This window comes from Cellulomonas sp. FA1 (assembly GCF_000986825.1).
In the GTDB taxonomy this organism is placed as follows: Bacteria; Actinomycetota; Actinomycetes; order Actinomycetales; family Cellulomonadaceae; genus Cellulomonas; species Cellulomonas iranensis.
The window spans coordinates 1,034,379-1,092,049 of sequence record NZ_LBMY01000001.1; the positions used below are offsets into that span (position 1 = coordinate 1,034,379).

Consider the following 57,671-nt stretch of genomic DNA (forward strand, 5'->3'; position numbering starts at 1 on the left):
GCGGCCCGTGGCGTGCGGTGCGGCGTGCGCAGCCCGCGAGCGCCGCGATCTGCGTCCGGGGCGGGCGGCGTCGTGGTGCCGGTGCGCCACGACGACGCAGGGGGCCGCCCGTGCGGGCGACCCCCTGCGGCTGCGCGGTCAGTGCCGCACCTCGTGCCTGGTCAGCGCGTCACGACGCCGAGCAGGTCAGCGTCGGCCACGTCCAGTCGCCGTTGTGCTGGACCGTGAAGCCGAACGAGACCGTCTGGCCCGCGGCGAGCGCACCGCTGCCGCTCGGGCGCATCGTCATGACGTTGCCGCTCGAGTCCCACGTGGGGCTGCCGTTCCAGGTCGCGATGATGCGCTGCGGCTGCCGGACCGTGACGGTCGACGACCAGCCGCTGATCGCGGTGTTGGCGCGGATCGTGACGGTGCCGTTGAAGCGGTCGTTCCACTTCTGGCCCTCGGAATAGGTCGCCGTGCAGCTGCCCGTTCCGGGGTTCTGGGTCGGCGTGGGCGTCGGCGTCGTGCCGGGCTGCGTGGGGGTCGGCGTGGGGTTGCCCGGGTTGGGCACCGGCGTGCCGCCCTGGTTCAGCTGGTTGAGCACGCTCGTGTAGGCGGCCTTCTTGTTGCCCGAGCCGTCGAACAGCAGCGGCGTGCCGCTCGCGCGCCACGAGTCGGTGTCACGCACGCCCCACACCGTGATGCCCGTGCAGCGTGCGACCGAGAGGCACGCCTGCACGACGCCCTGGTACTGCTGCGCCTGCGAGCTGCCCGAGCCCTCGATGTCGAGCTCGGTGATCTGCACGTCCACGCCCAGGTCGGCGAAGTTCTGCAGCGTCGTGTGGTAGTTCGACGGCACCGGGTTGCCGGAGTTGAAGTGCGCCTGGAAGCCGACGCAGTCGATCGGGACGCCGCGCGCCTTGAAGTCCTTGACCATGTTGTAGACGGCCTGCGTCTTGGCGTGCTGCCAGTTGTCGGTGTTGTAGTCGTTGTAGCAGAGCTTGGCGCCCGGGTCGGCCGCGCGTGCGGCGCGGAACGCGGCCTCGATCCAGTCGTTGCCGGTGCGCTGCAGGTTCGAGTCGCGGCGCGCGCCCGACGAGCCATCCGCGAACGCCTCGTTCACGACGTCCCACGCGTAGATCTTGCCGCGGTAGTACGACGCGACCTGGGTCACGTGGTCGAGCATCGCGGTCCGCAGCTGCGAGCCGGACATGTTCTGCATCCAGCCGGGCTGCTGCGAGTGCCACGCGAGCGCGTGCCCGCGCACCTGCTTGCCGTTCTGGCGTGCCCAGTTGACGATGCGGTCGCCCGAGGACCAGTTGAACTGGCCGCGGCTGGGCTGCATCGCGTCCATCTTCATCTCGTTCTCGGCGGTGATCATGTTGAACTCGCGGTTCGCGATGGTCGTGTAGGTGCCGTCGTTCAGGCGGCTCGCGGCGATCGCGGTGCCGAAGTAGCGGCCGCTCTCGGCGGCGGCGGCCTGGAGCGTGCTGCCGGCGGCGGCGGCGGGGACCGCGAGCGTCACGGCGAGCGTGGCGGCGGCCAGCCCGCCGAAGGCTGCGGCGAGCCGGCCGCGACGGTACCTCTGACGTGGGGTCGTCATTGATCCTCCTCGATCTGGTGCGCCGGCTGTGACCGGCGCGCCTCACCCTCGCGGGGGCGCCTCGGGGGGTCAACCGCTCTCCGGCGGATCGGTACTTTCGATGTGTCGCTGGAAACGTTTCAGCACTCGTGGGGGTGACGTTGATCGATGAAGCAGCCGCCTCCGGGGCGTCGCGAGGGGGTCCGCACCCCCGCGGCGACCGCCGCTCGATGGGAGCGCTCCTGCTCGCTGGTCCGACACTTTCGACGTCACAGCCGTCTCGCGGCACCGCGGTCAGGACGGCTCGGGAGCCAGCACGCCCGCCAGGAACCCGCCCATGAGGTGCCACGCCGCGACCGCCTCGCGGACCGGCCCCGCGTGCGTGAAGCCGTGGTCGACGCCGGGGAACGTCGCGTGCGTCGTGGCCACGCCGGCCGCCCGCAGCCGCTCCGCGAACGCGTCGCCCTCCGCCGCGAGCAGGTCCAGCGCCGCCGTCACGACCAGCGTGGGCGGCAGCACCGTGAGGTCCTCGGCCAGCAGCGGCGACGCGAGGTCCTCGGCACCCCGCGCCGCGTCCGGCAGGTACCACGCGTTGAAGCGCGCACCGACCTCGGCGAGCTCGGCCGCCCCGGCGCGGTGCTCCGCCGTGAGCTTCTCGGCCGGCGGTCGCGCCAGGTCCAGCGGCGCGTAGTCCACGACCAGCCCGACCGGGCGCGGCCCTCCGCGGCGGGCACCCAGCAGGCACGCGGCCGCTGCGAGGTTGCCGCCGGCGCTGTGCCCGCCGACCGCGACACGACGACCGTCGACGCCCAGCACCGTGCCGTGCGTCGCGAGCCACGCAAGGACATCCGTGACGTGGTGCACCGCCGCCGGGTACGGGTGCTCCGGCGCGAGCGGGTAGTCCAGGTTGACGACCACGCACCCCGCCGCGTCGGCGAGGAACCGGCAGTACGGGTCGTCGCCGCCGCCGTCGCCGAGCACGAACCCGCCGCCGTGCAGGTTGACGAAGACCCCCGGCGTCGTCGTCACCCCGCTCGGCCGGTACACGCGCAGCGCGCGCACCGGCGCGTCGTCCGCGAGCGCGACGTGCTCGGCCGTGCCGGTGGGCACACCCGCCAGCAGGCTCGTGGGGTGCGTGTCCTGGGTGGCGGCGTCGGCGCGCATGGCGCGCAGCTCCTCGGGGAGGGCGGTCACTGGTGCTCCTCGGTGTGCGGGACGCGGTCGGTCCGGGTCGATCGGCGCGGGGTCAGAGCGCGGCGAGCTCGCGCTCGAGGTCGTGGAGCCCGAGGGAGCCGAGCCCGAGCGCGGCGGTGTGCCACGCGCGCAGGTCGAACGTCTCCCCCGCGCCCTCGCGGCGCGCGCGGGCGGCTGCGCGGCCCGCGAGCCAGGCGCGCTCGCCGAGCTTGTAGCTGATGGCCTGGCCGGGCCAGCCGAGGTAGCGCTCGACCTCGCTGTGCACGAACGCGGCCGGTGAGCCGCTGCGGGCGGCGAAGAACTCCTCGGCGAGGTCGGCGGTCCACGTCTCACCGGGGTAGGACGCGCGGTCGTCGGGGATGCGCAGACCCAGGTGCATGCCGATGTCGATGACGACGCGCACGGCGCGCATGCGCTGACCGTCGAGGTACCCCAGGCGCGCACCGGGCGTGCGCAGGTAGCCGAGGTCGTCCATGAGCCGCTCGGCGTACAGCGCCCAGCCCTCGGTGGTCGCGGGGATCGAGCCGATCGACGTCTGGTAGACGGACAGGTCGCCGGCGCGGCGGGCCCACTCGCCGAGCTGCAGGTGGTGGCCGGGCACGCCCTCGTGGTACCAGGTGCTGATGAGGTCCCACGTGGGGAACCGGTCGCGGCCGAGCGTCGGCAGCCAGGTGCGGCCCGGGCGGGAGAAGTCGAGCGACGGGCGCGTGTAGTAGGGCGCGGCGGCGGACCCCGGGGGCGCGATCATCGCCTCGACGCGCTTGACGGGTCCGGCGACGTCGACGACGGTGCCGTCGAGCTCGGCGATCGCGTCGTCCATCATGCGCTGCAGCCAGGCCCGGACCTCCTCGACGCCCTCGACGGCCTCGCCGTGCTCGTCGAGGTGCGCGAGGGCCCGCTGCGGGTCGGCGCCGGGAAGCACGCGGTCGGCCTCGGCGGCCATGTCGGTCTCGATGCGGGCGAGCTCCTCCCAGCCCCACGCGTACGCGGCGTCGAGGTCGAGGTCGGCGCCGGTGTGCAGGCGCGCGTGGAGCGCGTAGCGGTCGCGGCCGACGGCGTCAGGGACGTCCTGCACGGCGGGCAGGTACTCCTGCGCGATCCACGTCCGGAGCGCGTCGACGCCCGCGGCCGCGTCGACCGCCGCGGCGTCGAGCCGCGCCTGCAGCGCGGGCGAGACCCCGGCCTGCGCGGCGCCGGCCACGAAGTCGGCGTGCCAGCCGCGCCCGTCGGCGGCGCCGAGCCAGTCGCCGAGCTGGTCGACGACCGTCGACGCCTGTCGCGGGGCGCTGCGCACGCCGCGGCGCAGGCCCTCGGCGAGCGTCGCGCGCAGGCCCTCGGCTGCGGCCGGCACCTGCGCGACGCGGTCGGCGACGACGTCCCAGTCGTCGGCCGTGGCGGTCGGCATCATGAGGAAGAGCGACTGGAGGGTCTGCACGGGCGACGCGATGGGACGCAGCACCGCGAGGTGCTCACCCGCGTCGTGCACGGCGAGCTGCGCGGTCAGCCGCTCTCGCAGCAGCGTCGCGCAGCGTCGGTCGTCGTCGTCGAGGACGCGGGCGTCGTCGAGGTCCCGCAGCACGCCGCGCGACGCGTCGGCCTTGGCGTCGGCTCCCGCGGGCGACAGGTCGGGCATGCGACCGTCGCCGGGGCGGGTGCCGAGCGCGGTGCCGACGGTCGGGTCCAGGTCGGCGAGCGTCTCGACCCACCGGTCGGCGAGCTGGCGGGCGGTGGGCGCGGCGGTGCTGTGCTGGTCGGCGGGCATGGCAGCACGCTATCCGGGCGACGCGCGTGAGGGTGTGCGCGCAGCGCCGTCGCCACCGCCGCGAGAGTGCGGGACGGCGCGCCTCCCGCAAGGTCGGGCCCGGTGCTGGTAGCTGGTTGAGGTGGAAGCCAACGACACCCCCAGCCCGACCGCCCTCCTCGCCGCCGCCGCACGCGCGGCCCACGCCCTCGTGGACGAGCCGCCCCTCCTGCTCGAGGATCCCGCGGCGCACGCCCTGTGCACGACCGGCGACACCTCACCGCTCGACTTCCAGCTCGCGCAGCCCGGCGTCCCGGTCCTCGCGGCTGCCCGCGTCTCGGCGTGCGCGCGGGCGCGCCACGCGGACGACGTGCTCGTCGCGCGCCGCGCGCGGCAGATCGTCGTGCTCGGCGCGGGTCTCGACACGACCCCCCACCGCCGACCCGCCCCCGGGCGGCGGTTCTGGCTGGTCGACCTCCCCGACGTCCTGACGTGGCGGGCGCAGCTGCTGGCACGGGCGAGCCTGCCCGAGGCGGGCGTCCCCGTGCCCGCGGACCTCGGCGGCGCGGGGTGGTTCGACGCGCTCGTCGACGCGGGCCTGGACCCGCACGTGCCCGTGGTCGCGGTCTGGCTCGGGGTCGGCATGTACCTCGAGCCGGACGCGTGCCGCGCGCTGCTCGCCGCGCTGGCGGCGCTGCCCGCCGGGTCGACGCTCGTGCTGGACCACGTGCTCCCCGCGGACGAGCGGGACGCCGCGGGCGCCGCGTACGCGGCCGCCGTGGCCGCGTTCGCCGGGAGGCACGGCGAGCCGTGGCGGACCGCTGCGTCCGCGGCGACGGTGCGCGACTGGCTGACCGACGCGGGGTGGGCGGTCGCGGACGAGCGCGACGAGGCCGATGCCGTGCCGCCGGGCTTCTGGGACGCCCAGCCCCACCTGCGGCCGATGCGGCTCGTCCGGCTGGTGACCGCGACGCTCACGGCGCCCGCCTGACGGTCACGGGGTGCCGCACCTCGGTGCGGCACCCCGCGGGTGGTCGGCTCGCGGGTGAGGAGCACGCCCGCGGGCTGCGCACCGGCATCCGGGCGCGGTCAGCGGCAGCGGGAGCGTCAGGCCCGCAGCAGGCCGCCCAGCACGCGTACGCCCTCGGCGATCTGCGCGGGGCTCGCGGCCCCGAACGACAGCCGCAGGTGCGGCGCGGGCGGCTCGTCGACGTAGAAGTGCCGGCCGTCACCGACCAGGACCCCCACGGCGTCGGCCGCGGCGGTCAGGGCGCGCGTGTCGACGCCGTGGTCGAGGCGCACCCAGAGGTGCAGGCCGCCGCGCGGGACGGCGGTGAGGCGGGCCTCGGGCAGGGTGGTGCGCAGCGCGTCGACGAGCGCGTCGCGGCGGGTCGCGAGCTCGGTGCGCAGCCGGCGGACGTGCCGCGGCCACGCGGCCGAGGTCAGCAGGCCGTGCGCGACCTCCTGCACGACCGGCGCGACGCCGAGGTCGTCGGCCGTGCGGGCGGCCCGCATGCGCTGGCCGGCGGGGCCGCGCGCGACGACCGCGCCGAGGCGCAGCCCGGGCGACGCGGGTTTGCTCAGGGTCGTGACGGTGACGACGTGGCCGTGCGGGTCGTCGGCGAGCAGCGGCGCCGGCGCAGGCCCGTCGATCGCGAGGTGACGCGCCCAGTCGTCCTCGACGACGAAGGCTCCGTGCCGGACGACGAGGCCGAGCAGCTCGCGCCGCCGGTCGGCGCCGAGCACCGCGCCGGTGGGGTTGGCGTACGACGGCTGCAGCACCACGACGCGCGCCCGGGTGCGCTCGAGCGCGTCCGCCAGCAGGTCGACGCGCACGCCTTCGGCGTCGGCGGGGACGGACGCGACGTGCAGCCCGGCGCTCTGCGCGGCGAGCAGCGTCCCGGGGTAGCCGGGGCTCTCGGTGAGCACGGTGCCGCCGGGGTCGGCGAGCGTGCGCAGCGCGACGACGAGACCGGCCTGGCCGCCGGGGACGACGAGCACGTCCTGCGGGTCGACGCGGTAGGGCGCGGCGAGCACGCGCCGCAGGTCGGGCGAGCCGGCGGGCGGGGTCATGGCCCAGGCCCGGGTGCTGCGCACGGCGCGCGCGCCGAGCCGGCGCAGGTCCTCCTGCGGCAGCAGCTCGGGCGCGAGGTAGCCCCACGACAGCGGCACGTGGTCGGCGGAGCCGTACCCGCCGAGGCGCGCGGCCCGGTCGGCGTCGACGCGCGCGGGGCCCAGCGCACCGGTCTGCCACGCGTAGTCGGGCTCGGGCCGCGCCGCGCGGTCGGTGACGAACGTGCCGCGCCCGGGCTCGGCGCGCACCAGACCGGCGGTGACCAGCTGGGCGACGGCCGCGGTCACGGTGACGGCGCTCGCGCGGTACCTCCGCGACAGCTCACGCACGCCCGGCAGCCGGTCGCCGGGACTCGCGGCGTCCACGAGCGCACGCAGCGACCGGGCGACGTCCGCGATCCTGTTATCGTCGGTCATGAGGGACAACGATAACGCTACTGCGCTTCTCCCCCAGGTGTTACCGCCCGCCCCGCGCGCACGCGGACCGTGAGCGCCGCCGGCCCCGCCCGTCCCGCGGCCGCGCCGCGACCTCGCCCGCACCCCTGGCTGGAGACCCGCATGACCACCACGACCGACCTCGCCGTCCGCCCGCTCGACCCCGCCGACGAGCCGCGCTGGCGCGAGCTGTTCCGCGCCTACCGCGACTTCTACCGCCTGCCCGAGTCCGAGGACGTCGTGTCCCGCACATGGGGCTGGCTGCGCGACCCGCACCACGAGTGCCAGGCCGTCGTGGCCGTGGCCGACGGCACCGTCGTCGGCTTCGCGCACCACCGGCGCATCTCCTCGCCCTACACCGGCACGACCGGCGTGTTCCTCGACGACCTCTACACCGCCCCGCAGGTGCGCGGCCGCGGCGTGGGCCGCGCGCTGATCCGTCGACTCACGGACCTCGCCGCGTCCGAGGGCCGGCAGTTCGTGCAGTGGGTGACCGCCGACGACAACCACCGCGCGCAGGCGCTCTACGACTCGGTCGCCACGCGCACGCGGTGGGTCACGTACGAGGCCGCCGCGACACCGGCCTGACGCCACGACGCCGGGCCGGGCTCACGCGCCCGGCCCGGCGACGCCGTCAGCGGTCCGGCCGCACGATCCCGCGCATCAGCTCCAGTCGAACGTGAGCAGCGCGGTCCGTGTCTCCGGCTCGACGAACAGCAGGATCGCGTCGGCTCCGTGGTCGCGCCACGGGTAGCCGGGCGTCGCGGCCACGAAACGGAACGGGCGGCCGTCCACGAGCCGCAGGACGGGCGCGCCCGCGTCGGGCGCCTCGAGCACGACGGCCGCTGGGGGCGGCTCCACGACCCAGTTGCCGGTCGGGGTGTCGCCACCGAGCCTCTCGACGACCGGGAAGCCTCCCTCCGACCCGGCGCGCGGGCGCGTCGGGTCGCCGAAGTCCCCACCGGCGAGCACGCCGTGCACCCGCCACCGCTCGCGCGACGCGGCGAGGTCGGCCTCGGCGTCGGCGTAGAAGGCCGCGAGCGCCGCGGGCACGTCGTCCCCCACGGTCTCGATCTCGAAGACCGAGCGGTCGCCGAGCAGCCGCCACCGCCCGTCGTCCTCGATGCGGAACGCCAGCCAGTTGACCGCCGACCACTCGTCGGGCGGTGCTGGCAGGTGGCCACCGAGGAGCCCGCCCTCCCGCTCGACCGGGCTGAGCAGCAGACCACGGGCGAGCACGGGGAGGTCGCGCGCCCCTGGCCCGAGCGCGGCGGGGTCGAGCACGCCGAGGTCGATCGAGACCAACGGGTGCAGCACACGGCCCAGCCACGGCTGGTCGGAGACGAACACGTCGACCGGGTCGGGGAAGACCTCGACGCGCGGGTCGTCCGGCGGGAGGGCCTCTCCCTCACGATCCCGCCGCCCGAGACGGAAGCTCCCCCGGAGGCGCCGGAACCGCGACTGGTCGCTCACGGCGAGCAGCCTAGGGCGGCCGCGACCGCCCCGGATCCAGGTCACCTCACGAGCCGGCTCCGCCACGCCCAGGCCGCGATCTCGACCCGGTTGCGCGCACCGAGCTTCACGCTGATGTTCCGGGCGTGCGTCTTGACGGTCGACAGCGACACGAAGAGGTCGGCGGCGATCTCCTCGTTGGTGCCGCCGCGTGCGATCGCCGCGACGATCTCCAGCTCACGGTCCGTGAGGTCGTGCTCGACCGCGGACGGCGCCGCGCCCGCCGCGAGCTCGCCGAGCAGCCGCACGGTCACCGACGGCGAGACCAGCGCGTCGCCGTCGGCCGCGGCGCGCACGGCCTCGACGAGCAGCCGCGGCCCGGCGTCCTTGAGCAGGAACCCCGACGCGCCGGCCGCGAGCGCGGAGCGCAGGTACTCGTCGGTGTCGAACGTCGTGACGACCACGACGCGGGGCGCGTCCGGGAGCCCGGTGACCTGCCGTGTGGCGTCCAGCCCGTTCATGCCGGGCATGCGGACGTCCATGAGCACGACGTCGGGACGCAGGCGCTGCGCGGCGGCCACGGCGTCCTGCCCGGTGCCGACGTCGGCCAGCACGGCGATGTCCCCCTCGGCCTCGAGGACCATGCGGAACCCGGCACGGACCATCGCCTGGTCGTCGGCCACGACGACGCCGATCACCGGGTCACCGCCGCGGGGATCTCGACGCGCACGACCCACGTGTCGGCCTCGTCGGCGCCGGCGTGCAGGGTGCCGCCCAGGGCCGCGACCCGTTCGGCCATGCCGATGAGGCCGAACCCGCCGTGCGCCGATCCCCGCCGCACGCCGTCGTTGCCGACCTCGAGCCGCAGCGTGTCGTCGACGACGCGCACGGTGACGTGCGTGCTGGGGTCGACCGCGTGCCGGCGCACGTTGGTGAGGGCCTCGCGGACGATGCGGTAGGCCGACTCGCCGACGCCGGGCGCGAGGGGTGCGTCCGGGACGTCGACCCGCGACGTCGTGCGGCCCCGACCTGCGTCGAACCGGTCGACCAGGGGCGGGATGTCGGCCAGGTCGTACCGCACGGTGACCGGGGCGTCAGGCTCGGCGTCCTCCCGGATCGCGCCGACCATGCGCCGCATGCCCGCCAGGGCCTCGGCACCGGCCGCCTCGATCGCCTCGAACGCCTGCGTCGCGCGTGCGGGATCCGTGCGGGCCACGGCGATGGCCGCCTGCGCCTGCACGACGATCCCGGTGACCTGGTGCGCGACGACGTCGTGCAGCTCGCGCGCGAGCTCGGTGCGCTCGGCCCGGCGTGCCTGGTCGAGCGCCGACGCGCGGCGCGTGCGGACGGCGCGGCCCGTGACACCGGCGACGACGGCGCAGCCCCAGACGAGCACCGCGAGCAGCACGCCCGTCGCCTGCGGGCCGATCCGCAGCACGACACCCCCGACCACGGCGACCAGCGCGGCCGCCGCGGTGCCCGCGGCCGCCCGCGACGTCGGCGCGGCGCGCACCCCGGACGCGGTGACGACGACGAGCGCGGCGGCCTCGGTGAGCGACGGGGAGGGGCTGCCGACGACGGCGCACACGAGCGACCCGACCGTCGAGACGGCGAGCACCCCGCCGGTCGCGAGCCACCACGGCAGCCGGCGCCGCACGAGCGCCACGACGGCCACGACCACCGCGACGAGCGCGGTGACCAGCGCGCCAGCGACGTCCGCACCACCGGGCGTGCCCGGTGCGAGGCGCGCACCCAGCTCGAGGTCGACGACGAGCAGGCCCGCGAGCGCGACGAGCTCGAGCGCCGTCGTCGCGGCGCGGGACCGCAGCCACGTCGCACGGGGCGGTCGTCGGTCGTCGGGGTCCGGCACGCGTCCACCCTACGGATCACCACGCCCGGGCTCCGCGAGCGCTCCGGAAGATCGTCCCTTCGACCGAGGGTGACCGACCCGGACCGTCCGCCCGGTCGATTCCCGTGGGTCAGGGCGTTGACCAGGCTGGACGCATGAGCCAGCCTCCCGTCGCCCCGCCCCCGCCGACCGTCGCCGGACCGCGCCTCGCCGCCCGCGCGGTCGACCTCGTGCGCGAGTACGGCACGGGCTCGAGCCGGGTGCGCGCGCTCGACGGCCTGAGCGTCGACCTGGTCGAGCGTCGGTTCACCGCGGTCATGGGCGCCTCGGGGTCGGGCAAGTCGACGTTCCTGCACTGCCTCGCCGGGCTGGACCGGGCGACGTCCGGGCAGATGCTGCTGGGCGGCACCGACCTGGGCGCGCTCGACGACGCGGCGCTCACCGCGATCCGGCGCGACCGCCTGGGGTTCGTCTTCCAGGACGGCAACCTGCTGCCGCACCTGACGGCGGGCGAGAACATCGACCTCGCGGCCTCGCTGGCCGGCCGCCGCACGGACCGCGCGTGGCGGCGCGAGCTCGTCGAGCGGCTCGGTGTCGCGGACCGGCTGCGCCACCTGCCGTCGCAGCTGTCGGGCGGGCAGCGGCAGCGCGTCGCGGTCGTGCGGGCGCTGCTGGGCCGCCCGGACCTCGTCGTGGCCGACGAGCCGACGGGCGCCCTCGACAGCGAGTCGGGCGCCGCGCTGCTGGCGCTGCTGCGCGCGTGCGTCGACGAGTTCGGTCAGACGGTCGTCATGGTCACGCACGACCCGTCGGCGGCGGCCGTCACCGACGAGGTCGTGCTGCTGCGCGACGGCCGCGCCGCCGGGCGGGTCGACCGGCCGACGCGCCGCACCGTCCTCGAGCGCCTCGGCGAGCTCGCCGCACCCGCGGGGGTCGGCGCGTGATCGTCGCCCGGACCGCGCTGCGCAGCGTCCTGCGGCGCCCAGGGCAGGCGCTGCTCGTCGGCGTCGCGATCACGGCCGCGACCGCGTTCGCCGCGGTCGCCCTGCTGGTCGCGGCCAACGCGCGCGTCGCGCTCGTCGCGTTCGGCATGGTCACCCCGCCCGCGGCCGACGTGGTGGTCGTCCCCCGCGGCGACGTCGCGCCGGGCGCCGCGCTCGAGGTCGCCGAGCGCGTGCGCGCGCTGCCCGGCGTCGTGGACGTCGCGGTCGAGCACCTCGGGGACGTCGAGGTCGAGGCGGGTGGCGTCACCACGACCTGGAAGCTCACGAGCGACCCGGGCGGCGGACCGCTGAGCGCGCTGCGCGACGCCCCCGACGTCGGCCCGCTCGAGCCCGGCGGGATCGTCCTGGGGCGGCGCACCGCCGAGCGCGTCGGCGTCGACGTCGGGGACACGGTCGTGGCGGGCGGGCACGAGCTCGTCGTGGCGGGAGTCGGGCCCGTGCGGGAGTTCGGGCAGGACGTCGGGCTCGTGCACCCGTCCGACGCGGTCACGATCGGCGGGATGCCGCCCGTGCAGATGTTCGTCGTCGGGGACGTGGACCTCGCCGCGGTGCGGGCCGTGGCCGGTGACGCCGCCGTCACGAGCGGCCCCGAGCAGCGCGACCGGGAGGCCCGGTCGGTGGGCGACACGCTCGCGGGCGTGCTCGGCGGGCTGTCGGTGTTCGTCGCGCTGGCCGTGGTGTCGGCCGTGGTGATCGTGTCCTCGACGTTCCGGATCGTGCTGGCGCGGCGCGCCGCGGAGCTCGCGCTGCTGCGGTGCGTCGGCGCGACGCGTCGCCAGGTGCACCGCTCGGTGCTCGCCGAGGCCGCGTGCGTCGGCCTGCTCGGGGGCCTGGTCGGGACCGGTGCCGGGCTGGGGGTCGCCGCGGGGCTCGTCGCGGCGGCGCGTGCCGCGGACCTGGTGTCCGCGCCGTTCGTCGCCGCGCCCGGCGGGCTCGTCGCGTGCGTCGCCCTGTCGGTCGTCGCGACCGTCGCCGCGGCGCTGCCCTCGGCGCGCGCCGCCGGTCGCACGGCACCCGTCGTGGCGCTCGGGGCGGCACGCTCGTCCGACGCCCGCCCCGTGCGCGTCGGCGCGCGCCTGGTGACGGCCGGTGCGCTCACGCTGACGGCCGTGGCCACCGGGGCCGTCGCGGTCCCCGTCGCGCGCACCGACCAGCTGACGGGCCTCGCGCTCGCCGCGCTGAGCGGGACGCTGGTCTTCGCGGTGCTGGTCGCGGTCGGCCCGTTCCTCGTGCGGTGGGCCGCCCGGGCGGTGCGGCCGCTCGGCGCTCGGTCGGCGGCGCTGCGGCTCGCGGTGTCCAACGCGCACCGCTCGTCGCGCCGCACCGCCGCGATGACGACGGTCCTCACGCTGGGCGTGGGCCTGGCCGCGGCGCTGCTCGTGGCGGTCGCGGGCGTCACCGCCGACGCGCGCGAGAGCGTCGTGCGCACCTTCGGGGCCGACGCGCTGATCCCGGTCGACGTCGTCGCCGACCCGGACGCCCTGGTGGCCGCGCTCGCGGCGCACCCGGCGGTCGACGCCCGGGTCGTCGGCACCGACATCCTCCTCGACCCCGCCCCGGGGACGGACCCCGCGGCGCTGCGGGACGCCGTGCTCGACACCGTTCCCGCGGGCACGTCGGTCTACTGGGCGGGCGACGTGCTCGCGGGCATCGAGCAGACGGTCGCCGTGGGGCAGCTCGTCGGCGCGGCGATGATCGGGGTCACGCTCGTCGTCGCGATGGTCGGGGTCGTGGTGACGCTCGCGCTGTCGGTCGCCGAGCGCCGGCAGGCGATCGCCCTGGTCCGCGCGCTCGGCGTGAGCCGGGCGGGCGCGCGCCGGTCGGTGGCGGCCGAGGCCGGGCTCGCCTCCGCGGTCGGCGCGACGCTCGGCGTCGTCCTGGGCGGCGCGTACGGCGTGCTCGCGCTGCGCGTGCTGGACATGCCCGCCGGCCAGCCGCCGTTGGTCCGGCTCGCGCTGCTGGGCGCCGGCGTGGTCGGCGCCGCGGTCCTCGCCGCGGCCGTGCCGATGCGCAGCGCCGGGCGCGTCGAGCCGGCGATCGGGCTGGCGGCGCGATGAGCCGCCACGCCCGCGTCACGCGTCGCGGCACCGCCGACCACCCACGTCCGACCGACGACAGGAGCACCCCGATGACCACCCGCCGCACCGTCCTGGCCACCACGACGCTCGTCCTGACCGCCGCTCTCACGGGCTGCGCGACGTTCCAGGACGTGTTCCCGGTGGGGCAGCGCGAGTTCACCTACGCCACGAGCGCCGACGTCGAGAGGTCCGGCGAGTCCTTCCGCTTCCAGGGGTTCCTCCCCCAGGACGCGACGGACGTGCGGCTGCTCGCCCAGCTCGACGGGCACGCGGGGGTGATGCGTTGGACCAGCCCCACGCCGTTCGACGCGCAGCACTGCACCGCCGCGCCCGTCACCGGCGCGCCCGACCTCGAGGCCGCGTGGCTGCTCGACCCGCTGCCGGCCGACGGGTACGCGTGCGGGACGTGGACGGTCGTGAGCGTCGGCGACACGCACCAGGCCTGGCGGGACGAGCCGGGGTCGGGCACCGAGCCCCGGTGACGGCCCGGCCGTCCGTGCGGGTTGACCTCCCGCTCCAATCGTGCGAGATTCGCCGCACAATCATTGTGCGACTTCTTTCGAACGACAGGACTGCCGATGTCACCTCGGACCTACCACCACCCCGACACGGACGAGATCGCGATCCCCCGCGTGCTGTTCGCGCTGAGCGAGCCGCTGCGGCTCGCCATGGTGCGCGTGCTCGCCGCGCAGGGCGAGACCGACAGCCTCGAGCTGGGCCCCGACCTGCCGCGCTCGACCCTCACGCACCACACGAGCCTGCTGCGCGAGTCCGGCGTCGTGCACGTGCGCGCGCAGGGCCGCAAGTGCCTCATCAGCCTGCGCACCGAGGACCTCGAGTCCCGGTTCCCCGGGCTGCTCGACGCGGTGCTCGACGGGTACGAGCGCACCACCGACCTCACGGACCCGCACCCGTGACGCGCCGCCTGTGGCCCCTGGTCGTGGCCGCCGTCTCGCTCGGCGTCGACGCGTACGTGCTGGCCGGCGTCCTGCCCCGCATCGCCGCGGACCTCGGCACGGGCGTCGCGGCCGTCGGGCTGGGCGTCACGGCCTTCACCGCCGCGTACGCCGTCGCCGGCCCGACCCTCTCGGGACGGCTGACCCGAGCCGGGACGGCACGTGCCCTGCTCGTCGCGCTCGGTCTGTTCAACCTCGGCAACCTCGTGACGGCCGTCGCCACCGGGCTGCCGCTGTTCCTCGCGTCGCGCGTCGTCGCCGGCGTCGGCGCGGGCGTCCTCACCGCGGTCGCGACCGCGACGGCCGCGGCGATGGTCGATCAGCACGAACACGGCCGTGCGATGTCCCTCGTGACGTTCGGCCTGTCGACCGGCACGGTCGCCGGCGTGCCGCTCGGCATGCTCGTCGGCGAGCGGTTCGGCTGGCGGTGGACGATGGCGATCGTCGTCGCCGTGGGCGTCGTCAGCATGGCGGCCCTGGCCACGCGCCGCACCACGCTCCCGCCGCTGCCGACGACGGCAGCCGCGTCACCGCTCGCCGTGGTCCGCGACCCGCGGACGCTCGTCGGCGTCGCTGCGGCGTTCCTGCTGGGCGTCGCGAGCCTCGGCCTCTACACGTACGTGCTGCCGATGGCGCAGGACCGCGGCCTCAGCGGGACCGGGTTCGCGCTGGTCTGGGCGTGGGGCGTCGGCGGCGTGGCCGGCTCGGCGGCGGTCGGCCGGCCGCTCGACCGCCACGGGCCGCGCCCGCTGCTCGTCGGGCTGCCCGCGCTCCTGCTCGTGGCCTTCGCGCTCCTCACCCTCACCACGTCCCCCGCGACGTGGCTCGTCGCCGCGACCCTGTGGGGCGCGGCCGGCTGGGCGAGCGTGCCGACGCTGCAGCAGGCGCTCACGCGGCACGCCCCCGAGCGCGCGATGTCGGTAGTCGCGTTCCAGATGGCCGCGATGTACCTGGGCTCGGCCGTCGGCGCCGCCGCGGGCGGCGCGCTCCTCGCGGCGGGCGCGCGGGCGGGGACGCTCGCGGGCTGGGCGATCGTGCCCGCAGCGCTGGCGCTCGCGCTCACGGTGACCGTCGCGGCGCGCGTGCGGCCGGGCAGGCGGACCACGACGTCCGCGCGGAGCTAGCGGACACGCCGCGGAGACGCACGCGAGCGGTGGCGCGCACCTCCGCGGCGCCCCGTGACGTCCCAGCGGCCCGTAGCGGCTCGACCGGCGCCGCGACGAGCAGGCGGCCAGGCCCGACGCGCCTGACGAGGCCGAGTCGGCCGGCGCCCTCGCCTCGCCCGCACGGGGTGCGAAGTGCAGGCCGGTCGGGGCCCGGCGCTGGTGAGCGGGGCGGCACTCGAGCGTCCCGTACCGCGCCGACTCCGCGAGCACGGGTGCGCACATCGCCGACGTTCCGCAGCACTCGGTGCGACGCGTCGACCCTGGCACCGGCACCGCCGGGCGGGAGCTCGGGCTCTGGCACCGTGCGCCGCGCACCCTCTCCGCCGCGCTCATCCCCCGGCGGTGCAGGTCGGCGGCGTCAGGACACGGTCCGGCGCCCCGCGAGCGGGACGACGACCAGCCCGCTGGCGCACAGCAGGGCCCACCACTCGCCCGTGACGGCGCCGACGACCACCCCGGCCGTCAGGACGAGGGCCGAGAACACGACCGCGACCCACCCGAAGGGCTTGCGCCGCCCCGGCCTCCGCTGCTTCCCCTGCGGCTCCATGGGTCGACGCTACAGCGGACCTCGCCCTACGCCGTGGCCCGCGCGGGCCGTGCGGCGACCCTGTCGGCGTACGCGTCGCGCACGAGTGCGACGTCCGCCAGCGCCGCCGCAGCGCCCGACCGCAGGTACGTGCCCATCGGGTTGAGCGCGACCTCGGCGACGCCCGCGTCGCGGTCCGTTGCGGGATCCACCGGACCATGCCCGGCGCGACGAGGCTAGCGCAGGGTCCGGACGTCGGCGCCCGGCGAGGCCATCCCGTGCTCTCGTCTACCGGCTCGCGTCCGTCCTCGCCTCGCGTCGTCGCCGGGCCGCCACGGTCACCGCGGCCGAGCAGCACCATCGCGGCTGCACGACGCCCTCGTGACGTCCGGCGTGTCGACCCGCACGGCCGCCGGTGTGCCCGTGTGCCGGTCGACGTGATCATCGTCGAGACGACGCGCACACCGCGTGAACGCCGAACGCCCGTAGCCGACTTCCCGGCTACGGGCGTTCTCGACGTCGGACGACGCCGGACGGTCGGGCTGACAGGATTTGAACCTGCGACCCCTTGACCCCCAGTCAAGTGCGCTACCAAGCTGCGCCACAGCCCGTCACCCCCGCAGGGGCCTCGGAAACTCTACCGCACTCGCGGGGCCGTCCTGTCACCCGTGGGCAGGTGGGCGCGCCACGCGCACGCGACCGCGACCAGGCATGCCGTCGCGATGACAGCCCCCGCGACGAACATCGCCGGGTACGCCCACCGGGCCGAGAGCCACGCGAGCGCGGCGGGCACGAAGAACCCGGTGTAGGCCACCGAGTAGTAGACGGCGGTGAGGCCCGCGAGGTCGTCGGGCGTCGCGATGCGCTGCACCTCGGACAGACCGGCGACCAGCGCGAGCCCGTAGCCGGCGCCGAGCACGACCGCGGCGAGCACCGCGACCGCGAGACTGAGCGTCGCGCTCGCCCACGCCGCGGCCGCCATGCCCGGCACGACGATCGCCATCGCGACGACCGACGCCCGGGCGCTGCGCGCGGTGTCGATGCGCCGCGCGAGCTGCTGCACGGCGAACCCGCTCGCGAGCGTGACGACCGTGAGGAACGCCGCGAACGCGATCGGCACTCCCCCGGCGCTGCGGCGCAGCAGCCCCGGCAGCACGGCGTACGCGCTGCCGACGGCCCCGAACACCCACGGCGCGACCGGCACGACCACACGCCAGAACCGCCGGTGCGCGACCGCGGGCACGCGCAGGTCGTCGCGCAGCCGGGCGCCGGGTGCGCGCGGCGGCGCGGGGTGCGTCTCGGGCACCGACAGCACCGCGGCCATCGCCGCGAGCGCGACGCACGCGTGCACGAGGTACGGGGTGCCGGTGCGCCACGGGCCCCACTGCGCGAGCGCACCGGCGGTGCCGGCACCGAGCAGGAAGCCCAGCGTGAGCGCGAGCGACGCGCGCCGCGGACCCGCGCCTGCGTCGCCGGTGGCGGCGCTCAGCTCCGCGACCCACGTGGTCCCGACGGCCATGACGAGCCCGAGCGCGACGCCCGACAGCACGCGCCCGGCCGCGAGCGCGGGCACCGACGCGGGCCCGAACGCGATGACGAGCGAGCCGACCACGCCGAGCGGCGCGGCGGGCAGCAGCAGCGGGCGGCGCCCGTACCGGTCGGACAGCGGCCCGCCGACGAGGAGCGCGGGCACGATCCCGACGACGTACGCACCGAGCAGCGCGTCGACCGTGAGCGCGGACAGGTGACTGACGTCGCGGTACATGACGAGCAGCGGCGTGAACTCGTTGCCGCCCCACGCGACCGCGAGCATGAGCGCGGCGACGCCGCGCCACGCGTGCGCGCCGACGGCTCCGCCCGCAGGGGCGGCGGGCGAGGTCCCGGGCGGCACGCCGGGGCCGGTCCGCGCGGACGGGTCGGGAGCGGAGACGTCGCCGGCCGCGCCGCCCGCGCGCGTGGGCGCACGGGTGGCGGCGGCGACACCCGCGCCCGCCGCGGGCGTGTGCCCTGCCGACGTCGTGCGGCTCACCGCTGCCCTCCGTGCCGCCCGGCGGTGCCGTGCGCGTCGTGCACGTGCGCGGCGAGCCGTGCCCGGAAGCCGGCCGCGTCGCCGTCGGCGATCGCGGCGACGAGCGCCTCGTGCCCGTCGACGAACGTCGCGGCCCGCGCCGACGACCGCCCCACCGAGAGCGCCACCATGCGGCTCTGGCGCTCGCGCAGCGTCCCGGCGACCTGGGTGAGCACGGCGTTGCCGCCCGCCGCGACGATCGCGTGGTGGAACTGGGCGTCGAGGTCGGCGTAGGCGTCGAGGTCGACGTCGTCGGTGTCGGCGTCGAGCGCGTCGCGCTGCCGGGCGACGAGCCCGCGCAGCGTGGCGACGAGCTCCTCGCGCGCGCCCGGCGGCCCCGCGAGCACCTGCTCGACCGCGTGCCCCTCGAGCAGCAGTCGTGCGTCGAGCACGTCCTGCGCCTCGCCCGGCGCCGCGGGGACGACGAGCGCGCCGCGCTTGGGGAACAGCCGCAGCCACCCCTCGGCGGCCAGCCGCAGGAACGCCTCGCGCACGGGGGTGCGGCTCACGCCGAGCTCGGCGGCGACGTCGACCTCGCTGAGCATGCTGCCCCCGGGGTGCCGACCGCCGAGCAGCGCGTCCTTGACGTGCCGGTAGACGGTGTCGGCGGCGGACGCGGGTGGGGCGGACGGTCGACGCGGCATGCATGCATGATGCATGCATGTCGCTACTCATTCATGGGATGACCAGCGGGTGAGACGACGTCGCCCCCGAGGTCGCGCCCCGAGGCGACCCGCACACGTCGCCAACCCGCCCGCGGTGCGCCGGCCGTGCGGCGTTCCGGCCGTCCAGCCGCCGCAACGCCGCACGCACCGCGGTCCGCGGGTACCGGCCGGAACCCCCGCCGACGCCCGCGCACCGCCGCGGCCCGGCGCGTGCCGCCCCGGTCCCCGTCAGCCCTCGCCGTCCGCCCGCCGCCGCAGCGCGTCGAGCTCGGCGGCCACCAGCCCCAGCACCAGCAGGTCGACCAGGAGACCCCAGGACGCGTCCCACTGCGAGAGCCGGAACAGGAAGAACTGCGTCACCAGCAGCGACACGATGACCGCGCGGCGGAACCACAGGTAGCCCTCGATCGCGTCCCCGCCGACGCGCAGCAGCCCCACGACGCACAGCGCGCCGCTGGCCGCCGCGGCGACGAGCGCGCCGACCAGCACCCACGCGGGGCTGCCGTCGCCGCTCCACCACCCCGTCACGGCGCGCGCGATCGTGAACGCCGACGACCCGAGCAGCACGAGCACGGCGAGCCACGGCACGAACCGCGCCTTGATCAGGGTGTGCAGCACGCGCACCGCGAACGACGACACCGCACCGACCGGGTCGGGCAGCGCGACGTCGTCCTCGGCGACGCTGTCGACCAGCGCACGGGCCTGCGCGGCGCCGTGCACGTCGCCCGCGTGCCGCAGGTGCGCCTCGGCCCGTCGCCGCGCCGACGGCGTGAAGCCACCCACGACCCCCGCGACCGCCTCGTCGACGGCGCCCGCGAGCTCCTCGCGCGGGTCCGGGTCGCGCCGCCCGTGCAGCGCCTCGGCGAGCAGCCCCAGCCCGACGACCGTCGCATACACGATCGCGGCCGTCGGCTCGTAGAAGTAGTCGTTGTCCGAGGTGACGAACTTGCCGACCTCGTCGACGAACAGCCCGAACCCGACGCCGCCGACCAGCGACCCCAGCGGCCGCAGCGCGGGCCCCGCGAACGACAGCAGCAGCACGAACGCGAGCGCCATGAGCAGCCCGCCCCACAGCACGTGCGCGATGTGCAGACCGTCGCCGCCGACCTGCGGGTACCCGGTCGCGGCGAGGAACGCGCGCGTGAGCAGCACGGTCGCCGCGGTCGCGACGAGGAACGTGCCGAGGTGCCGGGTGGCGCGCGGGTCGCGCGGCAGCCCGAGCCGCAGCAGCGCGTGCGTCGTGACGCGGCGCGGCGCGGCGCCGTCCTGCAGCGAGGTCACGGCGCCGCCACGCGCACGGTCACCGCCGGCGCTTCTCGCGCACGCGCACCGAGATCGTGATGGGTGTGCCCTCGAACCCGAACGTCTCACGCAGGCGGCGCTCGATGAACCGGCGGTAGCCGGCCTCGAGGAACCCGCTCGCGAAGATGACGAACCGCGGCGGGCGCGTCGAGGCCTGCGTCGCGAACAGGATGCGGGGCTGCTTGCCGCCGCGCAGCGGGTGCGGGTGCGCCGAGACCAGCTCGCCGAGGAACGCGTTGAGGCGCCCCGTCGGGATGCGCGTGTCCCACGACGCGAGCGACCGCTCGAGGGCCGGCACCAGTCGGTCGGTGTGCCAGCCGGTGCGGGCCGACACGTTGACGCGCGGCGCCCACTGCACCTGCACGAGCTGCTGCTCGATCTCGCGCTCGAGGAACGGGCGCCGGTCCTCGTCCATGAGGTCCCACTTGTTGTACGCGATGACCAGCGCGCGCCCGGCGTCGATGACCTGCTGCACGACACGGATGTCCTGCTCGGTCATGGGCGCCGACGCGTCGACCAGCACGACCGCGACCTCGGCCTTCTCGACGGCTGCCTGCGTGCGCAGCGACGCGTAGAAGTCCGCACCGGTGGTCTGGTGCACGCGGCGCCGGATGCCGGCCGTGTCGACGAACACCCACGGCCGGCCGCCGAGCGCCACGAGCTCGTCGACCGGGTCACGCGTCGTCCCGGCCGTGTCGTCGACGACCACGCGCTCGGACCCGACCACCTTGTTGAGCAGCGAGGACTTGCCGACGTTCGGACGACCGACGAGCGCGACGCGGCGCGGCCCGTCGGGCAGCGGCACGGCGTGCGCCGAGACGGTCGGCAGCGCGCGCATCGCGGCGTCGAGCAGGTCACCGGTGCCGCGGCCGTGCAGCGCCGAGATCGGGTGCGGCTCCCCCAGGCCCAGCGACCACAGCGCGGCCGCGTCCGCCTCGACGGCCGGGCCGTCGACCTTGTTGGCGACGAGCACGACGGGCTTGCCCGAGCGCCGCAGCAGCCGCACGACCTGCTCGTCGGTGTCGGTCGAGCCGACGGTCGCGTCGACGACGAACAGCACGGCGTCGGCCAGGTCGATCGCGACCTCGGCCTGCTGCGCGACGCGCTTGTCGATGCCCGCGACGTCGACCTCCCAGCCCCCGGTGTCGACGACCGTGAACCGGCGCCCGGACCACTCGGCGGGGTAACTCACGCGGTCGCGCGTGACGCCCGGCTTGTCCTCGACGACGGCCTCGCGGCGCCCGAGGATGCGGTTGACGAGCGTCGACTTGCCGACGTTCGGACGGCCCACGACCGCGAGCACGGGCAGCGCCGCCTCGACGTCGGTGCCGTCGTCGTCCAGGCCCTCGCCCTCGAGGAGCGCGAGGTCCTCGTCCTCGAGCTCGTACTCCTCGAGGCCCGCGCGCAGCGCGCGCTCACGGGCCTCGTCGTCGACGTCGTCGACAGGCGGTGCGGCGGCGTCGAGCGGCGCGCTCGGCTCGGCGGCGTCCTGCGGGTCGACGCGCGTCAGGGTCGGGTCGGGCTGCTCCATGCCCCCATTCTCCCCCGTCGGGCGCCCTGGCACCGACACGGGCCCGCACGCGGCCCCGACGAGCCGTCGGTCAGGCCGTCGAGCGGGGGTCGTCGGCGGGCAGCGCGACGCCCGTGCGCCGCTGCGCCCCGACGACGAGCTCGCTCATCGCGGCCTGCACGAGCCGTCCCGCGCGGTCGATCGCCTCGCGCCGCGACAGCCCCTCGCCGGCGACGTCGACGGGGTCGCCGATCTCGACGTGCACGTCGCGCCGCAGCGGCGGCAGCCCGCGCACCGACTCCCCCGTCAGGCGCGTCCCGAGGATCGCGACGGGTACGACCGGCGCGCCGCCGTGCACCGCGAGCCACGCGACCCCGGCCCGCACCTGCTCGGCCGTGCCGCGTCCGCGCGTGCCCTCGGGGAAGATCCCGACGGCGCCGCCACGCCGCAGCACGCCGAGCCCGGCCTGCAGCGCGGGCCGGCCCATCGTGCGGTCCACGGGGATCTGACCGCCCGCGCGCAGCACGACCCCGACCGGCCCGTGGAACATCTCCTGCTTGACGAGGATGTGCAGGGGCCGCGGCGCGACGCCGATGAGCAGCGGGCCGTCGAGCAGCGTCACGTGGTTGGCCGCGAGCACCACCGGCCCGCTGCGCGGCACGCGCTCGGCACCGGTGACGTGCGTGTCCCACACGACGCGCGCGAGGAACCGCCCGACCCACCGGGCCCACGCGGGCCCGGCGGCCGACGGCACGTGCGGCGCGTCCGCCACGTCAGCCCCGCGCGGCCAGCGTGCGCTCGACGACGCCGAGCACCGCGTCGACGGTCTGGTCGAGGTCGAGCGCCGAGGAGTCGACCGTGACGACGCCGTCGGCGGCCGTGAGGAACTGCGCGACGGCGGAGTCGTCGGCGTCGCGGCGCACCACCTGGTCGCGCGTCGCCTCGACGGCCGCGGCGTCGTCCGAGCCGTGCACCTCGCGCGCGCGGCGCGCGAGGCGCGCCTCCTCGCTCGCGGTGAGCAGCAGGCGCACGTCGGCGTCCGGCGCGATCACCGTGGTGATGTCGCGGCCCTCGGCGACGATCCCGCGGCCGTCGGCCCACGAGCCGGGCTCGCACTGGAACGCGATCTCCGCGCGCTGCCGGCGCGCGAGCTCGGCGCGCACGTCGAGGTTCGTCGCGACCGCGCTCACGGCCGTCGAGACCGACGTCTCGCGGATCGCGGCCGTGACGTCGATCCCGCCGACCCACACCTGCGGCTCGCGCGGGTCGACGACCATGACGAGCACCATGTCGCGCACCAGGGCCGCGACGGCGCCGGTGTCCGCGAGGTCGACGCCCTCGTGCACGGCCCACCACGTCGCCGCGCGGTACATCGCGCCGGTGTCCAGGTACGCGAGCCCGAGCCGCTGCGCGACCCGGCGGGACACGCTCGACTTGCCCGACCCCGACGGCCCGTCGATCGCCACGACGATGCTCAACTCACCAGCCTCCATCCCCGAGCGGTCAGCTCGGACTCCAGGTGCTCGGCGCGCGCGGGCAGCACCGAGATCGCCGCCATGCCGACGGCGCGGCCCGCCGCGTGCTCGAGCTGCAGGTCCTCCAGGTTGACGCCCGCGGCGCCCACGTCCCCCAGCAGGCGCGCGAGCTCGCCCGGGGTGTCGGGCACCAGCACCGACACCACGGCGTACTGCTTGTGCGCGCCGCCGTGCTTGCCGGGGATGCGCGCGGCGCCCGTGTTGCCCTCGGCGATGGTGCGCGCGATGGTCGCGAGCGCACCGAGCTCGACGTCCTCGGGCCCGGTGGCCCCGGCTGCGCGGTCGAGCGCCTCGACCACCACGTCGAGGTCGGCCCGCAGCGCGACGAGCACGTCGCGCACCGCGGCGGCGTTGGCCGCGAGGATCGACGTCCACAGCGCCGGGTCGGACGCCGCGAGCCGCGTCACGTCGCGCAGCCCCTGGCCCGCGAGCGCGAGCGCGGCGTCGTCGGTGCCGCGCAGGCGCGCCGCGACGAGCGAGGACGCGAGCTGCGGCACGTGGGACACGGCCGCGACCGCGGCGTCGTGCTCGGCGGCCTCCATGACGACGGGCACCGCACCGAGGTCGACCGCGAGGTGCCGCACCGCGAGCAGCGCGTCGTCGCGCGAGGTGCCCGAGTCGGTGATGACCCACGGCCGCCCCACGAACAGACCCGGCACGGCCGCCGACGGGCCCGAGCGCTCGCGCCCCGCCATGGGGTGCGAGCCGACGTAGCGCGACAGGTCGACGCCCGACGCGCGCAGCTCGGCGAGCACGTACCCCTTGACGCTCGCGACGTCCGTGACGACCGCGTCGGGGTGGGCCGCGAGCGCGGCCCGCACGGCGTCGGCCGTCACGTCGGGCGGTGCGGCCACCACGACGAGCACGGGTGCGGCCGACCCCGGGGCGACGGGCGTGCCCGCGCCGACGTCGCGCGCGAGCGCGAGCGCCGTGCGCGACGGGTCCTCGAGCTGCACGTCCACGCCGTGCTGCGTCAGCGCGAGTCCCACGGACGCGCCCAGCAACCCCGTGCCGACGATCCGCACGGGGCCGACCGTGGCGATGCTCACATGCCCACCGAGGCCATGAGGGAGCCCAGCTCGGTCTTCGACAGCACGCGCGTGCGCCCGGGGCGCAGGTCGCCCAGGCGGATCGGCCCGATGCGCGTGCGCACGAGCTTCGTCACGGGGTGCCCGACCTCGTCCATGAGCCGGCGCACGACGCGGTTGCGGCCCTCGTGCAGCACGACCTCGACGAGGCTCGCGTGGCTCGCGACCTGCACCACCTTGAAGTCGTCGACCGTCACCGTGCCGTCCTCGAGCTCGACGCCCTGCTTGAGGCGCGTGCCGAGGGACTCCTTGACGCGGCCCTGCACCTCGACGAGGTACGTCTTGGCGACGCCGTGCGAGGGGTGCGCGAGGCGGTGCGCGAGGTCGCCGTCGTTGGTGAGCAGGATGAGCCCCTCGGAGTCCGCGTCGAGCCGGCCGACGTGGAACAGCCGCTCCTCGCGGTTCGCGACGAACTGCGCGAGCGCGGGCCGGCCCTCGGGGTCGTGCATGGTCGACACGACGCCCTTGGGCTTGTTCAGCGCGATCGTGATGAGCGAGGCGTCGAGCTGCACGCGCATGCCGTCGACGTGGATCACGGCGCTCTTGGGGTCGACGCGCACGCCGAGCTCCACCACGAGCTGGCCGTCGACCGTCACGCGGCCGTTCGCGATGAGCTCCTCGCACGCGCGACGCGAGCCGAGCCCCGCCGTCGCGAGGACCTTCTGCAGGCGCACGCCCTCAGGGTCGTGCACGTCGACCGGCTCGGCCGCCGGTGCGGGCCGGCGCTGGGGACGGCGTGCGCCGCCCGTCCCGCCACCCGTGGTGCCGCGACCGCGTCCCGGACGCCCGGCTCCTGCCGCGCGCCCACCTCCGCGGTGCCCGCGCGCGTTCGTGCCGCTCATCGTCCGTCCTCCCGTCCGTCGGTCGTGTCGACGCCCTCCAGCGTCTCGATGTCCGGCAGGTAGGGCGCCAGCGGGGGCAGCTCGTCGAGGGTCGACAGGCCGATCCGCTCCAGGAAGTATCCCGTGGTCCCGTACAGCACCGCACCAGTGACCGCGTCCTGGCCCACCTCGGCCACCAGGCCGCGGGTCGTCAGCGTGCGCATGACGCCGTCGACGTTGACGCCGCGGACCGCGGAGACCTGCCCGCGGCTCACGGGCTGCCGGTAGGCGACGACCGCGAGCGTCTCGAGCGCGGCCTGCGTCAGGCGCGCCGTCTGGCCGTCGACGACGAACCGGCCGACGACGTCGCCGTACGCCGGGTCCGAGTAGATCCGCCAGCCCTCGCCCGCCTGCCGCAGCTCGAAGCCGCGCGGCCGGCCGCCGTGCTCGCCGCGGTACTCGGCCGCGAGCTCGGCGAGCAGCTCGTCGACGCGCGCGGTCGGCAGCGCGAGCGCGGTCGCGAGCCGCACGGCCGGGATCGGCTCGTCGGCGACCATGAGCACGGCCTCGAGCGCCGCGAGCGCACCGCCGGGCAGCGTGTCGACGTCCGGCAGGGCGTCGTCGGTCCCGGCGTCGGTGGCCGCTCCCGGTGCGGCGTCCTGCGTCTGGCGCGTCTGCTCGCTCACGTGCTTGCCTCCTCGTCGCCACCGGCACCCACCGCGACGGGTGCCTGCGCGGGCGCGTCCGCCGGCACCTCGCCGGCCTCGCGGTCGAAGTCGTCGGACACGGTCACCTCGCCGTCCTCGCTGCCCGTCCACCGCACCGTGAGCTCACCGAGCGGCACCACCTGGTCGAACGCGACCGCGCCCTCGCGGAACAGCTCGAGCAGCGCGAGGAACCGCACGACCACGACGACGGGCTCGGCCGCGTCGGCGGTCAGCGCCCGGAACGTGCTCGCACCGTGCTGCCGCAGCCGGTCGACCAGCACGGCGGCCTGCTCGCGCACGCTCACCACGGGTGCGTGCAGGTGGCTGAGGTCGACGCGCGGGGGCGGCGGCTTGGGCGCGAGCGCGCGCGCCGCGAGCTCGGCGAGCCGCTCGGGACCGATCTGGAAGACCAGCTCGGGCAGCAGCGCCGCCTGGTGCGGCTCGAGCTCGACCGCGCGCGCGAAGCGCCGCGACCCCGCCTCGAGGGCGACGCCGAGGTCGGCCGCGACCTGCTTGTACGCGCGGTACTGCAGGAGCCGCGCGAACAGCAGGTCCCGCGCCTCGAGCAGCTCGAGGTCCTCGGCGTCCTCGACCTCGGCGGACGGCAGCAGGCGCGCGGCCTTGAGGTCGAGGAGCGTCGCGGCGACCACGAGGAACTCGCTCGCCTGCGACAGGTCCCAGTCGCGGCCGCCCGCGGCCGCCGCCCGCTCGGCCGCGCGGATGTGCGCGATGAACTCGTCGGTCACCTTCGACAGCGCGACCTCGGTGATGTCGAGCTTGTGCTTGGCGATCAGGCCCAGCAGCAGGTCGAACGGCCCGCTGAAGACGTCGAGGTGCACCTCGAAGCCGGTGGACCCGGCCGGGGCGTGCTCCTCCGGTGCGCTGTCCGCCGGCGCGCCGTCAGGCGGCGTCGCCACGCGCCACGAGCTCGCGCGCGAGCTGGCGGTAGGCCTCGGCACCGGCGTGCGTCGGCGCGTACTGGGTGATCGGCTCGGCCGCGACGGTCGCGTCGGGGAACTTCACGGTGCGGCCGATGACGGTGTGCAGGAGCGTGTCGCCGAACGCCTCGTGCACGCGCGCGACGACCTCGCGGGCGTGCAGCGTGCGCGAGTCGAACATGGTCGCGAGGATCCCGTCGACCTCGAGGCGCGGGTTGAGCCGGTCGCGGACCTTCTCGATCGTCTCGACGAGCAGCGCGACGCCGCGCAGCGCGAAGAACTCGCACTCGAGCGGGATGAGCACGCCGTGCGCGGCCGTGAGCGCGTTGACCGTGAGCAGGCCCAGCGACGGCTGGCAGTCGACGAGCACGACGTCGTAGTCGTCGAGCACGGGGCGCAGCACGCGCGACAGCACGGACTCGCGCGCGACCTCGCCCACGAGCTGCACCTCGGCGGCCGAGAGGTCGATGTTCGCGGGCAGCAGGTCCAGCCCGGGGATCGCGGTCTCGCGGATCACCTCGTGGATGTCCGCGTCGCGCTCCATGAGCAGGTTGTAGACCGTGCGGTCGAGCTCGTGCGGGCTGATGCCGAGGCCGACCGACGCCGCACCCTGCGGGTCGAAGTCGACGATGAGCACGCGCCGCCCGTACTCGGCCAGCGCGGCGGCGAGGTTGATGGTCGTCGTCGTCTTGCCGACGCCGCCCTTCTGGTTGCACATCGCGATGACCCGCGCGGGACCGTGCGACGGCAGCGCCGCGGGCACCGGGAACCTGGGCAGCACGCGGCCCACCGCGTCGAGCGGCTGCTCGGTCGTCTCCTGCGTCATCGGCTCACCATCTGCTTCCCGCCTCGCCCTCCCGGGCCCACCACGCGGCACAACCTACCCGAGCGACGCGCCGTCACGACCACGACAGACCGGGCACGCCGCGATCCGCCTCAACGCGCACGCGGGTGGCTCGCGGCGTACACCTCGCGCAGCGTGTCGGGCGTCACCATCGTGTAGATCTGCGTCGTCGTCACCGACGCGTGGCCGAGCAGCTCCTGGACCACGCGCACGTCCGCACCGCCGGCCAGCAGGTGCGTCGCGAACGAGTGCCGCAGCGTGTGCGGCGACACGTGCGCGGTGTCGAGCCCGGCCCGCTCGGCCGCCGTGCGCAGCACCGCCCAGGCCGACTGCCGGCTCAGGCGCGCTCCCCGCGTGTTGAGGAACACGGCCGCGTTGCCGCGCCCCGAGGCCGCGAGCGCGGGACGCCCGCGCACGAGGTACGCCTCGACCGCCTCCGCCGCGAACGACCCCACGGGCACGACGCGCTCCTTGCGGCCCTTGCCGAGCAGCCGCACGGCCGACCGGCCGGCCGTGAGGTCGAGGTCGTCGACGTCGACGCCGACGGCCTCCGAGATGCGGGCCCCCGTCGAGTACACGAGCTCGAGCAGCGCGCGGTCGCGCAGCGGCACCGGGCCGTCGCCGAGCCCCGCGGCGTCGATGAGGCGCCCGACGTCCTCGACCGAGATCGCCTTCGGCAGCCGCCGGGGCTGCGCGGGCGGCCGCACGTCGGCCGCGGCGTCGGTCGGCGCGAGGCCGTCGAGCGTGAGGAACCGGTGCCAGCCGCGCACCGCGACCACCGAGCGCGCGGACGACGACGCCGAGAGCACGGCCCGCCCGTCGGACCCGGTGCGCAGCACGAGCAGGTAGTCCTCGACGTCGCGCTCGGTGATCTGCGACGGGTCGTCGCGCCCGAGCGCGTGCAGGTGCGCGACGTAGCGCGTGAGGTCGCGGCGGTACGCCGACAGCGTGTGCGTCGCGAGCCCGCGCTCGACCGACAGGTGCGCGAGGTACCCCTCGAGCGCGGACGTCAGACGGTCGGGCACCGGCGCGTCACAGCGGCAGGAACACGTCCACCGCGATCGCGACGGACAGCAGCGTGAGGTAGGTGATCGACGCGTGAAACACGCTCATCGCGCGCAGCGGACCGCGCTGCGCGTCATTCGCACGGCGCAGCAGGCCGATGCACGACCACAGGAACCACCCGCCGAGCACGCTCGCGACGACGGCGTAGACCCAGGTCATGCCGGCGACGGGCACGAGCAGCAGCGAGCACGCGATCATCGCGAGGGTGTACGCGATCATCTCGCGCGCGACCTTGGTGTCGGCGGCCACGACGGGCAGCATCGGCACGCCGGCCGCCGCGTAGTCGCGCCGGAACTTCATCGACAGCGGCCAGTAGTGCGGCGGGGTCCAGAAGAACACGACGCCGAACAGCAGGACGGCGGCCCACGAGACGCCCCCGGTGACGGCCGACCAGCCGATGACGACGGGCATGCAGCCCGCGGCCCCGCCCCACACGATGTTCTGCGGCGTGCGGCGCTTGAGGATCATCGTGTAGCCGATGACGTAGATGAGGATCGCCGACCCGGTGAACAGCGCCGAGGCCGGGTTGACCGCGAACCACAGCCACGTGAGCGAGACGGCGCCCAGCACGAGCCCGAACACGAGCGCGGCGCGCGGCGTCACGCGGCCCGTGACGATCGGGCGGCGGCGCGTGCGGTTCATGACGCGGTCGATGTCGCGGTCGAGGTACTGGTTGAGCGTGTTCGCCGCACCCGCGGCGCCCGCGCCGCCGACGAGCGTCGCGACGACGAGCCCGAGCGGCGGGAAGCCCTGCGCCGCGAGGAACATCGTCGGGATCGTCGTGATGAGCAGCAGCTCGATGACGCGCGGCTTCGTCAGCGCGACGTACGCGCCCACCGTGCCGAGCACGCGCCGCAGCCCTGCGGCCTCCCGCTCCCCCGGCGTCGCGACCTCGTCGTGCGCGGAGCCGGCCGTCGCGTCGGGGGCGACATCGGGGCGGCTCGCGTCGGGCGGCGACGGGGTGGAGAGGCGCACGTGCTTCGTGCTCCGTTCAGGAGGTCGGACGAGTCCGCCCGGGGGCGTCGTCGGTCCGCACGGCGGCGTCGCGACGAGGGCGGTGGGACCGAGGTCCCGCCCGCCATGCTACGCATGGTGCCGTCCCGACGGGCGTCCCCGGCGTGCCCCGCGGCCCTGCGGCGACGTGAGATCGGTCGCACCGCCGCGTGATCAGGCCCGTCGCCGCGCTCCCACACCCGACGGCAAGCGATTGCCTCCCCGATGGGACGAGTGCGCGCGGTCCCACCGCCGCGCTATAGGCTCGACGAGGCAGAGGTCCCGTCCGACGGCGTGACGGGGATCCGCCGGGCGCGTCGCTCCCCGCGGCCGACGCCCGACGCTCGGAACGACGCCCCGCGCGTGCGGGACGGGAATGAGGTGCGGTGAACGCGAAGGCTCCCCTGGCCACGACGGTCGGCTGGTCCGACCTCGACGTGCGGGCGGTCGACACCGTCCGCGTGCTCGCGGCGGACGCGGTCGAGAAGGTCGGCAACGGCCACCCGGGCACGGCGATCAGCCTCGCCCCCGCGGCCTACCTGCTCTACCAGAACGTCATGCGGCACGACCCGACCGACCCGCACTGGCTCGGCCGCGACCGGTTCGTGCTGTCGGCGGGGCACTCGAGCCTCACGCAGTACATCCAGCTCTACCTGGCCGGGTTCGGCCTGGAGCTCGAGGACCTCGAGGCGCTGCGCACGTGGGGCTCGAAGACCCCCGGCCACCCCGAGTACCGCCACACGGCCGGCGTCGAGATCACGACCGGCCCGCTGGGCCAGGGCCTCGCGTCCTCGGTCGGCTTCGCGATGGCGGCCCGCCGCGAGCGCGGCCTGCTCGACCCCGAGGCGGCGCCGGGCACCAGCCCGTTCGACCACTTCGTGTACGTCATCGCCTCGGACGGCGACCTGCAGGAGGGCGTGACGAGCGAGGCCTCGTCGATCGCCGGCACGCAGGAGCTCGGCAACCTCGTCGTGCTGTGGGACGACAACCACATCTCGATCGAGGGCGACACGCAGATCGCGTTCACCGAGGACGTGCTCAAGCGCTACGAGTCGTACGGCTGGCACGTGCAGTACGTCGACTGGACCGCCGGCGGCGAGTACCGCGAGGACGTCGACGCGCTGCACGCGGCCATCGAGGCCGCCAAGGCCGTGACCGACAAGCCGTCGTTCATCGGCCTGCGCACGCTCATCGCGTGGCCCACGCCCGGCAAGACGGACGACCACTCGTCGCACGGCTCGAAGCTCGGCGGCGAGGCCATCAAGGGCCTCAAGGAGGTCCTCGGCTTCGACCCCGAGAAGTCGTTCGACGTCGCGCCCGAGGTCATCGCCCACACCCGGTCGCTCGCGGACCGTGCCGCCACGGCGCGCGCCGCGTGGCAGGAGAAGTTCGACGCGTGGGCCGCCGCGAACCCCGAGCGCAAGGCGCTGCTCGACCGCCTCGTCGCGGGCGAGCTGCCCGCCGGCTGGGCCGACGCGCTGCCGCAGTTCCCGGCCGGCAAGTCCGTCGCGACGCGCGCGGCGTCCGGTGAGGTCCTCTCGGCGCTCGCGCCCGTGCTGCCCGAGCTGTGGGGCGGCTCGGCCGACCTCGCGGGCTCGAACAACACGACGATGAAGGGTGAGCCGTCGTTCCTGCCGTCGCACCGCTCGTCGCACGAGTTCGCGGGCGACCAGTACGGCCGCACGCTGCACTTCGGCATCCGCGAGCACGCGATGGGCTCGATCCTGTCGGGCATCCGCCTGCACGGGCTCACGCGGCCCTACGGCGGCACGTTCTTCACGTTCTCGGACTACATGCGCGGCGCCGTGCGGCTCGCGGCCCTCATGGGCGTGAACGCGACGTACGTGTGGACGCACGACTCGATCGGCCTCGGCGAGGACGGCCCGACGCACCAGCCGGTCGAGCACCTCACCGCGGTGCGCGCGATCCCCGGCCTCGCGGTCGTCCGCCCCGCGGACGCCAACGAGACCGCGCACGCCTGGAAGGCGACGCTCGAGCGCTCCGACGGCCCCGTCGCCCTCGTCCTCACGCGGCAGAACGTCCCGACGTTCCCGCGCGGCGAGGACGGCTGGGGCACGGCCGACGGCGTCGCGAAGGGCGCGTACGTGCTGCGCGACGCGTCGACGGGCACGCCCGACGTCGTGCTGATCGCGACCGGCTCCGAGGTCCAGCTCGCCGTCGAGGCGCGCGAGACCCTCGAGGCCGCGGGCGTCGCGACGCGCGTCGTGTCGGCGCCGTGCCTCGAGTGGTTCGCCGAGCAGGACGAGGCGTACCGCGAGTCGGTGCTGCCGTCGTCGGTCCGCGCGCGCGTGTCGGTCGAGGCCGGCATCGCGATGTCGTGGGACAAGATCGTGGGCGACGCGGGCCGGTCGGTCTCGCTCGAGCACTACGGCGCGTCGGCGGACTACCAGACGCTGTACCGCGAGTTCGGGATCACCGCCGAGGCCGTCGTGGCCGCGGCGCACGAGTCGATCGCGGCGGCGCGTGGGGCGCACGCCCCGGCCGACTCGGCCGCGACGCCCACGCAGTCCGGCACGGGCGACCTGCCCGCCTGACGCACCACGCGGCGGGGCCGGCTCCAGCACCGGCCCCGCCGCGCACCACCCGCACGACCCGCACCACCGCTCGTCGTGGGACGAAGGGGAACGACCATGACCTCCAGCACCACCCCCGTACAGACCCTGCGTGACGCCGGGGTCGCCGTCTGGCTCGACGACCTGTCGCGCCAGCGGATCGCGTCCGGAGGTCTCGCCGACCTCGTGCGGCGCGGCGTCGTCGGCGTCACGACCAACCCGACGATCTTCGCCTCGGCCCTCGCGCACGGTGACGCCTACGACGCGCAGCTGCGCACGCTGGCCGCCGACGGCGCGGCCGTCGAGGAGGCGGTCCTGCGGATCACCACCGACGACGTGCGCGACGCGTGCGACGTGCTGCGGCCCGTGTACGACGCGACCGACGGCGTCGACGGGCGCGTGTCGATCGAGGTCGACCCGCGGCTCGCGCGCGACACGGCCGCGACGGTCGCGTCCGCCGAGACGCTCTGGTCGGAGATCGAGCGTCCGAACCTGTTCGTCAAGATCCCCGCGACCCGCGAGGGCCTGCCCGCGATCACCGCCGCGCTCGCGCAGGGCATCAGCGTCAACGTGACGCTGATCTTCTCGCTGCAGCGCTACCGCGCGGTGCTCGACGCGTTCCTCGACGGGCTCGAGCAGGCGCGCGCCGCCGGGATCGACCTCGCGCCGATCGGCTCGGTCGCGTCGTTCTTCGTGTCGCGCGTCGACGCGGCGATCGACCCGCGGCTCGACGCGCTCGGCACCGCCGAGGCGGCCGAGCTGCGCGGCACCGCGGCGATCGCGAACGCGCGCCTCGCGTGGGGCGTCTACCAGGAGGTCGTCGCGGGCGAGCGCTGGCAGGCGCTCGCGGCCGCCGGCGCGAAGCCCCAGCGTCCGCTGTGGGCGTCGACGGGCGTCAAGGACCCGGCCTACCCCGACACGCGCTACGTCGACGAGCTCGTGGTCGCCGGCAGCGTCAACACCATGCCCGAGAAGACGCTCGACGCGGTCGCCGACCACGGCGCCGTGCGCGGCGACACGGTCACGGGCACGCAGGACGCCTCGGCGGCGCTGCTCGACCGCATCGAGGCCCTCGGGATCTCGATCGACGAGGTCACCGAGCAGCTCGAGGTCGAGGGTCTGGAGAAGTTCGAGGCCTCGTGGTCCGAGCTGCTCGGCACGGTCGAGGCCGGGCTCACGTCCGCCGCGTCGTCGACCGAGGAGGCCCGGTGAGCGGCGCCAAGGTCGGGCCCGACCAGAACCCGCTGCGCGACGCGCGCGACCGCCGCCTCCCCCGCATCGCCGGGCCGTGCGGCCTCGTGATCTTCGGGGTGACCGGTGACCTCGCGCGCAAGAAGCTCATGCCGGCGGTCTACGACCTCACCAACCGCGGCCTGCTGCCCCCCGGCTTCGCGCTGACCGGCTTCGCGCGGCGCGACTGGGAGACGCAGGACTTCGAGCAGGTCGTGCACGACTCGGTGAAGGAGCACGCGCGCACGCCGTTCCGCGAGGCGACGTGGCGCCAGCTGTCCGAGGGCATCCGGTTCGTGCAGGGCACGTTCGACGACGACGACGCGTTCGACCGGCTCCGCGAGACGGTCGAGGACCTCGACGTCACGCGCGGCACGGGCGGCAACCACGCGTTCTACCTGTCGGTGCCGCCGAGCTCGTTCCCCGTCGTCTGCCAGCAGCTCGCCCGCTCGGGTCTGTCGCAGCCGCAGGACGGCACGTGGCGGCGCGTCGTCATCGAGAAGCCGTTCGGCCACGACCTGGCCTCGGCGCGCGAGCTCAACGACATCGTGTCGCAGGTGTTCCGACCGGACGACATCTTCCGGATCGACCACTACCTGGGCAAGGAGACCGTCCAGAACCTGCTGGCGCTGCGCTTCGCGAACCAGCTGTTCGAGCCCATCTGGAACGGCAACTACGTCGACCACGTGCAGATCACCATGGCCGAGGACATCGGCATCGGCGGCCGCGCGGGCTACTACGACGGGATCGGCGCCGCGCGCGACGTCATCCAGAACCACCTGCTGCAGCTCCTCGCGCTGACCGCGATGGAGGAGCCGGTGTCGTTCGACGCCGAGGCGCTGCGGGCCGAGAAGACGAAGGTGCTGTCGGCGCTGCGCCTGCCGCGCGACCTCGGCAAGCACACCGCCCGCGGGCAGTACACGGCCGGCTGGCAGGGCGGCGAGAAGGTCGTCGGCTACGCCGAGGAGGAGGGTTTCAACCCGGACTCCACCACCGAGACGTACGCCGCGATCCGGGTCGACATCGACACGCGGCGCTGGGCCGGGGTGCCGTTCTACCTGCGCACCGGCAAGCGCCTGGGGCGGCGCGTCACCGAGATCGCCGTGGTGTTCAAGCGCGCGCCCCACCTGCCGTTCGAGTCGACCTCGACGTCCGAGCTGGGGAAGAACGCCCTCGTGATCCGCGTGCAGCCCGACGAGGGCGTCACGCTGCGGTTCGGGGCCAAGGTGCCCGGCACGGCGATGGAGGTCCGCGACGTCACGATGGACTTCGGGTACGGGCACGCGTTCACCGAGTCCTCCCCCGAGGCGTACGAGCGCCTCATCCTCGACGTGCTGCTGGGCGACCCGCCGCTGTTCCCGCAGCACGAGGAGGTCGAGCTGTCGTGGAAGATCCTCGACCCGGTCACCGCGTACTGGGCGAGCCACGGCAAGCCCGACGAGTACCGCGCCGGAACGTGGGGTCCGGCGTCGGCGGACGAGATGATGGCCCGTGACGGCCGGGCGTGGAGGCTCCCGTGATCATCGACATGCCGGACACCACCACCCGGGACATCAACAAGCGCCTCCTGCAGGAGCGCGACGAGGGCGGTGCGATCGCCCTCGGGCGCGTGCTGACACTCATCATCGACGCCGACGCGCACGACCCCGAGGACGCGATCGAGGCGGCCAACTCCGCCAGCCGCGAACACCCGTGCCGCATCATCGTCATCACCGAGGGCACCGAGGAGCGGCGCGCCAACCTCGACGCGCAGATCCGCCTCGGCGGCGACGCCGGCGCGAGCGAGGTCGTCGTGCTGCGCATCTCGGGCGGCGTCACGCGGCACCTCGACACGCTCGTCATGCCGCTGCTGCTGCCCGACGCGCCGATCGTCGCGTGGTGGCCCTACGACGTGCCGGAGAACCCCGCGGAGCACCCGCTGGGCCAGATGGCGCAGCGCCGCATCACCGACACGTCGACGTGCTCGCGCCCGAGCCGCGCGCTGCGGAACCTCGCGCGCGTCTACACCGAGGGCGACACCGACCTCGCGTGGACCCGCGCGACGCTGTGGCGCGGGCTCATCGCCGCGACGCTCGACCAGCCGCCGTACGAGCCCGTGCGCCGTGCCGTGGTCACGGGCGAGAGCACGCACCCCTCGGTCGACCTCATGGCCGCCTGGTTGGCGCACGCGCTGCGCTGCCCGGTCGAGATCGAGCGCGTCCCCGGCGCGCCGGCCATCACGCAGGTGCGGCTCGAGCGCGCCTCGGGCGACATCGTGCTGGACCGCCCCGACGGCAAGACGGCCGCGCTGCGCCAGCCCGACCAGCCCGAGCACCGCATCGCGCTGCCGATCCGCCAGCTGCGCGAGTGCCTCATCGAGGAGCTGCGTCGCCTCGACGCCGACGAGGTGTACGGCGAGGTCCTGCAGAAGGGCCTCGCGCGCATCGACGCCTGACCCCACCGACGGGCCGCCCCGCGCCACCGCGCGTGCCGGGCGGCCCGTCGGCACCCCCGCGACGACCGCCCGGGCCGCGCCGGACCGGGCCGAGGAGGAGACGCATGAGCACCGCCACGCCCGAGGTCCTGGTCCACCCCGACGCCGACGTCCTCGCCGCCGCCGCGGCCGCGCGCCTGCTGACGCGCCTGGTGGACCTGCAGTCGCACCGCTCGCCCGTGCACGTCGTGCTCACGGGCGGCACGGTCGGCATCGCGACGCTGCGGGCCGTCGCGGACTCGCCGGTGCGCGACGCCGTCGACTGGTCGGGCGTGCACCTGTGGTGGGGCGACGAGCGCTTCCTGCCGGCGGGCGACGCGGACCGCAACGAGACGCAGGCCCGCGCGGCGCTGATCGACGCCCTCGGCGACGCGCTGCCGGCCGCGAACGTGCACGCCGTCCCGGGACCCTCCGACGACGTGCCCGACGGCGAGGCCGCCGCACGCGCCTACGCCGCCGAGCTGCGCGCGCACGCCGCCGACGACGGGCTCGCCCCCCGGTTCGACGTGCTGCTGCTCGGCATGGGACCCGACGGGCACGTCGCGTCGCTGTTCCCCGAGCGGTCGTCGCTGTACGAGGCGAACCTGCTCGTGGTCGCGGAGCACGACTCCCCCAAGCCGCCGTCCGAGCGGGTGTCGCTCACGTTCCCGCTCATCCGGTCGGCGCGGGAGGTGTGGGTCGTCGCCGCCGGGGCCGAGAAGGCGCCCGCGGTCGCGCGGGCCCTCGCCGGCGACGACGTCCGGACGACGCCCGCCGCCGCCGCCCGCGGGCAGGAGCGCACGCTGTGGCTCGTCGACGTCGCGTCGGCGGCCGAGCTGCCGGGCGTCGACCCGGCCGCGACGCCCGCGGTCTCCGGGCCCCGCCGCCCCCGCTCGGAGGTGGACCCCGCGTGGACGGCGGTCGAGGCGTACGTCGCACCGCTCGTCGCCGAGGGTGCCGACGCCGTGGCCGTGCGCACCGCCGCCGCCGACGCGGGCCTGCCCGACATCGCGGTGAGCTCCGCGCAGGGCCGCCTGCTCGAGCTGCTGGCGCGCGCCGTGGGTGCGCGCCGCGTGCTCGAGATCGGCACGCTGGGCGGCTACAGCACGTGGTGGCTCGCGCAGGCGGTGCCGGCCGACGGCTCGGTCATGACCCTGGAGGTCAGCGACGCGCACGCGACGGTCGCCCGGACGTCGCTCGCGGCAGCCGGTCTGCAGGACCGCGTCGACGTCGTCGTGGGACCGGCCCTGGAGTCGCTCGACCGTCTCGTGGCAGCGCACGTCGCCCCGTTCGACCTCGTGTTCGTCGACGCCGACAAGCAGCAGCTCGCGGCCTACCTCGACCGCGCCGTGACCCTGTCGCGGCCGGGCACGCTCGTCGTGGTCGACAACGTGGTGCGCGGGGGCGCGGTCGTCGACGCCGACCACCCCGACGACCGTGTGCAAGGCGTCCGCACGTTCCTGGAGCGTGCCGCGGCCGACGGCCGCGTCGACGGCACCGTCGTGCAGACCGTCGGCGAGAAGGGCTACGACGGGTTCGCGCTGCTGCTGGTGCGGTGAGCCCCGGCCCGGCCGTCACCGCGGCCGGGGACGCGAACGGCGTCGCACCCCGCGGGGTGCGACGCCGTTCGCGCGTAGAGGGTGGTCGTCGTCAGCGACGTCCGCGCCGCGCCCGGAGGGCGGCGAGCGCCTCGTCGAGGATCGCCGCGCCGTCCTCCTCGCTGCGACGCTCCTTCACGTACGCGAGGTGCGTCTTGTACGGCTCGTTGCGCGTGGGCGACGGCGGCGCCTCCGGGTCCTGACCGGCGGGGAACCCGCACCGCGGGCAGTCCCAGGTGGCCGGCGCCTCGGCGGCGGCCTCCTCCGCGAAGCTCGGCCGCGTCTCGTGGCCGTTCGCGCACCAGTAGGAGATCCAGACGCGCGGCGCGGCGTCGCCGCGCTCCGCCTCGCCCATCGGACCGGCACCGACGCGCGACCCCCTGATCGCACTTCCGCTCGCCATGGCCGTGCCCCCTTACTCGGAGAACTTCTCGATGAGGCCGAGCAGCACGATCATCACGGTCCACGTCAGCGCCACGCCGACGGTGATCCTGTTGAGGTTGCGCTCGGCGACGCCCGACGAACCCGCGCTGGCCGTGATGCCACCGCCGAACATGTCCGAGAGGCCACCGCCCTTGCCCTTGTGCAGCAGCACCAGCGGGACGAGCAGGAGGCTGGTCAGGACCAGCAGCACCTGGAGGGTGATACGCAGGGCAGTCACGTCGGTGGGTTCCTCACTCGGGCGGTCGGTGCAGCGGTGCGCCGGGCCGCGCGCGGCGTCGGTGCGGGTCGTGCTGGGTCGTGCTTCCGGTCACCCGGCCCCGGGGCGCGGGGACGGGACGACCGCGGTACAGGGTAGGCGACGGGAGGCGGTCGGGACCACCACCGTCGCACCCTGCGGCGTGGTCCGGCCGGCGCGCGGCTGCGCACCGGCCGGACCGCTGCCGGATCAGGCGACGGTGTGCGCCTGGAACCGCGCGATCTTCGCGAACTCCTCGGGGTCGAGGCTCGCGCCACCGACCAGCGCGCCGTCCACGTCGGGCTTCGCCATGATCGACGCGACGTTCGAGGACTTCACCGAGCCGCCGTACAGCACGCGCACGGCGTCGGCCGTGGCCTGGTCGTACAGCTCGGCGATGCGCACGCGGATCGCCTCGCACAGCTCCTGGGCGTCCTCGGGCGTCGCGGTCTCGCCCGTGCCGATGGCCCACACCGGCTCGTAGGCGACGACGAGGCCCGCGACCTGCTCGGCCGTCAGGCCCTCGAGCGCACCGTCGAGCTGCGCCAGCGTGTGCGGCACGTGCTCGGCGGCCTTGCGCACCTCGAGCGGCTCGCCGACGCACACGATCGGGACGAGGCCCGCGCCGAGCGCCGACTTCACCTTGGCGTTGACGACGGCCTCGTCCTCGTGGTGGTACTGCCGGCGCTCCGAGTGGCCGACGGCCACGTAGGTGCAGCCGAGCTTCGACAGGAACAGCGGCGAGATCTCGCCGGTGTACGCGCCGGACTCGTGCGCCGACACGTCCTGCGCGCCGTAGACGAGCTCGAGCTTGTCGGCGTCCACGAGGGTCTGCACGCTGCGCAGGTCCGTGAACGGGACGAGCACCGCGACCTCGACGGCCGCGTAGTCGTGCTTGGCGTCGCGCAGGCTCCACGCGAGCTTCTGCACGGTGTGCGTCGCCTGGTGGTGGTCCAGGTTCATCTTCCAGTTGCCCGCCATGAGCGGGGTGCGGGTGGTCGCCACGATCAGTCCTCCAGGACAGCGATGCCGGGGAGGGTCTTGCCCTCGAGAAGCTCCAGCGACGCGCCACCGCCGGTGGAGATGTGGCCGAAGCCGGCCTCGTCGAAGCCGAGCAGGCGCACGGCCGCGGCGGAGTCGCCGCCGCCGACGATCGAGAAGCCGTCGGTGTCGACGAGCGCCTGCGCGACGGCCTTGGTGCCCTCGGCGTACGCGGGACGCTCGAACACGCCCATGGGGCCGTTCCACGCGATCGTCTTCGCCGCGAGGATCGCCTCGCGGAACAGCGCGGCGGACTTCGGGCCGATGTCCAGGCCCATCGTGCCGGCCGGGATCGCGTCGACCGCGACGACCTGGTAGTCGTCCGAGCCGAACTCGGGCGCGACCAGCGTGTCGACGGGCAGGACGATCTCGACGCCGGCCTCCTGCGCCTGCGCGAGGTAGCCCTTGACCGTGTCGACCTGGTCCTCCTCGAGCAGCGAGGAGCCGACCTCGTGGCCCTGGGCCTTGAGGAACGTGAACATCATGCCGCCGCCGATGAGCAGCTTGTCGGCCTTGGTGATGAGGTTGCCGATCACGCCGAGCTTGTCCGACACCTTGGCGCCGCCGAGGACGACGACGTAGGGGCGCTCGGGGTCCTCGACGGCCTTGCGGAGCGCCTCGACCTCGGCCAGGACCAGCGTGCCCGCGGCGTGCGGGAGGCGCAGCGCGACGTCGTAGACCGACGCCTGCTTGCGGTGCACGACGCCGAAGCCGTCGGAGACGAACGCGTCCGCGAGGGACGCGAGCTCGTCGGCCAGCGCGCCGCGCTCGGCGTCGTCCTTCGACGTCTCGCGCGCGTCGAAGCGGACGTTCTCGAGCAGGGCGACCTGCCCGTCCTCGAGCGCCGCGACGGTCGCCTTGGCCGAGTCCCCGACGAGGTCCTCGGCGAGCGCGACGGGCTGCCCGAGCAGCTCGCCGAGCCGGGCCGCGACGGGCGCGAGCGAGTACTTCGCGTCGGGCGTGCCCTTGGGGCGGCCCAGGTGCGCGACGACGATCACGCGCGCACCCTGCGCGGTCAGCGCCTGCAGCGTGGGCAGCGCGGCGCGGATGCGGCCGTCGTCGGTGATGGTCGTGCCGTCGAGCGGCACGTTGAAGTCGGAGCGGACGAGCACGCGCTTGCCGCGCAGGTCGCCCAGGTCCTCGATGGTCTTCATGGTCGGTGTCTCCCTCGCTGCCGCCGGTGCTCGGCGGCTCGGACTCCCCCGCGGTGCGGGGGCACGGCCGTGGGGCGTCGAGCCCCGGACACGGCAGCGTCCGCGTGCACCGGGCCGGGTGGCCTCGGCGCACGCGGACGCATGGACTGCCTACGGTGCGAGCGTCAGAGACGCGCGCCCACGTACTCCGTCAGCTTGACGAGGCTGCTCGAGTAGCCCCACTCGTTGTCGTACCAGGCGATGATCTTGACCTGGTCGCCGATCACCTTGGTGAGCTTCGCGTCGAAGATGCTCTGGTGCGGGTTCGTCACGATGTCCGAGGAGACGATCTCGTCCTCGGTGTACTCGAGCGTGCCCTTGAGCGGACCCTCGGCGGCGGCCTTGACCGCGGCGTTGACCTCCTCGACCGTGACCTCGCGCGAGGCGGTGAAGGTCAGGTCGGTGGCCGAGCCGGTGATCGTCGGCACGCGGAGCGCGAAGCCGTCGAGCTTGCCCTTGAGCTCGGGCAGGACGAGCGCCACGGCCTTGGCCGCACCGGTCGTCGTCGGGACGATGTTCTGCGCGGCGGCGCGGGCGCGACGCAGGTCGCGGTGCGGGCCGTCCTGCAGGTTCTGGTCGCCCGTGTAGGCGTGGATCGTGGTCATGAGACCACGCTCGATGCCGATCGCGTCGTTGAGCGCCTTGGCCACGGGGGCGAGGCAGTTCGTGGTGCAGGACGCGTTCGAGATGATGTGCTGCGTGGCCGGGTCGTAGTCGGTGTGGTTCACGCCGACGACGAACGTGCCGTCCTCGTTCTTGGCCGGGGCCGAGATGATGACCTTCTTGGCGCCGGCGTCGATGTGCGCCTTCGCCTTGGTGGCGTCCGTGAAGAAGCCGGTCGACTCGATGACGATGTCCGCGCCGAGCTCCGCCCAGGGCAGGTCGGCCGGGTTGCGCTCGGCGAGGGCGCGGATCTTCTTGCCGTCGACGATGATGTTCTCGTCGTCGTAGTCCACGCTCAGCGGGAAGCGGCCTAGGACCGTGTCGTACTTGAGCAGGTGGGCCAGGGTGTGGTTGTCCGTCAGGTCGTTGACGCCGACGATCTCGATGTCGGCCCCCGAGGCCACGATGGCGCGGTAGAAGTTGCGCCCGATGCGGCCGAAGCCGTTGATGCCGACCTTGATGGTCACTTGCCCTCCTCGGCACGCGCCGTGCTCATGCCGGCGCACACAGTTGGTGTTCGGTCACGCACGCCGCTGTGCGTCCCGACCGCCACGGTCCGCACCCGCCGGACGTTGCCCAGCGTGTTGCGTCCTCGTTGCGATCGGATGACCCGAGCCTATACCCGGTGGCCCAGGTCACGCCCAAGACGAAGGTCCACCCTCCGACGTGTTCGCATGCTGGACCATCCGCCGACCGCGTCGCGGCCGGTCGTCGAGCGACCTCGCGCGTGGCCGTCCGGCGGCGACCGGCACCGCGGCCGTGCGTGACGTCACAGGTCGAGCAGGTCCGGGCTCAGGCCCGCCTCGGTGTCGGGGATCCCGAGCTCGGCCGCGCGCCGGTCGGCGGTCGCCAGCAGGCGCCGGATCCGCCCGGCGACGGCGTCCTTGGTCAGCGCGGGCTCGGCGAGCTTGCCGAGCTCCTCGAGCGACGCCTCCTTGTGCGCGAGGCGCAGCTCGCCCGCCTGGCGCAGGTGCTCGGGCAGGTCCTCGCCGAGGATCTCGAACGCCCGCTCGACGCGTGCGCCGGCGGCCACCGCGGCCCGCGCCGAGCGCCGCAGGTTCGCGTCGTCGAAGTTCGCGAGCCGGTTCGCCGTGCCGCGCACCTCGCGCCGCACGCGACGCTCCTCCCACACCAGCATCGTGTCGTGCGCGCCCAGCCGCGTGAGCATCGCGCCGATCGCGTCGCCGTCGCGGATCACGACGCGGTCGACGCCGCGCACGTCCCGCGCCTTCGCGGCCACGCCCAGGCGCCGCGCCGCGCCGACCAGCGCGAGCGCCGCCTCCGGCCCGGGGCAGGTCACCTCGAGCGACGACGACCGACCCGGCTCGGTGAGCGAGCCGTGCGCGAGGAACGCGCCGCGCCAGGCAGCCTCGGCCTCGCCGACGCCCGCGGACACGACCTGCGGCGGCAGCCCGCGCACGGGGCGCCCCCGGTTGTCGAGCAGACCCGTCTGCCGCGCGAGCGACTCGCCGTCCTTCACGACCCGCACGACGTACCGGCTGCCGCGGCGCAGCCCGCCGCCGGACACCACGATGATGTCGCTCTCGTGCCCGTACACCTCGGCGATCGCCTGCCGCAGGCGGCGCGCGGCGATGCCCGTGTCGAGCTCGGCCTCGATGACGATCCGGCCGGAGATGATGTGCAGACCACCCGCGAACCGCAGGGTCGCCGAGATCTCCGCCTTGCGGCACGAGGTCTTGTCCACCTTGAGCCGGGCGAGCTCGTCCTTCACCTGTGCCGTGAGCGCCATGGCGCAATCCTGCCACCGAGCGGGCCGTGGTCGTGACCGTCTCGTGACCCGATCTCGGCCGGTCCGCCCGGGCGTGCGTCACCGTCCCGTGCGCGTCCCGACGTCGCCCAGGTAGTCCTCCACGACGTCCCGCAGCGCCGCCGCGAGGCGCAGCGGGTCGTGCACGGCGCTCTGGTCGCCGCGCCGCACCTGCCGGACCAGCAGCTGCGCCCCCATCGTCGCGCAGAGGTCCGCGAGCTCGTCGACGTCCTCGACCGACGCCGGGTCCGCCACCACGGCGTGCACGGGCAGCTCGGGCGCGTGCGCGCGCAGCACCGCGAGGTGGTCCACCGCGCGCATGCCCGCCGTCTCGTCGTCGGGCGTGAGGTTGAGCACCACGACGACGCGCGCGCTCGTCTCGAGCAAGGCCGCGCGCAGCGCGGGCACGAGCAGGTGCGGCAGCACCGACGTGTACCAGGAGCCGGGCCCCAGGACGACCCAGTCGGCCTCGCGCACCGCGTCGACCGCCTCGGGGCACGCCGGCGGGTCGACGGGGTCGAGCCGCAGCTGGGCGATGCGCCACCCGGTCGTGGCCACGTGGGTCTGGCCCCGCACGACGTCGCGCTCCCCCGCCGGCCCGACGACGTCGGCCTCGATCCGCAGCGGCACGGACGCCATCGGCAGCACCCGGCCGCGCGCGCCCAGCAGGCGACCGACGAGGTCCAGGCCCTCGACGGTGTCCCCGAACAGCTCCCACAGCGCGACGATCAGCAGGTTGCCGACCGAGTGCCGGTCGAGCGGCCCGTCGGACGAGAAGCGGTGCTGCAGCAGGTCGCGCCAGGTGCGCCCCCACTCGGAGTCGTCGCACAGCGCCGACAGCGCCATGCGCAGGTCGCCCGGCGGCAGCACGCCCAGCTCCTCGCGGAGGCGGCCGGAGGACCCGCCGTCGTCCGCGACCGTCACGACGGCGGTGATGCGGTCCGTCATGAGCCGCAGCGCCGACAACGACGCGGACAGCCCGTGACCGCCGCCGAGCGCGACGACCGCGGGACGCGCCGGGTCGCCGAACCGGCTCGCGTGCGGCGCGCTCACTCCTTGCCCAGGTCGCGCGCCGTGACCTGCACGCGGTGCCCGCGCTCGCGCAGGCGCGCGGCGATGGCCTCGCTGATCGCGACCGAGCGGTGCTTGCCGCCGGTGCAGCCCACGGCGATCGTCGCGTACCGCTTCTCCTCGTGCAGGTAGCCGTCGAGCACGGGCTCGAGCGCGTCGACGTAGCGGTCGACGAACGTCACCGCACCCGGCAGCCCGAGGACGTAGTCGCGCACGGGCGCGTCACGACCCGACAGGTGCCGCAGCTCGGTGATCCAGTACGGGTTGGACAGGAAGCGCACGTCGACGACGTGGTCGGCGTCGAGCGGGATGCCGTACTTGAAGCCGAACGACAGGACGGACACGTGCAGCACGTCCTCCGAGGGCCCCGACACGCCCGCCCGGACGAGGCGGGCGAGGTCGTGCACGTTGAGGTCGGACGTGTCGATCACGGTGTCGGCGCGCTCGCGCAGGTCCGACAGGAGCGTGCGCTCGTGCGCGATGCCGTCGAGGATCCGGCCGTCGCCCTGCAGCGGGTGCGGGCGACGCACCTGCTCGAAGCGCCGGACGAGCACCTCGTCGGACGCGTCGAGGAACAGCACGCGCAGCTCGACGCCGCGGCTCTGCAGGTCGTCCAGGACACCCGTGAGCGCGGCGAAGTACTCGCGTCCGCGCACGTCGATGACGGCCGCGAGCCGCTGCGCCGGGCCGCTGACCGGGCCGCTCGTCAGCATGCCGACAAGATGCGTGAGCATCTGGGCCGGCAGGTTGTCGACGACGTACCAGCCGAGGTCCTCCAGCACGGCCGCGGCGCGCGTGCGCCCGGCGCCCGACATCCCGGTGATGACCAGGACCTGCGGCAGCTCGAGGACGGGGGCCACGGTCGCGGCCTCGAGGGCGGGGATGCCCGCCGGCACGGTGATCGGCGACGGCTCGCTCATGTCCCCATCGTGCCAGGCGACGCCGCGGCTGCCTCGTCGGACCCGCCGGGCGCGGCGTCGGCGCCCGCCGCGCCCGTGTCGGCGGTGGGCGCGAGCGCAGCCACGACGGCCTCCGCCGTCCGCGCCCCCATGCCCGGCACCGTCGCGATCTCCTCGGCCGACGCGGCGCGCAGGCGCTTGACCGAGCCGAAGTGCCGCAGCAGCGCGGCCTTGCGCGCCGGGCCGAGGCCCGGCACGTCGTCGAGCGCCGACGCCGTCATGCCCTTGCTGCGGCGCTTGCGGTGCGCCGTGATGGCGAACCGGTGGGCCTCGTCGCGCACGCGCTGCAGCAGGTAGAGGCCCTCGGAGCTGCGCTGCAGGATGACCGGGTACTCCTCCCCCGGCACCCAGACCTCCTCGAGACGCTTGGCCAGGCCGCACAGCGCGACGTCGTCGATGCCGAGCTCGGCCATCGCGGCCGCCGCGGCCGCGACCTGCGGCGGCCCGCCGTCCACGACGACGAGGTTGGGCGGGTAGGCGAACCGGGCCGGGCGGCCCGTGCGCTCGTCGACCGGGCCGCTGCGCGGCGCGTCCTCGTCGTCGGCGTCACCGAGGTCGAGGTCGTGGGACTCGGCGCGCTCGGCGAGGTAGCGGCGGAAGCGGCGCGTGATGACCTCGTGCATCGCCGCCGTGTCGTCGCGTGCGCCCTGGCCCTCGGGGCCGCGCACCGAGAACAGCCGGTACTCGCTCTTGCGCGCGAGCCCGTCCTCGAACACCACCATCGACGCGGACTGGTACGTGCCCTGGTTGTGCGACACGTCGTAGCACTCGATGCGCAGCGGTGCGCTCGGCAGGTCGAGCGCCTCCTGGATCTCGCGCAGCGCCTGGCTGCGGGTCGTGAGGTCGCCCGCGCGGCGCGTGCGATGCAGCGCGAGCGCGTGCTCGGCGTTGCGCAGCACGGTCGCCGCGAGCTCGCGCTTGTCGCCCCGCTGCGGCACGCGCACGCTCACGCGGCTGCCGCGCAGGCCGCTGAGCCAGGCCTGCACCTCGTCGAGGTTGGCGGGCAGGACCGGCACGAGCACCTCGCGCGGGACCGCGCCGGGCGCCGTGCCGGCGTCCTCGCCGCCGTACACCTGCTGCAGCAGGTGCTCGACGAGCGCGGCGTCGTCGAGGTCCTCGACCTTCTCGACGACCCAGCCGCGCTGCCCGCGGATGCGGCCGTCACGCACGTGGAAGACCTGGACGGCCGCCTCGAGCTCGTCGCCGGCCATCGCGAAGAGGTCCGCGTCGGTGCCGTCGGACAGCACGACCGCGTTGCGCTCGGTCGCCTTCTCGAGCGTCGCGATGTCGTCACGCAGCCGCGCGGCACGTTCGAAGTCGAGCTCGGCGGCCGCCTCCTTCATGCGCGCGGTGAGGCGGCGCGTGAAGCGCGCGGTGTCGCCCGCCATGAAGTCGCAGAAGTCCTGCGCGAGCTGGTGGTGCTCGTCGACGCCGATCCGCCCGACGCACGGAGCCGAGCACTTGTCGATGTAGCCCAGCAGGCACGGCCGGCCCTGCTGCTTCGCGCGCTTGAAGACGCCCGCCGAGCACGTGCGCACCGGGAACACGCGCAGCAGGAGGTCGACCGTCTCGCGGATCGCCCACGCGTGCGCGTACGGCCCGAAGTAGCGCGTGCCGCGCCGCTTCGCGCCGCGCATGACCTGCACGCGCGGCACCTCGTCCGCCATCGTGACCGCGAGGTACGGGTAGGACTTGTCGTCGCGGTACTTGACGTTGAACCGCGGGTCGAACTCCTTGATCCACGAGTACTCGAGCGCGAGCGCCTCGACCTCGGTGCCGACGACCGTCCACTGCACCGAGGCCGCGGTCGTCACCATCTGCTGCGTGCGCGGGTGCAGCCCCGCGAGGTCCTGGAAGTAGCTGTTCAGGCGGTTGCGCAGGCTCTTGGCCTTGCCCACGTAGACGACGCGGCCGTGCTCGTCGCGGAACCGGTACACGCCGGGGGCGTCGGGGATCTCCCCCGGCGCGGGACGGTAGGTCGCGGGATCGGCCATGCGTCCGAGCCTAGTTCGCGGCACCGACACGGCCTCGCCACGCGGCCACCGCGGGGCGCACGTGTGACGTGCACCACTAGGGTCGGTGCATGGCACAGCTGCTGCACCAGTACTCGGTGGACCTCTCGTGGACCGGCGCGGGTGACGCGGGGACCGCGACCTACACGTCCTACGGCCGCGACCACGCGCTGACGGCGGGCGGCAAGCCCGCCCTGCTCGGCACGTCGGACCCGCACTTCCGTGGCGACGCGGACCGCTGGTCGCCCGAGGACCTGCTCGTCGGCGCGCTCGCGCAGTGCCACATGCTGTGGTTCCTGCACCTCGCGGCGAGCGCGGGCGTCGTCGTGGTCGGGTACGAGGACGCGGCCTCGGGCACCATGCGCATCGAGAGCCAGGGGCAGGGCCAGTTCACCGAGGTCGTGCTGCGGCCGCGCGTGACGGTGCGCGGCGGCACGGCGTCCGACGGCCGCGCCGTGGACGACGCGCTGCTGGCGGACGTGCACCGCCGCGCGCACGAGCACTGCTTCATCGCGCGGTCGGTCAACTTCACGGTGCGGCACGAGCCCGCACCCGTCACCGTCAGCCCCTGAGACGCACGCGTCAGGCGCTCACCTCGACGCGCTCGGGCTCGAGCACCTCGGCGAGGAACCGGCCGGTGTGGCTTTGCGGCACCGACGCGACGTGCTCGGGCGTGCCCTGCGCCACGACGGTGCCACCGCCCGACCCGCCCTCGGGGCCCATGTCGACGACCCAGTCGGCGTTCTTGATCACGTCGAGGTTGTGCTCGATGACGAGCACGGTGTTGCCCTTGTCGACGAGCGACTGCAGCACGCCGAGCAGCTTGCGGATGTCCTCGAAGTGCAGACCCGTGGTGGGCTCGTCGAGCACGTAGATGGTGCGTCCCGTCGACCTGCGCTGGAGCTCGGACGCGAGCTTGACGCGCTGCGCCTCACCGCCCGAGAGCGTCGGTGCGGGCTGGCCGAGGCGCACGTACCCGAGGCCGACGTCGACCAGGGTGCGCAGGTGCCGGGAGATCGCCGGCACCGCGGCGAAGAACTCGGCGGCCTCCTCGATGGGCATCTCGAGCACGTCGGCGACCGTCTTGCCCTTGAAGTGCACCTCGAGCGTCTCGCGGTTGTACCGCGCGCCGTGGCAGACCTCGCACGGCACGTAGACGTCGGGCAGGAAGTTCATCTCGATCTTGAGCGTGCCGTCGCCCGAGCACGCCTCGCAGCGCCCGCCCTTGACGTTGAACGAGAACCGTCCCGGCGTGTACCCGCGGACCTTGGCCTCCGACGTCTCGGCGAACAGCCGCCGCACGTGGTCCCACACGCCCGTGTACGTCGCGGGGTTGGAGCGCGGCGTCCGGCCGATCGGACCCTGGTCGACGTGCACGACCTTGTCGAGCTGGTCCAGCCCCGTCACGCGCTTGTGACGCCCGGCGACCTGCCGGGCCCCGTTGAGCTCGTTCGCCATGACCGTGTAGAGGATCGAGTTCACGAGCGTCGACTTGCCCGAGCCCGACACCCCGGTGACGGCCGTGAGCACGCCGAGCGGGAACGACACGTCGATGCCGCGCAGGTTGTTCTCGCGCGCGCCGACCACCGTGACCTGCCGCGAGCGGTCCACGGGGCGCCGCGTCGCGGGCATGGGGATCGAGCGCCGCCCCGAGAGGTAGGCGCCCGTGACGGACTCCTGCGACGCGAGCAGGCCCTCGAGGTCGCCCGAGTGCACGACGCGACCGCCGTGCTCGCCCGCGCCGGGGCCGATGTCGACGATCCAGTCGGCGGTGCGGATGGTGTCCTCGTCGTGCTCGACGACGATGAGCGTGTTGCCGAGGTCGCGCAGCCGCGTGAGCGTCTCGATGAGGCGGCGGTTGTCGCGCTGGTGCAGCCCGATGGACGGCTCGTCGAGCACGTACAGCACGCCGACGAGGCCCGAGCCGATCTGCGTCGCGAGCCGGATCCGCTGCGCCTCGCCGCCCGAGAGCGTGCCGGCGGGGCGCATGAGCGACAGGTAGTCGAGGCCGACGTCGAGCAGGAACCCGAGCCGCGCCTGGATCTCCTTGACGACCTGCGCGGCGATCGCGCGCTCGCGCTCGCCGAGCTCGAGGCCGTCGATGAAGTCGCGCGCCTCGTCGATGGGCAGCGAGCAGACGTCGGCGATGGAGCGGCCGCCGACCTTGACCGCGAGCACCTCGGGCTTGAGGCGGGCGCCGTCGCACGCGGGGCACGGGACCTCGCGCATGAACGCCTCGTACTTCTCCTTGCTCCACTCCGACTCGGTCTCGGAGTGACGCCGCTCGAGGAACGTGATGACGCCCTCGAACCCCGTCGAGTACTGCCGCTCGCGCCCCCACCGGTTGCGGTAGCGCACGTGCACCTCGTGGTTCTGCCCGTGCAGGACGGCGTCGCGGGCGCGCTTCGGCAGGGCACGCCAGGGCGTGTCCATCGAGAAGCCCAGGTCGTCCGCGAGGGCCGTCAGGACGCGCTGGAAGTACTCCGAGGACGTCTGCGCCCACGGCGCGACCGCGCCCTGGGCGAGCGACAGCTCGTCGTCCGGGACGATGAGGTCGGGGTCGACCTCGAGCCGCGAGCCGATGCCGGTGCACTCGGGGCACGCGCCGTAGGGCGCGTTGAACGAGAACGTGCGGGGCTCGATCTCGTCGAGCGTGAGGACGTGGTCGTTCGGGCACGAGCGGTGCTCGGAGAAGCGGCGCTCGCGCTGCGGGTCGTCCGCGTCGGCGTCGACGAGCTCGACGACCAGCAGGCCGCCCGCGAGCCCGAGGGCGGTCTCGACCGAGTCGGTGAGGCGACGCTGCACGCCCTCGCGCGACACGAGCCGGTCGACGACGACCTCGATGTCGTGCTTGAGCTTCTTCTCGAGCGTGGGCGGCGACGCGAGCTGGACGACCTCGCCGTCGACGCGGGCGCGCGCGAAGCCCTTGCCCTGCAGCTCGCGGAACAGGTCGGCGTACTCGCCCTTGCGGCCGCGGACGACGGGCGCCAGGACCTGGTAGCGCGTGCCCTCGGGCAGCTCGAGCAGACGGTCCACGATCTGCTGCGGCGTCTGCGCCTGGACGCGCTCGCCGCAGACCGGGCAGTGCTGCGTGCCGGCGCGCGCGAACAGCAGGCGCAGGTAGTCGTAGACCTCGGTGATGGTGCCGACGGTCGACCGCGGGTTGCGGTTCGTCGACTTCTGGTCGATCGACACGGCGGGCGACAGGCCCTCGATGAAGTCGACGTCGGGCTTGTCCATCTGCCCGAGGAACTGCCGCGCGTACGCCGACAGGGACTCGACGTAGCGGCGCTGGCCCTCGGCGAAGATCGTGTCGAACGCGAGCGACGACTTGCCGGAGCCGGACAGGCCGGTGAACGCGATCATGGCGTCGCGAGGCAGGTCGAGGTCGACGTTGCGGAGGTTGTGCTCCCGGGCGCCGCGGACCACGAGACGGTCGGACAGAGGTTGCGTCACAGCCGTGCAGTCTACGACCGCCCTCCGACAATCGCACACGTGTTCGACGTGACGCGCGTCCCGTCGGCCGCACGCGCACGCCCGCGCCGCAGCGCGCGCGAGCGACGCCCGTCCGGTCCATGCTGGTCGCGATGGAGCTCACGACCAGCCCCGACGCGTCCACCCGGCACCCCGACCTGCTCGGCTGCCAGGTGCCCATCGAGGACTACGCGGTCCTCGGAGACGGGCACACCGCCGCCCTCGTCTCGCGCGAGGGGTCCCTCGACTGGCTGTGCCTGCCGCGCTTCGACTCCGACGCGTGCTTCGCGGCGCTGCTCGGCACGCCCGACCACGGGCGCTGGCTCCTGACGGTGCGCGACGCGACGTCCGTGACGCGGACGTACCGTGGCGACTCGTTCGTGCTCGACACGACGTACGTCACGCCGACCGGCACGGCCGTCGCGACGGACGCCATGCCGCTCGGCGACGGCCGCAGCGACGTCGTGCGGCGCGTCGAGTGCACGCACGGCGAGGTCGAGGTCGAGCACGAGTGGGTCGTGCGGTTCGGCTACGGCGGCATCCAGCCGTGGGTCCGGCACGAGCGCGACGCCGACGGGAACGACGCGATCCGCGCGATCGCGGGGCCCGACTCGCTGGTCCTGCGCGGCGACCGGCTCCCCCGCGCCGTCGACCACCGGCACCGCGACCGCTTCACGCTGCGCGCGGGCGAGAGCGTCGAGCTGTCCCTCACGTGGGTGCACTCGTGGCAGCGCGTCCCGTCGCGGCTCACGGTGCCGGACCGGCTCGACGAGACCGTGATCGCGTGGGGCCTGTGGGCGCGGGACTGCACGTACGACGGCCCGTACGGCGAGGCCGTCGTCCGCTCGCTGCTGGTCCTGCGGATGCTGACCGACGTGACGACGGGCGGCATCGTCGCCGCGCCGACGACCTCGCTGCCCGAGACGTTCGGCGGCGAACGCAACTGGGACTACCGGTACTGCTGGCTGCGCGACGCGGCGCTCACGCTCGAGGCGCTGCTCGAGCAGGGGTTCCGCGACGAGGCGACGCAGTGGCGGGACTGGCTCGAACGGGCCGTGGCCGGCGACCCGCGCGACCTGCAGATCATGTACCGCCTGGACGGTGGGCGCCGGCTCCCCGAGACGCACCTCGACCACCTGCCGGGCTACGCCGGGTCGCGGCCGGTGCGGCTCGGCAACGGCGCGGTCGACCAGGTCCAGCACGACGTGCTCGGCGAGGTGATGTCGGCCCTCGCGATGGCGCGCGACGCGGGCCTGGCCGAGACCGCGGACTCGTGGTCGCTGCAGCGACGGCTCGTCGACGACCTCGTGCGCGGCTGGCGCGAGCCGGACCGCGGCATCTGGGAGGTCCGCGGCGAGCCGCGCCACTTCACGCACTCGAAGTTCATGGCCTGGGCGGCGCTCGACCGGTCGATCCGCGGCGCCGAGGACCACGGCCTGCCGGCGCCGCTGGACCGGTGGCGCACCGCGCGCGACGAGATCCGCGCCGACGTCCTCGCGCACGGCTGGTCCGACGAGGTCGGCAGCTTCGTGCAGCACTACGGAGCGACGCACACGGACGCGTCCCTGCTGCAGATGGTGCAGGTCGGCTTCCTGCCCGCGGACGACCCGCGCGTCCTCGCGACGGTCGCACGGGTGCGCGACGAGCTCGAGGTCGCGCCGGGGCTGCTGCTGCGCTACCGCGCCGAGCGGACCGACGACGGCCTGGAGGGCGACGAGGCGCCGTTCCTCGCGTGCTCGTTCTGGCTCGCGGACGCGCTCGCGCGCGCGGGCGACGTCGCCGGGTCGACCCGGGTGCTCGACGCGCTGGTGCCGCTCGCGAACGACGTGGGGCTGCTCGCGGAGCAGTACGACCCGCGGGCGCGGCGCATGGTCGGCAACGTGCCGCAGGCGCTGTCCCACCTCGCGCTCGTGCGCGCGGCCCACAGCCACGACGTCGCGTCCCGGGCAGCCGCCGCGGTCGACGCGGCGGACGACGGCACCTCGGTCGAGGCACGATGACGGGACCGGGCTACACGGGGCGGGTGCACGTCGGCGGACCGACCGACGTGCGCGTGCTCGACGGCGCGGAGATCCGCAAGGTCGCCGTCGGTCCGATGGACAACGCGGCCTACCTGCTGACGTGCCGTCGCACGGGCGCGCAGCTGCTCGTCGACGCGCCCGCCGACCCGGACCGGCTGCTCGCGCTCGTGCGCGAGGGCTCGCCGTCGGCGCGGCTCGACGTCGTCGTCGTCACGCACCGCCACCACGACCACGTCGGTGCGCTGACGTCGGTGGTGGCGGTGACCGGCGCGCGCGTCGCGGCGGGGGTGGACGACGCGGACGCGATCGCCGCCGCGACCGACCACCCGGTGACCACGCGTCTGCGGCACGGCGACACCGTCGCGGTCGGCGACCTCGTGGTCGAGGTCGTCGCGCTGCGCGGGCACACCCCGGGGTCGGTCGCGCTCGCGCTGACCGAGCCCGCGGACGCCGCGGCGCCGGGCGCCGTGCCGGGGCGCGTGCACCTGTTCACGGGCGACTCGCTGTTCCCCGGCGGCGTCGGCGCGACCGGCGGCGACCCCGCGCGGTTCGCGGCGCTGCTGGGCGACGTCACGGCACGCGTGTTCGACCGGTTCCGCGACGACACCTGGGTCTACCCCGGGCACGGCGACGACACGACGCTCGGTGCCGAGCGTCCGCAGCTGGCCGCCTGGGCGGCACGCGGCTGGTGAGCGGTCAGCCCTCGAGCGGCCCCAGCACCGACGCCGCGACCGTCGCGTGCGCGGACTCGTCGTCCGACGGGTGGTAGATGCCGGCGAGCACGTCCCGGTACAGGCGCGCGAGCTCGCTGCCCGTGAAGTAGGCGCCGCCGCCCGACACCCGCAGCGCGTGGTCGACGACCACGCGCGCGGTCTCGGTGGCCCGCACCTTGAGGCCCACGAGCTGCGCGAACCACCGCGCGCCGTGGTCGACCCGCTCGTCGACGTCGCGCGCGAGCGCGAACAGCTGCAGCTCGGCGCCGTCCTGCGCGAGCGCGGCGTCCGCGACCCGCCACCGGATGTCGGGGTCCTGCGCGTAGCTGCGCCCGCCGTTCTTCATCGAGGTGCGGCGGCGCGCGTGCGCCACGCCCACCTCGAGCGCGCGGCGCCCGATCCCCGTGTACACGGCAGCCAGCAGCGTCTCGAAGACCGCGAAGAGCGCGAACACGAACGGGTCGGCGCTCGGGCCCGGGGGCAGCCGCCGGTACACGCGGTCCGCCGGTGCGTACGCACCGTCGAGCACCGTGGTCGCGGACTGCGTCGCGCGCATGCCGAGCGTGTCCCAGTCGTCCTTGGCCCGCACGCCGCCGTCCTCGCGCGCGACGACGCCGTGCACGAGGCGCGGGTCGTCGGGGTCGGAGTCGTCGAGGCCGAACGTCGCCAGCCGCGTCCACACGGGCGACAGCGACGTGAAGATCTTGGTGCCGTGGTACCGGTAGCCGCCGTCGTCCTGGCGCTCGGCGCGCGTGCGCGACCCGAACATCACGAGGTCGTTGCCGGCCTCGGAGTTGCCGAACGCGAACACCTCGCCGGCGGCCGCGTCCCGCAGCACGAACTCCACCGAGCCGTCGCCGCGCGCGTCGAGCAGCGCCGCGAGCCCGGTCACCACGAGGTGCATGTTCACCGCGAGGGCCGTCGCGGGCGCGGCGCCCGCGAGCCGGACCTGCTCGCGCGCGACCTCCTCGAGGGTCAGGCCGGCACCGCCGAGCCGCTCCGGCACGAACGCCGTGAGGTAGCCCGCCGCGACGAGGTCGGCGAGGTCGTCGTGCGGGAACGTGTTGTCACGGTCGTGGGCGTCGGCACGCGAGCGGATGCGCTCGAGCAGCTCGTCGGTCAGCAGGGTGCGCTGCCGCCGCGGTGCCGGCGGGGTCGTCGAGGTCATGCCGCCACTCTGCCACCGCCGCGCGCGGCCACCGCGCCGCGCGGCTCGGGCAGGATGTCGTCATGACCACATTCGCCGTCCGCTACACCTACGACGAGCGCGCCGACGTGCGCGACACCGTGCGTCCCGAGCACCGCGCGTGGCTCGCGCAGCAGGCCGACGCCGGCGCCCTGCTCGGCTCGGGACCGTTCACGGACGGCGACCCGGGCGCTCTGCTCGTGTTCCGCGCCACGGACGAGGCCGCGTTGCGCCTCCTGCTCGCGCAGGACCCGTTCGCGCGCGAGGGGCTCGTCGCCGCCACCGACGTGCGCGCGTGGGACGTCGTGCTCGGCCCGTGGGCGACGACCGTCTGAGACCGACCGGCCGGGGTGGGCACGAGACGCGCCCACCCCGCGCGCGCGTCAGGCGCCCGGTCGCCCGGGGGCCGGGGGGTCGTCGTGCTGCGCGGGTGGCGCCGCGACCGACCGCCGCGGGCCCAGCACGAGGCTCGCGACCGTCGCGGCACCCAGCGCACCCGCGATGACCACGAGCGAGAGCCACGTCGGCACCTCGGGCGCCCACGCCACGGGCTCGCCGCCGTTGACGAAACCCAGCGTGTTCGTCGCGAGCGCCTCGAGCACGAGCTTGCCGCCGATGAACGCGAGGACCGCCGCCAGCCCGTAGGGCAGGTACACGAGCGTGTCGAGCAGCCCGCCGAGCAGGAAGTACAGCTGGCGCAGCCCCATCAGCGCGAACACGTTCGCGGTGAACACGATGAACGGGTCGTGCGTGAGCCCGAAGATCGCGGGGATCGAGTCGAAGGCGAACAGCACGTCGGTCGTGCCGATCGCGAGGAAGACGACCAGCAGCGGCGTGAAGACGCGCCGCCCGTCGCGCTCGGTGCGCAGGTTCCCGCCGTCGTACGTCGAGGACATCGGCAGCACGCGCCGCACGACCCGCACGACCGCATTCTCGCTGTACTCCTCGTCGTCGTCGCCCGCGCCCTCGCGGGCGACCTTCACGGCCGTCCACACGAGGAAGGCGCCGAACAGGTAGAACACCCACGTGTACCGCTCGATGAGCGCCGCACCGGCCAGGATGAACCCGCCGCGCAGCACGAGGGCGACGACGATGCCGACCATGAGGACGCGCTGCTGCTGCTCCCGCGGCACGGCGAAGCTCGACATGATCAGCAGGAACACGAACAGGTTGTCGACCGACAGGCTGTACTCGGTCAACCAGCCGGCGACGAACTCCCCCGCGGGCGCCGCGCCGCCGACGACGGACAGCAGCCCGGCGAAGGCGAGCGCGAGACCCACGTACACGAGCACCCACGTGACGCTCTCGCGCACGCTCGGCACGTGCGGACGGCGCCGCACGATGGCGAGGTCGACCAGGAGGATCGCGACGACCGCGACGAGCGAGGCGACCTGGAAGGCCGCGGGCAGCTCGTGGGTCACGGACGGTCGTCCCGGATCTCGTCACGCCCGACGCCGGGACCCTCGGGGGCGTCGGCGTGCACGCCGAGGCGCGCCTCGCGCGACGACGCCTGCGCGGCCGCCGACGCGGCGGCGTCCTTGCGGGTGCGGCGCAACGACAGCACGGTGGTGACGACCAGGGTCGCGATGATGACCCCGAGCGACACCCACGTGTTGACCTCGGGGATCGCGGTGACGTGCTCGCCGCCGTTGATGAAGCCGACCTCGTTGGTGTGCAGCGCGTGGATGAGCAGCTTCACGCCGATGAAGCCGAGGATGAAGCCCAGGCCGTACGACAGGTACACGAGCTTGTCGAGCAGCCCGTCGATGAGGAAGAACAGCTGCCGCAGGCCCAGCAGCGAGAACGCGTTGGCCGTGAAGACGAGGTAGGTCTCCTGCGTGAGGCCGAAGATCGCCGGGATCGAGTCGACCGCGAAGATGATGTCGGCGGTGCCGATCGCGATCATGACGATGAGCATCGGGGTGATGAACCGCTTGCCGTCGCGGCGGACGACCATCTTGTCCTCGACGTAGTCGTCGGTCGTCGGGAACGCGCGACGCGTCCAGCGGAGCACCGCGTTCTCGTGGTACTCGCCCTCCTCCTCGCTGCCCGACCTGATCTGCGTCCACGCGGTGTACAGCAGGAACGCGCCGAAGATGTAGAAGATCCATGACAGGTTCTCGATCATCGCGGCGCCGACGAAGATGAAGACCGTGCGCAGCACGAGCGCGATCGTGATGCCGATGAGCAGCACCTTCTGCTGGTACAGCCGCGGCACGCGGAAGCTCGCCATGATGAGGACGAACACGAAGAGGTTGTCGACGGACAGGCTCTTCTCGGTCACGTACCCCGCGAAGTACTCGCCGCCGTAGGTCGCGCCCCACACGCCCCACACGAGGAAGCCGAAGAGGATCGCGACGCCGACGTAGCCGGCCGACCACCAGGCCGACTCGCGCAGGGTGGGCTCGTGCGGCGAACGCACGTGCCCCACGTAGTCGACGGCGAGCATGAGCAGGATGGCGCCGACGGTGACGGCCCACGCCCAGACAGGAACATCCACGAAACGACCTCCGGAAGGGTACGGCTGATGACCGGAGGTCTCTTCCGCCAGCGCCGGACCCAGCGGGTCGGACGCGCGGCCGACGGCACCGGGCCGGCAACGATGGCGACCGTGATGACGATGACGTCGCGGGGAGTACTCCCCTCCAGTGCGCCACTATAGGTGACGGACCGGCGGGCCGCGTCAGACCAGGCAGAACTCGTTGCCCTCGGGGTCCTGCAGCACGATCCAGAATCCCTGCGCCGGGTCGTCGAACTCCCGCACGTGCGTCGCTCCGCGCGCGACGAGCTCGTCCGCGCGCGCACGGACGGCGGGCTTGTCGGGCTCCTCGCCGCGCGCGCGTCCGGGCTGACCGACGTCGAGGTGCAGGCGGTTCTTGGCGACCTTGCCCTCGGGCACCTTCTGCAGGAAGAGGCGCGGCCCGCCGCCGTCGGGGTCGACGATCGCGTACGCGTCGTTCCAGCGGTCCTCGGGCAGCCCCCAGCCCTGGAGGGTCTCCTCCCACGTGCTGAACCCCGGCGGTGGCGGCTCCTCGACGTAGCCCAGCACGTCGGCCCAGAACGCCCCCAGGCCGCGGGGGTCGTGCGCGTCGACGACGATCTGCAACCTGCGGTCCATGCGTCCTCCAGCGGCGGTACGGGTGGTCCCGTGCGGCGGCGCCGCGCGGTCAGGCGGTGGCGGCCTGCATCTGCCGCAGCTCCTTCTTCAGCCCCGAGATCTCGTCGCGCAACCGCGCCGCGAGCTCGAACTGCAGCTCGCCCGCGGCGGCGTGCATCTGGTCCGTGAGCTGCTGGATGAGGTCGGCGAGCTCGTGCGCCGCCGCGCCGGTGAGGCGCGTGCGCTCGTCGTGCGGCGCGTTGCGCGACCCGAACCCGGGCACGGGCGCCTTGCCGCGACTTGCCTGCCGGCCGCCGCCGCCGAGCAGCTCGGCGGTGTCGGCGTCCTCGCGCGCGAGCATGTCGGT

At 75.0% G+C, this 57,671-nt stretch carries 53 protein-coding genes and 1 tRNA gene (1 of these 54 only partly in view); 16 read left to right on the forward strand and 38 right to left on the reverse strand.

The genetic code is table 11. The features are described from left to right. Positions 1–169: 169 nt before the first annotated feature. From GY42_RS04620 to GY42_RS04630, 3 genes are all read right to left on the reverse strand, one after another. Positions 170–1,585, reverse strand: a complete 1,416-nt coding sequence (locus GY42_RS04620; RefSeq protein WP_046528438.1) for an endo-1,4-beta-xylanase — start codon at positions 1,583–1,585, stop codon at positions 170–172. 273 nt (positions 1,586–1,858) lie between these two features. Continuing rightward, positions 1,859–2,758: an alpha/beta hydrolase gene (locus GY42_RS04625; RefSeq protein WP_052748208.1), complete on the reverse strand. Its 900-nt coding sequence runs from the start codon at positions 2,756–2,758 to the stop codon at positions 1,859–1,861. Positions 2,759–2,810: 52 nt separating this feature from the next. Then, positions 2,811–4,520, reverse strand: a complete 1,710-nt coding sequence (locus tag GY42_RS04630) for a DUF885 domain-containing protein (RefSeq protein ID WP_046528439.1) — start codon at positions 4,518–4,520, stop codon at positions 2,811–2,813. Between the two features lie 121 nt (positions 4,521–4,641). Here GY42_RS04630 and GY42_RS04635 point away from each other — a divergent pair, with 121 nt between their 5' ends. Further along, positions 4,642–5,490, forward strand: coding sequence for a class I SAM-dependent methyltransferase (locus GY42_RS04635; protein ID WP_082131349.1), 849 nt, complete (start codon positions 4,642–4,644; stop codon positions 5,488–5,490). Between the two features lie 116 nt (positions 5,491–5,606). Here the strand turns inward: GY42_RS04635 and GY42_RS04640 are convergent, their stop codons facing one another. Continuing rightward, positions 5,607–6,989: an aminotransferase-like domain-containing protein gene (locus GY42_RS04640; protein ID WP_046528440.1), complete on the reverse strand. Its 1,383-nt coding sequence runs from the start codon at positions 6,987–6,989 to the stop codon at positions 5,607–5,609. Between the two features lie 141 nt (positions 6,990–7,130). Here GY42_RS04640 and GY42_RS04645 point away from each other — a divergent pair, with 141 nt between their 5' ends. Beyond that, positions 7,131–7,595 carry a GNAT family N-acetyltransferase gene (locus tag GY42_RS04645; RefSeq protein WP_046528441.1) on the forward strand — a complete coding sequence of 155 codons (465 nt, stop codon included), beginning with the start codon at positions 7,131–7,133 and terminating at the stop codon, positions 7,593–7,595. A 75-nt stretch (positions 7,596–7,670) separates the two neighbouring features. On the opposite strand, the gene GY42_RS04650 is transcribed toward GY42_RS04645, so the two are convergent. The 3 genes from GY42_RS04650 to GY42_RS04660 are packed head-to-tail and all read right to left on the reverse strand — an operon-like array spanning position 7,671 to position 10,329. Next, positions 7,671–8,480, reverse strand: a complete 810-nt coding sequence (locus GY42_RS04650; RefSeq protein ID WP_046528442.1) for a hypothetical protein — start codon at positions 8,478–8,480, stop codon at positions 7,671–7,673. A 41-nt stretch (positions 8,481–8,521) separates the two neighbouring features. After that, the gene (locus GY42_RS04655) at positions 8,522–9,157 is read right to left on the reverse strand and encodes a response regulator (RefSeq protein ID WP_046528443.1); all 636 of its coding nucleotides are present in this window, start codon (positions 9,155–9,157) and stop codon (positions 8,522–8,524) included. Continuing rightward, a complete protein-coding gene (locus GY42_RS04660) occupies positions 9,154–10,329 on the reverse strand; it encodes a sensor histidine kinase (protein ID WP_046528444.1) in 1,176 nt (391 codons plus the stop codon). The genes GY42_RS04655 and GY42_RS04660 overlap by 4 nt, the downstream gene beginning before the upstream one ends. A 134-nt stretch (positions 10,330–10,463) precedes the next feature. On the opposite strand from GY42_RS04660, the gene GY42_RS04665 reads away from it, so the two are divergent. From GY42_RS04665 to GY42_RS04685, 5 genes are all read left to right on the forward strand, one after another. Continuing rightward, on the forward strand, positions 10,464–11,252 hold the full coding sequence (locus GY42_RS04665) for an ABC transporter ATP-binding protein (RefSeq protein WP_046528445.1): 789 nt from the start codon (positions 10,464–10,466) through the stop codon (positions 11,250–11,252). Continuing rightward, positions 11,249–13,369: an FtsX-like permease family protein gene (locus tag GY42_RS04670; RefSeq protein ID WP_046528446.1), complete on the forward strand. Its 2,121-nt coding sequence runs from the start codon at positions 11,249–11,251 to the stop codon at positions 13,367–13,369. Before GY42_RS04665 ends, GY42_RS04670 begins: the two co-directional genes overlap by 4 nt. Before the next feature lie 71 nt (positions 13,370–13,440). Beyond that, entirely contained in the window at positions 13,441–13,872 is a 432-nt protein-coding gene (locus GY42_RS04675) for a hypothetical protein (protein WP_046528447.1), read from the forward strand. Positions 13,873–13,968: 96 nt separating this feature from the next. Continuing rightward, the gene (locus tag GY42_RS04680; RefSeq protein ID WP_046528448.1) at positions 13,969–14,307 is read left to right on the forward strand and encodes an ArsR/SmtB family transcription factor; all 339 of its coding nucleotides are present in this window, start codon (positions 13,969–13,971) and stop codon (positions 14,305–14,307) included. After that, positions 14,304–15,470: an MFS transporter gene (locus GY42_RS04685; RefSeq protein WP_046528449.1), complete on the forward strand. Its 1,167-nt coding sequence runs from the start codon at positions 14,304–14,306 to the stop codon at positions 15,468–15,470. The genes GY42_RS04680 and GY42_RS04685 overlap by 4 nt, the downstream gene beginning before the upstream one ends. 400 nt (positions 15,471–15,870) lie before the next feature. Here the strand turns inward: GY42_RS04685 and GY42_RS04690 are convergent, their stop codons facing one another. From GY42_RS04690 to GY42_RS04760, 16 genes are all read right to left on the reverse strand, one after another. Further along, positions 15,871–16,059 carry a hypothetical protein gene (locus GY42_RS04690; RefSeq protein WP_046528450.1) on the reverse strand — a complete coding sequence of 63 codons (189 nt, stop codon included), beginning with the start codon at positions 16,057–16,059 and terminating at the stop codon, positions 15,871–15,873. Between the two features lie 26 nt (positions 16,060–16,085). After that, the gene (locus GY42_RS19315; RefSeq protein WP_160309393.1) at positions 16,086–16,250 is read right to left on the reverse strand and encodes a hypothetical protein; all 165 of its coding nucleotides are present in this window, start codon (positions 16,248–16,250) and stop codon (positions 16,086–16,088) included. A gap of 325 nt (positions 16,251–16,575) precedes the next feature. Next, a tRNA-Pro gene (locus GY42_RS04695) sits at positions 16,576–16,649 on the reverse strand. A 26-nt stretch (positions 16,650–16,675) separates the two neighbouring features. After that, positions 16,676–18,067, reverse strand: coding sequence for an MFS transporter (locus GY42_RS04700; RefSeq protein WP_236686713.1), 1,392 nt, complete (start codon positions 18,065–18,067; stop codon positions 16,676–16,678). Then, positions 18,064–18,750, reverse strand: a complete 687-nt coding sequence (locus GY42_RS04705) for a GntR family transcriptional regulator (protein WP_046528451.1) — start codon at positions 18,748–18,750, stop codon at positions 18,064–18,066. Before GY42_RS04705 ends, GY42_RS04700 begins: the two co-directional genes overlap by 4 nt. A 249-nt stretch (positions 18,751–18,999) precedes the next feature. Then, the gene (locus GY42_RS04710) at positions 19,000–20,052 is read right to left on the reverse strand and encodes a hypothetical protein (RefSeq protein WP_082131350.1); all 1,053 of its coding nucleotides are present in this window, start codon (positions 20,050–20,052) and stop codon (positions 19,000–19,002) included. A 19-nt stretch (positions 20,053–20,071) separates the two neighbouring features. Then, entirely contained in the window at positions 20,072–21,604 is a 1,533-nt protein-coding gene (der, locus tag GY42_RS04715) for a ribosome biogenesis GTPase Der (protein WP_046528452.1), read from the reverse strand. A gap of 70 nt (positions 21,605–21,674) precedes the next feature. Further along, positions 21,675–22,355, reverse strand: coding sequence for a lysophospholipid acyltransferase family protein (locus GY42_RS04720; RefSeq protein ID WP_046528453.1), 681 nt, complete (start codon positions 22,353–22,355; stop codon positions 21,675–21,677). A gap of 1 nt (position 22,356) precedes the next feature. Next, a complete protein-coding gene (gene cmk, locus GY42_RS04725; protein ID WP_046528454.1) occupies positions 22,357–23,076 on the reverse strand; it encodes a (d)CMP kinase in 720 nt (239 codons plus the stop codon). Continuing rightward, entirely contained in the window at positions 23,058–24,167 is a 1,110-nt protein-coding gene (locus GY42_RS04730; RefSeq protein ID WP_046528455.1) for a prephenate dehydrogenase, read from the reverse strand. The genes cmk and GY42_RS04730 overlap by 19 nt, the downstream gene beginning before the upstream one ends. After that, positions 24,164–24,880, reverse strand: a complete 717-nt coding sequence (locus GY42_RS04735; RefSeq protein WP_442856785.1) for a pseudouridine synthase — start codon at positions 24,878–24,880, stop codon at positions 24,164–24,166. The genes GY42_RS04730 and GY42_RS04735 overlap by 4 nt, the downstream gene beginning before the upstream one ends. Before the next feature lie 164 nt (positions 24,881–25,044). Further along, positions 25,045–25,713 carry an SMC-Scp complex subunit ScpB gene (gene scpB, locus GY42_RS04740; protein WP_046528457.1) on the reverse strand — a complete coding sequence of 223 codons (669 nt, stop codon included), beginning with the start codon at positions 25,711–25,713 and terminating at the stop codon, positions 25,045–25,047. Continuing rightward, on the reverse strand, positions 25,710–26,651 hold the full coding sequence (locus tag GY42_RS04745; protein WP_046528458.1) for a segregation and condensation protein A: 942 nt from the start codon (positions 26,649–26,651) through the stop codon (positions 25,710–25,712). The genes scpB and GY42_RS04745 overlap by 4 nt, the downstream gene beginning before the upstream one ends. Next, positions 26,635–27,498, reverse strand: coding sequence for a ParA family protein (locus GY42_RS04750; RefSeq protein ID WP_046528459.1), 864 nt, complete (start codon positions 27,496–27,498; stop codon positions 26,635–26,637). Before GY42_RS04750 ends, GY42_RS04745 begins: the two co-directional genes overlap by 17 nt. A 110-nt stretch (positions 27,499–27,608) precedes the next feature. Continuing rightward, entirely contained in the window at positions 27,609–28,541 is a 933-nt protein-coding gene (locus GY42_RS04755) for a site-specific tyrosine recombinase XerD (protein ID WP_046528460.1), read from the reverse strand. Positions 28,542–28,548: 7 nt separating this feature from the next. Beyond that, a complete protein-coding gene (locus tag GY42_RS04760) occupies positions 28,549–29,556 on the reverse strand; it encodes a heme o synthase (protein ID WP_082131352.1) in 1,008 nt (335 codons plus the stop codon). 404 nt (positions 29,557–29,960) lie between these two features. Between GY42_RS04760 and tkt the strand changes: the two genes are divergently transcribed. From tkt to pgl, 5 genes are all read left to right on the forward strand, one after another. Then, entirely contained in the window at positions 29,961–32,129 is a 2,169-nt protein-coding gene (gene tkt / locus GY42_RS04765) for a transketolase (protein ID WP_046528461.1), read from the forward strand. A 96-nt stretch (positions 32,130–32,225) separates the two neighbouring features. Then, positions 32,226–33,359, forward strand: a complete 1,134-nt coding sequence (tal, locus tag GY42_RS04770) for a transaldolase (RefSeq protein ID WP_046528462.1) — start codon at positions 32,226–32,228, stop codon at positions 33,357–33,359. After that, the gene (gene zwf / locus GY42_RS04775) at positions 33,356–34,897 is read left to right on the forward strand and encodes a glucose-6-phosphate dehydrogenase (RefSeq protein WP_046528463.1); all 1,542 of its coding nucleotides are present in this window, start codon (positions 33,356–33,358) and stop codon (positions 34,895–34,897) included. The genes tal and zwf overlap by 4 nt, the downstream gene beginning before the upstream one ends. Then, positions 34,894–35,811, forward strand: a complete 918-nt coding sequence (gene opcA, locus GY42_RS04780) for a glucose-6-phosphate dehydrogenase assembly protein OpcA (RefSeq protein WP_046530552.1) — start codon at positions 34,894–34,896, stop codon at positions 35,809–35,811. The genes zwf and opcA overlap by 4 nt, the downstream gene beginning before the upstream one ends. Before the next feature lie 104 nt (positions 35,812–35,915). Continuing rightward, positions 35,916–37,388, forward strand: a complete 1,473-nt coding sequence (pgl, locus tag GY42_RS20125; protein WP_046528464.1) for a 6-phosphogluconolactonase — start codon at positions 35,916–35,918, stop codon at positions 37,386–37,388. Positions 37,389–37,479: 91 nt separating this feature from the next. Here the strand turns inward: pgl and GY42_RS04790 are convergent, their stop codons facing one another. The 9 genes from GY42_RS04790 to uvrC all read right to left on the reverse strand — a co-directional run bounded on the left by GY42_RS04790 (position 37,480) and on the right by uvrC (position 46,795). Then, positions 37,480–37,830 (reverse strand): RNA polymerase-binding protein RbpA, encoded by a 351-nt coding sequence (locus GY42_RS04790; protein ID WP_046528465.1) that lies wholly within the window; start codon positions 37,828–37,830, stop codon positions 37,480–37,482. 12 nt (positions 37,831–37,842) lie between these two features. Continuing rightward, entirely contained in the window at positions 37,843–38,088 is a 246-nt protein-coding gene (gene secG / locus GY42_RS04795) for a preprotein translocase subunit SecG (RefSeq protein WP_046528466.1), read from the reverse strand. 228 nt (positions 38,089–38,316) lie between these two features. Beyond that, a complete protein-coding gene (gene tpiA / locus GY42_RS04800; protein ID WP_082131353.1) occupies positions 38,317–39,111 on the reverse strand; it encodes a triose-phosphate isomerase in 795 nt (264 codons plus the stop codon). Positions 39,112–39,113: 2 nt separating this feature from the next. Next, positions 39,114–40,301, reverse strand: coding sequence for a phosphoglycerate kinase (locus tag GY42_RS04805; RefSeq protein WP_046528467.1), 1,188 nt, complete (start codon positions 40,299–40,301; stop codon positions 39,114–39,116). Positions 40,302–40,465: 164 nt separating this feature from the next. After that, positions 40,466–41,470, reverse strand: coding sequence for a type I glyceraldehyde-3-phosphate dehydrogenase (gene gap, locus GY42_RS04810; protein WP_046528468.1), 1,005 nt, complete (start codon positions 41,468–41,470; stop codon positions 40,466–40,468). A gap of 302 nt (positions 41,471–41,772) precedes the next feature. Beyond that, positions 41,773–42,753 carry a DNA-binding protein WhiA gene (gene whiA, locus GY42_RS04815; RefSeq protein WP_046528469.1) on the reverse strand — a complete coding sequence of 327 codons (981 nt, stop codon included), beginning with the start codon at positions 42,751–42,753 and terminating at the stop codon, positions 41,773–41,775. Between the two features lie 78 nt (positions 42,754–42,831). Then, positions 42,832–43,824 (reverse strand): gluconeogenesis factor YvcK family protein, encoded by a 993-nt coding sequence (locus tag GY42_RS04820; protein ID WP_046528470.1) that lies wholly within the window; start codon positions 43,822–43,824, stop codon positions 42,832–42,834. Further along, a complete protein-coding gene (rapZ, locus tag GY42_RS04825) occupies positions 43,821–44,762 on the reverse strand; it encodes an RNase adapter RapZ (RefSeq protein ID WP_046528471.1) in 942 nt (313 codons plus the stop codon). The genes GY42_RS04820 and rapZ overlap by 4 nt, the downstream gene beginning before the upstream one ends. Continuing rightward, a complete protein-coding gene (gene uvrC / locus GY42_RS04830; RefSeq protein ID WP_046528472.1) occupies positions 44,759–46,795 on the reverse strand; it encodes an excinuclease ABC subunit UvrC in 2,037 nt (678 codons plus the stop codon). Before uvrC ends, rapZ begins: the two co-directional genes overlap by 4 nt. Before the next feature lie 89 nt (positions 46,796–46,884). On the opposite strand from uvrC, the gene GY42_RS04835 reads away from it, so the two are divergent. Then, a complete protein-coding gene (locus GY42_RS04835) occupies positions 46,885–47,385 on the forward strand; it encodes an OsmC family protein (protein ID WP_046528473.1) in 501 nt (166 codons plus the stop codon). 10 nt (positions 47,386–47,395) lie between these two features. On the opposite strand, the gene uvrA is transcribed toward GY42_RS04835, so the two are convergent. Continuing rightward, the gene (gene uvrA, locus GY42_RS04840; protein ID WP_046530554.1) at positions 47,396–50,257 is read right to left on the reverse strand and encodes an excinuclease ABC subunit UvrA; all 2,862 of its coding nucleotides are present in this window, start codon (positions 50,255–50,257) and stop codon (positions 47,396–47,398) included. Between the two features lie 143 nt (positions 50,258–50,400). Here uvrA and GY42_RS04845 point away from each other — a divergent pair, with 143 nt between their 5' ends. Beyond that, on the forward strand, positions 50,401–52,287 hold the full coding sequence (locus tag GY42_RS04845; RefSeq protein WP_152667214.1) for a glycoside hydrolase family 15 protein: 1,887 nt from the start codon (positions 50,401–50,403) through the stop codon (positions 52,285–52,287). Beyond that, on the forward strand, positions 52,284–53,000 hold the full coding sequence (locus tag GY42_RS04850) for an MBL fold metallo-hydrolase (protein WP_046528474.1): 717 nt from the start codon (positions 52,284–52,286) through the stop codon (positions 52,998–53,000). Before GY42_RS04845 ends, GY42_RS04850 begins: the two co-directional genes overlap by 4 nt. A gap of 4 nt (positions 53,001–53,004) precedes the next feature. On the opposite strand, the gene GY42_RS04855 is transcribed toward GY42_RS04850, so the two are convergent. Next, positions 53,005–54,189 (reverse strand): acyl-CoA dehydrogenase family protein, encoded by a 1,185-nt coding sequence (locus tag GY42_RS04855; protein WP_046528475.1) that lies wholly within the window; start codon positions 54,187–54,189, stop codon positions 53,005–53,007. A 62-nt stretch (positions 54,190–54,251) separates the two neighbouring features. Here GY42_RS04855 and GY42_RS04860 point away from each other — a divergent pair, with 62 nt between their 5' ends. Continuing rightward, entirely contained in the window at positions 54,252–54,542 is a 291-nt protein-coding gene (locus tag GY42_RS04860) for a YciI family protein (RefSeq protein WP_046528476.1), read from the forward strand. A gap of 48 nt (positions 54,543–54,590) precedes the next feature. Here GY42_RS04860 and GY42_RS04865 read toward each other — a convergent pair whose 3' ends face one another. The 4 genes from GY42_RS04865 to uvrB all read right to left on the reverse strand — a co-directional run. Continuing rightward, positions 54,591–55,628: a TerC family protein gene (locus tag GY42_RS04865; RefSeq protein ID WP_046528477.1), complete on the reverse strand. Its 1,038-nt coding sequence runs from the start codon at positions 55,626–55,628 to the stop codon at positions 54,591–54,593. Further along, the gene (locus GY42_RS04870) at positions 55,625–56,707 is read right to left on the reverse strand and encodes a TerC family protein (RefSeq protein ID WP_082131355.1); all 1,083 of its coding nucleotides are present in this window, start codon (positions 56,705–56,707) and stop codon (positions 55,625–55,627) included. The genes GY42_RS04865 and GY42_RS04870 overlap by 4 nt, the downstream gene beginning before the upstream one ends. 183 nt (positions 56,708–56,890) lie before the next feature. After that, entirely contained in the window at positions 56,891–57,325 is a 435-nt protein-coding gene (locus GY42_RS04875; RefSeq protein WP_046528478.1) for a VOC family protein, read from the reverse strand. Positions 57,326–57,374: 49 nt separating this feature from the next. Further along, positions 57,375–57,671, reverse strand: partial view of an excinuclease ABC subunit UvrB gene (gene uvrB, locus GY42_RS04880; RefSeq protein WP_046528479.1) — the 3' end only. Its footprint extends 1,809 nt past the window's final position; only the last 297 of its 2,106 coding nucleotides appear in the window; its start codon lies off the right edge, out of view — the gene reads right to left on this strand; the stop codon is at positions 57,375–57,377.

What these genes read in the sequence shown, in the direction of transcription:
- GY42_RS04620 (WP_046528438.1), bottom strand. Translation starts at nt 1,585, where the DNA reads ATGACGACCCCACGTCAGAGGTACCGTCGCGGCCGGCTCGCCGCAGCC.
- GY42_RS04630 (WP_046528439.1), bottom strand. Translation starts at nt 4,520, where the DNA reads ATGCCCGCCGACCAGCACAGCACCGCCGCGCCCACCGCCCGCCAGCTC.
- GY42_RS04640 (WP_046528440.1), bottom strand. Translation starts at nt 6,989, where the DNA reads ATGACCGACGATAACAGGATCGCGGACGTCGCCCGGTCGCTGCGTGCG.
- GY42_RS04645 (WP_046528441.1), top strand. Translation starts at nt 7,131, where the DNA reads ATGACCACCACGACCGACCTCGCCGTCCGCCCGCTCGACCCCGCCGAC.
- GY42_RS04665 (WP_046528445.1), top strand. Translation starts at nt 10,464, where the DNA reads ATGAGCCAGCCTCCCGTCGCCCCGCCCCCGCCGACCGTCGCCGGACCG.
- GY42_RS04675 (WP_046528447.1), top strand. Translation starts at nt 13,441, where the DNA reads ATGACCACCCGCCGCACCGTCCTGGCCACCACGACGCTCGTCCTGACC.
- GY42_RS04680 (WP_046528448.1), top strand. Translation starts at nt 13,969, where the DNA reads ATGTCACCTCGGACCTACCACCACCCCGACACGGACGAGATCGCGATC.
- GY42_RS04690 (WP_046528450.1), bottom strand. Translation starts at nt 16,059, where the DNA reads ATGGAGCCGCAGGGGAAGCAGCGGAGGCCGGGGCGGCGCAAGCCCTTC.
- GY42_RS04705 (WP_046528451.1), bottom strand. Translation starts at nt 18,750, where the DNA reads ATGCCGCGTCGACCGTCCGCCCCACCCGCGTCCGCCGCCGACACCGTC.
- der (WP_046528452.1), bottom strand. Translation starts at nt 21,604, where the DNA reads ATGGAGCAGCCCGACCCGACCCTGACGCGCGTCGACCCGCAGGACGCC.
- cmk (WP_046528454.1), bottom strand. Translation starts at nt 23,076, where the DNA reads ATGGAGGCTGGTGAGTTGAGCATCGTCGTGGCGATCGACGGGCCGTCG.
- GY42_RS04750 (WP_046528459.1), bottom strand. Translation starts at nt 27,498, where the DNA reads ATGACGCAGGAGACGACCGAGCAGCCGCTCGACGCGGTGGGCCGCGTG.
- tal (WP_046528462.1), top strand. Translation starts at nt 32,226, where the DNA reads ATGACCTCCAGCACCACCCCCGTACAGACCCTGCGTGACGCCGGGGTC.
- pgl (WP_046528464.1), top strand. Translation starts at nt 35,916, where the DNA reads ATGAGCACCGCCACGCCCGAGGTCCTGGTCCACCCCGACGCCGACGTC.
- GY42_RS04790 (WP_046528465.1), bottom strand. Translation starts at nt 37,830, where the DNA reads ATGGCGAGCGGAAGTGCGATCAGGGGGTCGCGCGTCGGTGCCGGTCCG.
- GY42_RS04805 (WP_046528467.1), bottom strand. Translation starts at nt 40,301, where the DNA reads ATGAAGACCATCGAGGACCTGGGCGACCTGCGCGGCAAGCGCGTGCTC.
- whiA (WP_046528469.1), bottom strand. Translation starts at nt 42,753, where the DNA reads ATGGCGCTCACGGCACAGGTGAAGGACGAGCTCGCCCGGCTCAAGGTG.
- rapZ (WP_046528471.1), bottom strand. Translation starts at nt 44,762, where the DNA reads ATGAGCGAGCCGTCGCCGATCACCGTGCCGGCGGGCATCCCCGCCCTC.
- uvrC (WP_046528472.1), bottom strand. Translation starts at nt 46,795, where the DNA reads ATGGCCGATCCCGCGACCTACCGTCCCGCGCCGGGGGAGATCCCCGAC.
- GY42_RS04835 (WP_046528473.1), top strand. Translation starts at nt 46,885, where the DNA reads ATGGCACAGCTGCTGCACCAGTACTCGGTGGACCTCTCGTGGACCGGC.
- GY42_RS04845 (WP_152667214.1), top strand. Translation starts at nt 50,401, where the DNA reads ATGGAGCTCACGACCAGCCCCGACGCGTCCACCCGGCACCCCGACCTG.
- GY42_RS04850 (WP_046528474.1), top strand. Translation starts at nt 52,284, where the DNA reads ATGACGGGACCGGGCTACACGGGGCGGGTGCACGTCGGCGGACCGACC.
- GY42_RS04855 (WP_046528475.1), bottom strand. Translation starts at nt 54,189, where the DNA reads ATGACCTCGACGACCCCGCCGGCACCGCGGCGGCAGCGCACCCTGCTG.
- GY42_RS04860 (WP_046528476.1), top strand. Translation starts at nt 54,252, where the DNA reads ATGACCACATTCGCCGTCCGCTACACCTACGACGAGCGCGCCGACGTG.
- GY42_RS04875 (WP_046528478.1), bottom strand. Translation starts at nt 57,325, where the DNA reads ATGGACCGCAGGTTGCAGATCGTCGTCGACGCGCACGACCCCCGCGGC.